The following is a 53,130-nucleotide window of genomic DNA, read 5'->3' as shown; positions in this document are numbered from 1 at the left end:
GCCGAAGGTTGTACTGATGAGCACTACTGAAACCAAGTGGGGATTGAGTCCGCGCGCTCGCTCGGTCCTCCTGACGTACGCGCTCGCCGTCCTCGCGTTCGGCGTCGGCGTCGTCTTCCTCACCGCTATTGCATTCACGTATCTCTCCGTCACCGGCTCCGACCAGATATCTGCGGTCGCGTCTCTCGGGATGAGCCTCATCGCGCTCCAGGGACTCGCGTTCCCGCTCGTCTCACTGACGTTCCTCCACCGGCGCGGCCTCGGCCTCGACTTCCTGAACTACTCCATGCCGTCGCTGCGCGAACTCGGTCAAACGGTTCTGACGTTCGTCGGCATTATCGCGCTCGTCATCGTCGCCGCCATCGTCATTCAGGCGCTCGGCCTCGAAGCCGCGTCGAACTCCGCGGGCGAGACCGCGAGCGCGAACCCCGAGGTCATTCCCTTCCTGATTCTCGCGTCCTTCCTCCTCATCGGCCCCGGCGAGGAACTGCTGTTCCGCGGCGTCATCCAGGGCACGCTCCGCGAGCACTTCTCCGCGCCCGCTGCCATCTTCCTCGCGAGCGGCGCGTTCGCACCCCTCCATATCACCGCACTCATCGGCGACCTGCAGGCCGGTCTCGTCACCATCGCCGTCCTCTTCCTCCCGGGCCTCGCGTTCGGGTACGCGTACGAGCGCACGGACAACCTCGTCGTCCCCGCGCTCGCACACGGTATCTACGACGCCTTCCTCTTCGCCATGCTCTACCTCGCGACCGTCTACGCGCCCGAATCTACGAGCCTACTCGGCGTCTAAGTTCGCCATCGCTTCGTCGACGTACTCGCCCGTGTCGGCGACGATGTCCGCCCAGTCCTCGTCGTCCGGCGCGATGCCGACGAGGCGGGCGATGCGCATGATGGACACGTGGTACACCTGTTGGACGCCCGGTTCCTCCTGCCAGACGACGACGTTACACGGGAACAGGCCGCCGATTTTCCCCTCGTTCGCGTCGAGCGCGCGGTCCGCCATCGCGGGGTTGCACGCGCCGAGCACGTAGTAGGGGTCGCGGTCGGCGTCCACCTTCTCGTTCAACAGGTCGGACGGCGAGAACTCAGCGGGGAACCCGAACCCCGCGTCGGAGAATGCCTCGCGGACGTGCTCGATGGCGTCCTCGTGGCTCATGTGGAGGGTTCCGGTCTCCTCGCCGATGTCCTCGGGGTCGATTCGCGACGGGTCGATTGGAAGCGACATACCCCACCGTTCGGCGGCGAGCGGGAAAAACGTCTACTCTTCCGTGGTCGGCACGACGCCGGTTCCGACGACGCCGCGAACCGCGGTCTCGAAGTCGTTGCGCGACGAGAAGTACGTCGACTCGACCTCGTCCAGCACCGTCCCGAGTTCGCGCGGGCCGTCCGGCGTTCGAATCGTCGTGTCGCCCTCGCGGCGGGCGATTTCGCTCTTCTCCACGCCCCAGGTGAGTCGCGCGGACACGCGGGCGAGCGGCGCGCCATCGACGGGTTCGCCGTCGCCGAGTTCGACCGCGGGCCCCTCGTCTTCCTCGTCGTCAGCCATACGCGACTCTGCGGCGGACGCGTGGGTAGTTCTTTCGATAGAACGGCTCGCGAGCGCGCTGGTGTCGACGCCGAGTGACCGGGGCGCAGTGCTTTTGGTGTTGCTCGTGCTTGTCTCGCGCATGACGAGTCTCGGGGACGCGTACGAGCGGCAGGCGGGGGACGTGAGTCGCCGCCGCGTGTACGCGGGGACGGCCGTGTTCGCGGTCGGCGCGCTCATGGTCGTGTTCGGCGTGGTCGCGGGGACGACGCCGCTCTTACTCGGGGACAATCCGTCCGCCGCGGCCGTGGCCGGCACGCGCGAACTCGCGGGCATCTTCGTCGGCCTCGGGGTGCCGGCGGTGTTCGCGGGTATCGTCACCGTGCTGCCGGCGAACCGGTTCCAGCGCGCGGCGGCGGTCGGCGGCGCGCTCCTCGCCGCGGTCGGCGTGTTCCTGTTCGCGGCGACGTACCCCGAGAACTGGTACGCGAGCCCCGGCGTCCCGAGCACGTCCGTGTTCGCGCTCGTGGTCGTCTACTCCGCGGGCGTGATGACGACGCTCTGGTGTCTGTTCACGGCGGTCGCGACGTTCAAGACGCGGAACGACCCCGGGGGCACGGTGACGATGACGATTACGCGCGACGGCGAGACACGAACAGTCGAGGTCCCCGAGGACCAACTGGACTCGGCGCGCGAAGCGCTCTCCGGCGGCGGGTCGTTCGGCGGCGTCGGCGTGTTCGGCGACATGGAGACGCCGACCGATGACCACCCCACCCAGCGCAGTGACGCGGCGAACCCCGATGCGTCCGCGAGCGACGGCGGCGCGACGGCCGACCTCTCCTCGCCGCTCGACGGCCCGCAGGACAAGTACTGCGGGAGCTGCGAGCACTTCGACTACGTCCGCACCGACGACGGCCTGAAGCCCTACTGCGGCCTCCACGACGAAGTCATGGACGACATGGAGGCCTGCGCGGAGTGGTCGCCGAACAGCTAGAGGCGCTCTTCGACGTGCTGCCAGTGACTTCCCTCCCAGTAGTACTGCCCGCAGTCCCTGCACTGCCACACTCGACTGGCGTTGTCGGGCGCGTGGTCTGGGCGGTCGTCGGTCTCCGCGAGTTCGCCGTTGCACTGTGAGCACCGCGCGCCCGCCGTGAGTTCCAGTTCGAGGCCGGCGTCGCGGAGTTCCTTGATCTGTTCGTCCGTGTCGACGCTGTCGAGCAGCACGCTCTCGCCGTAACTTTGGGCGAAGTCCACGTCCCGAGTGACGAGCACGCGGTTCTCGCGGCGCGCCGCCTCGGCTATCTCGGGGTCTTCGAGCAGGCCGCGCTCCGGCGCGTACGCCGCGTCGTACCCGCACATTCGGAGGAGGCGCGCGAGGTCGCCGCACATCACGTCCAGCATCAACCGGGTGTCGTCGGGCGTCATGCGAGGAACTCGAGGACGTCCGTTTCGGGCCACGTGTTCAGCACGTCGTCGGGTTCGGACCAGCCGCGGCGGGCGGTGTGGACGCCGTACGCGAGCTGGTCGAGTTCGCTCGGGCTGTGCGCGTCCGTGTTCACGACGACCGTCGCACCCGATTCGACCGCGGTTTTGACCGCGCTTCCGGGGAGGTCGAGGCGGTGGTAGTTCGCGTTCACTTCGAGCGCGGTGCCGGCCTTTGCGGCGGCCGTGCCGAGGCGTTCGGCGTCGAACTCCATCGCGGGCCGGTCGTTGATGAGGCGGCCCGACGGGTGGCCGAGCACGTCCACGTGGTCGTGTTCGACGGCCGCGACGAGCCGGTCGGTCCGGTCGCCGTCGTCGTCGCCGAGCGCGGAGTGCGGGCTGGCGACGACGATGTCCAGGTCCGCGAGCACCTCGTCCGGGACGTCGACGACGTTCCCGTCCGCGTCGACGTTTGCCTCGACGCCGTGGAGCACGGTGAGGTCGTAGTCGTTCCGCACGCTGTCGATTTCGTCCATCTGCTCGCGCAGGTCGCTCCCGGAGAGCCCGGAGTCACCGAACACGCCCGGCCCCTCGCCGTGGTCCGTAATCGCGTAGTAGTCGTAGCCGCGCTCCTCCGCGGCCGCGAGCATCTCCCGAATCGTGTTCGCGCCGTCCGACCACTCCGTGTGCGTGTGCAGGTCGCCCCGCACGTCGGACGCCTCCACGAGGTCCGGGAGGCCGTCGTTCGCCGCCGCCTCGACCTCGCCGCGGTCCTCGCGGAGTTCGGGCGGAATCCACGCGCACCCGAGCGCGTCGTACACGTCTTCCTCCGTATCGCTCGCGAGCAGGTCGCCGACGCGCTGGCCCGCGTCCGGGTCGTCGATGTCCGAGACAGCGTCGGACGCGTCCGCGTCCGACTGGCCGACAGACCCGGTACGTCTGTCGACGTCGAACACGCCGTACTCGTTCACCTTCTTCCCCTGGTCGATGGCGTGGTTCCGGAGCGTGATGTTGTGGTCCTTCGACCCGGTGAAGTACTGGAGCGCCGCGCCGAACTCGCTCGGCGTCACCACCCGGAGGTCGACGCGCAGGCCGTCGCTCCGCACGCTGGTCTTCGTCGGCCCGACCTCGATGGTGTCGTCCGCGCGCTCCCACTCCGTGAGCGCCTCGCCCACGTCCTTGCCGGCGTCGCTCGCCGCGAGCACGTCGACGTCGCCGATGGTCTCGCGCCACCGCCGCGTCGACCCCGCGACCGCGACGCGCTCCACGTCCTCGACGCTCTCGAGGAAGTCGACGATGTCGTCCGCGACGGGACGAGCGTCCCCGAGCAGGTCGCGTTCTCCGGCCTGTCGCGCGAACTCGATGTGGTCGAGGATGTTCTGCTCGGTCGTTGCGCCGAACCCCTCGACGTCCTGAATCTTTCTGTTCTCCGCCGCACGCTGGAGGTCGTCCAAGTCCTGGATTCCGAGCGCGTTGTAGAGCTTCCCGACGGTTTTCGGACCGACGCCCTCCACGCGCGTGAGCGCCGCCATGTCCACGGGGAGTTTCTCGCGCTCTTCTTCCAGTTCCTCGATTTGCCCCGTCTTGACGTACTCCACGATTTTCGACGCGATGGCGTCGCCGACGCCGTCGATCTCCTCCACGGCGCCCTGGCCCTCCGCGACGAGGTCCTCGATTGCGTCCGGGTGGTCGCGGACGTTCGACGCCGCGCGCCGGTACGTCGTCGGCTTGTACCCAACGTCTTGGGCCTCCAGGAGGTCCGCGTACTCCTCCAATCTTTCTGCGACCTCGGCGTTCCGGCTCATCGCCGCAGCCCTCGCGTGTCCTCCCAGCCCAAGGCGTCCGAGAGGAAGGAGTACCACCGCTTCGTGTCCATGCGCTCCTGGGCCTCCATCTCCGCCTCGACGCTCTGCGACCCGAGCGACTCCAGCGCGTTCAACGCCCGGTCCAATCCCACGATTGTCGCAACCAACTCCTCGCCCTTCTCGAACGAGATATCACCCTCCTCCAAGCGTTCGAGGCGTTCGAGGCGCTCCCGCCGCAGGAGCTTCTTCGCCTCCTGCACGCGCTCGCGCTCCCCCGGCGCCACCCCGTCGGCGTCCTTCACGTTGAACACGAACGACCGAAGCTCGAAGGGTTCGCCCTGCACCTCGATTTCGGCGGGGATGGACGCGCCGACCGTCGCGCCCTCGCGCTCCACGCGTTCGAGGAGCTGCTTGCGCTCGTACGGCTTCATACCTCGGCATACGACCGCACTCCCGAAAGCGCTTGGGCTCGCACGAACTGAACCACGTGCTCCGGCGCGGAGCGGTCGGGCGAAGCGGCACGGTGCGGTACGGAGCGGTACTGAGCGGAACGGAGCGGTGCGGGCCTGGTGGATTGAAAGGGCGAGGCGGTCTCGGGAACCCCGGGGACGCAAGCACGCGAGCGGAGCGAGCGAGCGCAGCGACCCGCGGGAGTCGAGAGCGCCGAGGGCTTTCGGGCCTAGTTTCCGGCGGTCGGGACGGCCAAGTGTTCGCTTTCTCGTACTAGCCGCGGAACGCTTAACGGCCCGCCGTTCGAACCCCGGACAATGGCTCGGTGTGACCGGTGTGGCGACGAAGAGGGGATGCCGTACCAGTGCCGGCTCTGTGGCGGCACGTTCTGCTCGGAGCACCGGCTCCCGGAGAACCACGACTGTGCGGGATTGGAGAGCTGGAACGACCCGAGCGGCGTGTTCGACTCGGGGTTCGACGACAGCGTGAACGCGTCCTCGGAGTCGTCCGTGCTCGGACTGGACACGGGACCGGGCGGCGTGCTCGCGTACTTCCGCGGGAACGCGACCTACGTCCTCTTGGGCGTGATGTGGTTGCTGTTCCTCGTGCAGTACGTTGTCGCGCCGTACGCGTTCGGTATCGAGCAGGGAACGCAGGCGTGGGTGGACCTGTTCACGCTGAACACGACGCATCCGCTCTACGTCTGGACGTGGGTCACGTCCGTGTTCGCGCACGGCGGCCTGACGCACATCGTGTTCAACAGCATCGTGCTGTACTTCTTCGGGCCGGTGGTGGAGCGCCGCATCGGCTCGCGGAAGCTCGTTGCGCTGTTCCTCGCGGCGGGCGCGCTCGCGGGCCTCGCGCAGGTCGGCGCGACGCTCCTCCAGCACCCCGAAGTGTACGGTCGACAGCTTCTGTTCGTGCAGGACGGCCAGCTCTTCCGACTGACGAACGGAACTGCCGTGCTCGGTGCGAGCGGCGCTATCGCCGCCTTGCTCGGCGTTCTCACGGTTCTGAATCCGAACCTCCGCATCCTGCTGTACTTCGTGATTCCGATGCCGCTCTGGGTCGCGACCCTCCTGTTCGCGGGCTACTCGGTGCTGATGAGTAGCCTCGGCGGCGTCGGCGCGGGCGGCGTCGCGCAGCTCGCACACCTCGCCGGCCTCGCAATCGGGTTGCTGTACGGCGTGAAGCTCAAGCGGGACGGCGAGCGCGCGCCGCGCGAACTCCGGTTCGGTGGCGGCGGCGGAGGCGGCGGCATGGGTGGCCGCCGCCGGCGATAATGGAGGTCGTCCGTCCCGAGTACGTCCCCGACTCCGCGCTCTCCCGCGAGGAGATGGAGGCGCTCCAAGACGACACCGCTGCGGACGCCGTGTTCGCGGACGACCACGGCATCGACCCGGACGCGATTCGTCTCGACGATACTGTCGAGTCCGAGGGCGACTACGACCCCGACGGCAGGCCGGTCGTCGTCGGCGTGGACCAGGCGTTCACGGACGACGAGTCGGTGAGCGCCGTCGTCGCCATCCAGGGTGACCGCGTCGTGGAGCGCGCGACGGGGCGCGCGTCCCTCGACCTCCCCTACATCCCCGGACTGCTCGCGTTCCGCGAGGGCCGGTCCATCGTGAACGCGCTCGAATCGCTCGACGCGCCCGCGGACCTGCTCGTCCTCGACGGGAGCGGCCGCATCCACTTCCGGCAGGCAGGCATCGCCACGCACGTCGGCGTCATCTTCGACGCGCCCGCGCTCGGCGTCGCGAAGAACCTCCTCTGCGGCACGCCCAGACGGTCGCTCGACGAGTACTACGAGGAAGGCACCCGCATCCCCATCGAGGCGACCGACCGCGTGAGCGCGCCCGCCGGCACCGTCATCGGGCACGCCTACCAGTCCCGGCAGTACCCGAACCCGGAGACGCGTCACGTGAATCCGCTCATCGTCAGTCCCGGACATCGCGTGAGCGCCGAGACGACCGTGGACTTCGTCGAGGCGCTCTGCGCTGGCTACAAGCTCCCGGAGCCGACGCGGCTCGCGGACGCCGACGCCGACCGGGTGAAATGACTTAACTCGGAGCCGGTACAGGACTCGGGTATGACGAAGGTCGTTCTCATCACGGGCGCGTCCTCGGGTATCGGTCGCGCGACCGCCGAGTTGTTCCTCGACGAGGAGTGGACGGTGTACGCGACGGCGCGCGACACCGACGACGTGGTCGACCTCGCGACCCACGAGGACTGCGAGACCCGCGAACTGGACGTGACGAAACCCGCGCAGTGCAAGAACGTCGTCGACGACATCGTCGAGACCGAGGGCCGCCTCGACTGCCTCGTGAACAACGCCGGGTTCGGACAGCTCGGCGCGCTCGAAGACCTGCCGACGCGGAAACTCCACCGGCAGTTCGACGTGAACGTCTACGGCCCCCACCGACTGGTTCGCGCCGCCCTCCCTCACATGCGCGAGCGCGAGGACGGCACCATCGTGAACGTCTCCTCCGTCTCCGGTCGCGTCAGCACGCCCGGGATGGGCGCGTACTCGGGGTCGAAGTTCGCGCTGGAGGCGATGAGCGACGCGCTCCGCGGCGAGGTCGACGCGTTCGACATCGACGTCTGTCTCGTGGAGCCCGGACCGGTGGACACCGGGTTCGGCGACCGCGCGACCGCCGAACTCGACGACATCGAATCGACGGGCGTCTACGATCACATCTACTCGCTCTACGAGGACTACGTGCTCGTGAGTAGCGCGGGCGCGAGCGAGCCGAGCGAGGTCGCGGACTGCATCGTCGACGCCGCGGTCAGTCCCGACCCGCCCGCGCGCTACCCCGTCGGCCGCGCCGCCCGCCTCGGCGCGCTCGCGCGCTTCGTCCCCGACCGCCTCCGAGACAAGGCGTTCAGTCTGGCCGCGAAGTTCGCCTAGAGGCAGGACGCGACGACGCGCAACATCCGTTCTCCGCGGACTTCCTCCGCGAACAGTGGCACGCGCTTCACGTCCGTTCCCCTGAAGAGGTCCTGGGCTTCCGCGAGCGCGTCCTGCTGGACGCTCCAGCGGCGCTGACAGAACTCGCAGGAGTCGAGGTCGGGCGTGACGAACGCGTCCTCGGGTGCGTCCGTCACCTCCGCCAGCGGCTCCATCACGCGATTGACGACGACCGTTCCGACCGGAATCTTCTGGGATTCGAGCTGGCTGCGGAGGCGTTTCGACTCGAACACGCTCATCTCCTCGGGCACCATGACGATGCGGAAGTCCGTGCGCGCGGGGTCGCGAAGCACGCTCCGCAGGCGTTCGACGCGCGCCGCGAGTTCGTCCAGGTCCGCACTCATCCCCTCCGTGTCGCCGCCCATCATTCCCTTCAGGTTCTCCATCATCCCCGAGAACTGCTGGCGGAGTTTCATCACGCGCCCCATCATCGAGTCGAGGATGTCCGGGAGTTCGAGCAGGCGGAGCGTGTGGCCCGTGGGCGCGGTGTCGACGACCACGCGCTCGAACCGGTCGTCGTCCATGTACCGGAGGAGCAACTGCATCGCCGCCGCCTCGTCCGCTCCCGGCATCATCCCCTCCAGGCCGTCCTCGCCGTCGCCGCCCGGGAGCATCGCGTCCATCCCGCCGAGCGGGTTCTCTCCCCCGCCGCCGAACACGCCAGCGCGCTCCAGCGCGTCCTCGGGGTCGATTTCCACCGCGTACAGCGGCACGTCGTCCCGGATGCGCTGGGGTCGCGTCGGAATCTCCGTCTCGTAGGTGTCGCTGAGGCTGTGCGCAGGGTCCGTGGACACCACCAGCGTGTCCGTCCCGTCGCTCGCGGACGCCAGCCCGGTCGCGGCGGCCATCGTCGTCTTCCCGACGCCGCCCTTCCCGCCGTACAGCACGTACTCCGCCGTCCCCGCGTCCACCGTGAGGTCCGCGGACTCGACGGCCTCGACTTCGATATCGCTCATACCCGGGGACTCGGACCGCGCTCCGGTCAATCCGTCGGTTCCGCGCGCGACGGCGACACGCCTTAGGTGCTGCGCGACCCGAACGTCGATATGTCGTTCGCGACCGAACGGCCGTTGGCGTACGGTGCTGTCTGCGTTCTCCTCTGGGTGGCGCTCTGGGTGGCGCTCGAAGCGCTGCTGTTCGAGGACGACTTCCTCGGTGCGGCGATTACGGGCGCGGTCGGCGGTCTCGCCTTCGCGGTCGCCACTATCGCGATTCGTCGCGCCCGCGGTACCGAGTGACGCCACGACCGCGGTAACTGCACGTTTTGCGAGAACCCGAACGCCGTATTCCCCCGGACGCGAACCCCCGGGTATGACGCACGTGCTCGGCATCGTCGGCAGCGTCTCCCAAGAGTCGAAGACGAAGGCAGCGGTCGAACGCGCGCTCGCCGGTGCGGACGCGGAGACGAGTCTGCTCCACCTCGCGGAGTACGACCTCGCGACCGCGGACGGCCGCGGCCTCGAGAACTACACGGGCGACACCGCCGACGCCCTCCAGCGGGTCGTGGACGCGGACGCGTACGTTGTCGGGACGCCCGTCTACCGCGGGTCGTGCTCGGGCCTCCTGAAGAACTTCCTCGACATGGTGCCGCGCGGCATCTGGGCGGCGGACGTTGCGCCGTTCGAGGACAGCGCGGTGGGGCTGGTGGCGACCGGCGCGACCGACCACCACTACCTCGCTATCGACCAGGAACTCCGGCCGCTGTTCGGGTTCTTCGGCGCGCACACGGTCGGCGGCGCGGTGTACGCCAGCGACGACGACTTCGACGACTACGCGCTCGCGGACACCGACCTCGAAGCCCGTCTGGAGACGCTCGGCGCGGCGACCGCGGAACTCTCCGCGGCCATCGAGGACTCCGATGCCCTCGACGCGCTCGGCCCACAGTTCTAACGCAAGCGTTTCCGGTAGTCGGAACCCTCACCAAGCCTTAGCGCGGACCCAGACGGCTTCTTCCCGCGGTTTCTCCGTTCGCCCATGGTAGACGTAGACTTCGCGTACTGGGTGCCGAACGTCAGCGGCGGCCTCGTCATCACCGACTGGCCCGCCGACACCGACTGGCAGTACGACTACAACGAGGAACTCGCACAGAAAGCGGAAGACGTGGGGTTCCGGTACGCGCTCGCGCAAGCCCGGTTCTTCGGGAGCTACAACGCGGACAAACAGTTGGAAGCGCTGAGCATCTCGAACGCGCTCGTCGCGAACACGGAGGAAATCGAACTCATCGCGGCCGTCCACCCCGGCCTCTGGCATCCCGGTCCCGTGGCGAACTTCATGGCGACCGGCGACCACATCAGCAACGGCCGCTTCCACCTGAACGTCGTCTCGGGCTGGTTCAAGCGCGAGTTCACGGGCTTCGGCGAACCGTGGCTGGCGCACGACGAGCGCTACGAGCGCAGCGAGGAGTTCATCGAGGTCCTGAAGGGTCTCTGGACGGAGGACGAGTTCAGTTACGACGGTCGGTTCTACCAGATGAACGACGCGCCCCTCCAGCCCAAACCGACGGCGGACCCGCACCCCACCATCTTCCAGGGCGGGAACTCCCAGCGCGCGCGGAAGATGGCGGCGCGGAACGCGGACGTGCTGTTCATGAACGGCGGGAGTCCGTCCGAACTAGCGGAGATTATGGCCGACGTTCGCGAGTACGCCGACGAGTTCGACACGGAGCCACCGAAGTTCGCGGCGAACGCGTTCGTCATCCAGCGCGACACCGAGCAGGAGGCGAAGGAGGAACTGGAGAACATCATCGAGAACGCGACGGACGAGGCCGTGGAGGCGTTCAAGGAGCAAGTGAAGCAGGCTGGCCAGTCCTCGGCGGAGGGGGAGGGGATGTGGGCGGACTCAGAGTTCGAGGACCTCGTGCAGTACAACGATGGCTTCAAGACGGGACTCATCGGCACCGAGGACCAGATAGTCGAACGCATCCGCGAACTGGACGCCATCGGCATCGACATCGTGCTCGCGGGCTTCCTGAACTACGACTGGGAACTCGAACAGTTCGGGGAAACCATCATCCCCGCGGCCGAGGACGCAGACCCGCTCGAAAGCGCTGAACAGGTGCTCGACGACTAGGCGAAGTAGTCCGCGAGGCGTTCCGCGGCCGCCTCGACCCGCGGCGTGACGAGCGCGAACCGGAACCACTCGCTCCGCGAGTCACCGAACGCCGACCCCGGCATCCCCGCGACGCCGGCCTCGTCCACGAGCCGTTTCGTGTTCTCAAGCGTGCCCGGGTAGTCGGGGAACTTCGCGAGCACGTAGAACGCGCCGTCCGGTTCCGTGTACGCTGCGCCCGCCGCGTCCAACGCGGTCGTGAACGTTTTCACGCGTTCGCGGAGGCGGTCGCGGTTCTCGGCGTGGTAGTCCGGACTCGTCTCGCGGAGCGCGTTCAACACCGCGTACTGACCGGGGCGGGTCGTGGAGACGTTCGTCAGCATGTTCCGCGCACGAACCGCCGGCACGTGTTCTCGGGGCAGTATCGTGTACCCGACGCGGAAGCCCGTGATGGCGTGCGTCTTCGAGTAGGAGTTCGTGACGATGACGTGCTCGGAGTCGAACTCCAAGGCGCTCGTGAACCTACCGTCGAGCACGAAGTGGTCGTACACCTCGTCGCTCACGAGGATGGCGTCGTACTCCTCGGCGACCGCGACGAGTTCGCGCATTGTTTCCTCGCCGTACACCGCGCCTGTGGGGTTGTTCGGCGTGTTCACGACGATGGCGGCGGTGTCGTTGTTCGCGGTCGCGCGCACGTCCGCCGGGTCGAGCGTCCCGTCGTCGTCCACGGGAACGAACGTCTGCTCGCCGCCGAGCATCGTGGTCTTCCCGGGATAGTACGGGTAGACGGGGTCGGTGAGGATGACTTCGCGTCCGGCGTCGCGTTCGAGCGCGCGCCCCATCGCGAGGTAGTTCGCCGCGCCGCCGCCGTTCGCGACGATGACGCGCTCCGCCTCGACGCCCCGGCGGGCCGCGATTTCCTCGCGTAGCTCGCGGAGGCCCGCGCTCGGCGCGTACTGGAAGTCGTCGCCGCCGAGGTCCGCGTACTCGTGCAAGCCCTCGCTGATGCCGTCGGGCGACCCCCAGTCCGGGTTCCCCGACACCATGTCCACCACGTCGCGCTCGGCGTTCTCCGCGTACGCCATCACCTCGAAGAACAACGGCTCCTCGTACTCCATACCCGCCCTCGGGACTCGACCCCCCTCGCTCTTTCGGCGCGCCGCCGGCACCTATTTTCCGTCGGCCGAGAAAACTCGCGGGTATGCGTGAACATGCCCGCGACCCGCCGATAGAGGAGACGCTCGGGGACGCGCTCCGCGAGCGCGGCGACACAATCGCCACCACGGAGTCCTGCACGGGCGGCCTCGTCGGGTCGCTCCTCACCGACATCCCGGGGTCGTCGGACTACTTCGACCGCACGTACTGCACGTACACGTACGACGCGAAACTCGACACCGGCGTCACCCGGGAGGCGCTCGACGAGCACGGCGCGGTCTCGGAGCCGGTCGCCCGCCAGATGGCGCAAGCCGTCCGGGACGCGGCCGACACGACCTGGGGCGTCTCCACCACGGGCATCGCCGGCCCCTCGGGGGGGACGCCCGAGAAACCCGTCGGCACCGTCTACATCGGGGTTGCGCACGCGGGCGACTGGGGGAGCGGGGAGACGTACACGACCGTGGAGCGCCACGAGTTCGACGGCGACCGTCGCGACATCAAAGAGAAGATAGCGCGCCGCGCCCTCCGAACCGTCGAGACCGAACTCGAATGAACAAGAAAGACCACGTCCTCAACGGCCTCCTCCTCGGCATCGGACTGGGGTACGTCCTCCACCCCGACGGCGACATGGAAACCCTCCGCACCGTCGCCGCCGCGACCATCCCCGTGGTGCTCGGCGCGCTCTTCCCCGACGTCGACACCGACTTCGGCCGCCACCGCAAGACCCTGCACAGCCTCCCCGTGCTCGCCGTGTTCGTCGCGTACCCCTACGTGTTCGACAACCTCCACTGGGTGTGGGTCGGCGTGCTCACCCACTACGTCCTCGACATCGTCGGAAGCAAACGCGGCATCGCGCTGTTCCACCCGCTCTCGGACAAGGAGTACGGCCTCCCAATCGGCGTCACGACGGTGAGCAACTACGCGACCGTCGTCACAATCGTCATCACCGCGCTCGAACTCGCGGTCGTCTGGGCCGCCATCACGTACGCGCCCCAGTACCTCCCGAGCGGGTTCGACATCGCCGTGAACGCCCTCTAGTAGACGCGAACGTCGTCGAATCGCCCCTCGTACGCGATGTGCCGGGGATGGGTCGGCTCCATCCCGGAGAGGAGGATGCGGTCGACCTTCTTGTACGTGTTCTCCCATCCGAGGTGCGCGAACTCCGCGTAACACCGCGCCTCGTGCGCGACGCCCGACTGGTGGTCGACGACGCGGCGCGCGCCCGACCGCAGCGCGTCCACCAGCGCGTCCTCGCTCGTCACGTCCTCCGAAAACGTCGTCCACGCCTCCCCGACGGTGCCGTGGAGGTGCGCGTACGACGACCCGAACGCGGGGAGGTCTTGGGCGCGCGCGAGGCGTTTCGCCCGGCGGCGGTGGTGCGCGAGAAACTTCGGATTGTACGTCTCGACGGCGTCCAATCGGTCGCGGTAGCGCTCCACGTCCGCCGACGACAGCGACACCGTCAGGAACGCCGGATGAGGCGCGAGCACGGCCGCGCCCTGTCGCTCGAACTCGTCCAGCGCGCCCTCTATCGTGATGAAGTCCGGCACGGGGTCGTCGAGGCCGATTGCGAGAATGTGGCGGCGGTCGCGCCAGTCGCCCGTGAACACCTCGCGCGCCGGAATCACCGCGAGGTCGTCGTCGCTGAACGCCGCCGCGCGCTCGCGGATGTCGGGGAGGCGCTCGAAGTGCGGCGCGTACACGAGCGCGTCCAGTCCCCGCGACTTCGCGCGCGCCACCACGTCCTCGTCGAGGACTTTCACGTGCAGGTCGACCCGGCAGGCAGTCACGCCCGCTACTTCTCGACGGAGGGTTTAGCGGTTTGTGGTTCCGCGGCCTCCCGATTTATGCGGGCGGCGTCCCTACCCTCAGTATGGAGTTGCTCTCCGAGGACATCGTCCCCGAGTACGCCCGAGACGTGAAACACGAAGCCCGGGAGTTCGCGCAGGAACACATCGCGCCGAACGCCGAGGAGTACTACCGGACCGGCGACTACCCCTGGGAGGTGCTGGAAGCCGGCCAGGACGCGGACCTGGTGGCGCAGGACATCAGCGAGGAGTACGGCGGCCGCGACCTCGACGTGGTGCAGATGCTCGCGATGGCGGAAGAGTTCTACCGCGCGGACGCGGGTATCGCGCTCACGCTCCAGCTCGCGTCGTTCGGCGCGGAGATGCTCGAACAGTACGGGACGGACGAACAGAAAGAGGAGTACCTGCGGCCGCTCGCGGCGGGCGACCAGATTTCGGGGCTCGCGGTGTCCGAACCCGACGTGGGAAGCGACCTCGCCGGGATGCAGACGACCGCGGAGAAGGACGGCGACGAGTACGTGCTGAACGGCGAGAAGTACTGGATCGGGAACGGCGTGGAGGCGGACTGGCTCACGGTGTACGCGAAGACCGCCGACACGGACGACCGCTACATGAACTACTCGCTGTTCATCGTCCCCACCGATTCCGTGGGGTACGACGCCGAACACATCCCGGAGAAGATGGGGATGCGCGCGTCGAAACAGGCCCACATCGTCTTCGACGACTGCCGGGTTCCCGAGGAGAACCTCATCGGGAGCGAGGGCGGCGGGTTCATGATGCTCGCCGATTTCTTCAACCACGGCCGCATCGTCGTGGGCGGGCACGGCCTCGGACTGGCCGCCGCAGCGTTCGAGGAAGCGTGGGAGTTCGTGCACGACCGCGAGCAGTTCGGCCGCCACATCAGCGACTTCCAGGCGGTCCAGCACGGACTCGCGGACATGCGTCTCGAATTCGAGGCCGCGCGCGCCCTGAACTACCGTGCCGCCGAGAAAGTCCGGGACTACGACAACCCCGGGCTCTGGGCCGCGATGGCGAAAACCAAATCCACCGAAGTCGCACGGGACAACGCCCAGCAGGGCATGCAGTTCCACGGCGGCCGCTCCATTCTCACCGACCGCCGCATCGCCCGCGTCTACCGGGACGTTCGCATCCCCGTCGTCTACGAGGGCGCGAACGAGATTCAGCGCAACCTCGTGTATCGGCAGTCCGGGGAGTGAAGCGAGCCGGACTTAGCTGAGCTTTGCTCAGCGCAAGTCTCGTGAGCGGAGCGAACGAGAAGGGAGCGGCGAGTAACGCGAGGCGATTTCCAGCGAATCTTTGATTCGCGCAAGTCTGGCGAATGAAATGAGCCAGACTTAGCCGAGCTTTGCTCGGCGTAAGTCACGCGAGCGAGCAGGGCGAGCGAGTGTGAGATAGGAGTACCACGAGCCGTTTTCCATAATTCTCCGAGTCGCGGTGTCGGTTTCGTGTGGTGTTCGGGGGACGGCAAGGCTTATCCCGGAGTTTCGGTTACTCTGAGGTGATGACTGGCTGGGCGTGCGGTATCGGTGGCTGTGACGCGGTGTTCGGCGACGTCGAGTCGCTGCTCGCGCATCAGGCGACCGAGCACGAGCGGCACGAGTGCGGCGTCTGCGGGACGGTCGTGCCGGACGGCTTTTTCGCGATTCGACACATGTTCGACGAGCACACGCGCGCCGAGTTCGTGCGGGCGTACGACGCTGACTCCGACGATATTCGGGAGCGCGAGGACGTGAAGAACCGTATCGAGGACGAGGTGGAGGTTGCGGCGCTCCGGGAGCGTCTCGACCTCTAGGCGGCCACGTCGTTTTTCCTGTTGTGCGTTCTCCCTCACTGGTATGCGTGACTCAGAGGAAGCCGTGCTGCGCGTGCTCTCACAGGCCGGAATCGCCGTCTCGCCTGGAGGCGTCGCCGCGAACCTCCGCGAACTCTCCGACGTGGACATCACGGCGTCACAGGTCGAGGAGTCGTTCGGCGCGCTCGAAGCCGAGAACTACGTTCGACCAATCGACGACACGCACTACCGAATCACCGACCACGGCCGCGACCACGTCAAAAACGAACTCGGCGACGACGCACCTGGCTACATCGACTAACCCAAAACGAGATGATTCAGCGTTCTTCGGAATCGCCGCGAGCGAAGCGAGTGGCGGATTAGGGGAACGTGTTAGCGTTCCTCGGAGTCCCCGCGAACGCAGTGAGCGGGGGTTAGAAGAGCGCTTTAGCGCTCTTCAGAATCGAGGACGCGGATCTGGTCGCCGCGGACGGTGACCGGAATCGGGACGGTGGCTTCGTAGAGTTCGACGGTGACCTGGTCTTTGCCTTCGTCGATGCGCTGGACCTGGGCTTTCTCGCCCTTGAACGGTCCGGCGATGAGTTCGACGATGTCGCCCTCTGCGATGCCTTCGACGTCGGGCTTGGGGCTGAGGAAGTGTTCGACTTCGCTGATAGAGGACTCGCCGGGGACGAGGCTGCGGGCGTGGGGGATTTCCTCCATGACGCGGTTGAGGACGGCGGAGCCGTCGGCTTCGACCATCACGTAGCTCGTGAGGGATTCCGGGGAGAGGACGGCGTGAATCTCCGGCTCTTCGCGGTTCGCGATCATGCTCGCGACGGTCTGTTCCTGGCTGGCCGTGGTCTTCACTGCGTACACGCTCATTTCAGACACCCGGGAGAACGCCCATCGTGACGCCGATGATGAAGCCCATCAGGCCGACGAGGAGGATTCCTGCGCCGGCGATGAGCGCGATCTGGGAGAACTCGTTCCACGACGGCGTGCTCGCGAGTTTGAGCACCCGCGTGTACGCGGAAGGCTCTAGGGGAACGTCCATACCCCCGATTCGGCGTCACCTCTTTTCTATCTATTGATGCGGCGCGCGAGGGACGAGTCGAAGAGTCACTGCGCGCGTTCCACGTACTTGGTGAGTGCTTCGACGCTCGGAGTCAACATTTCGCGGAGGCCAGCGTCACCACCGCTTTCGGGTGTCCATTCGTTCGGTGCGAGGTAGTCGCCTATCTGGTGGACGGTCGCGGCCGCCGCGCCCCGATATTTGCAGACGGCCCAGATGGCCGCTGATTCCATGCAGAGCGACACCGCGCCGTTCTCCCGGTAGTGTTCGACTTCCACGCCCGTCTCGCGATACATCGCGCTCGTCGTCCACGTCCGCCCGCGCGGCGTGTCGAATCCGGCCGCCCCGAGCGCGTCGTCCAGGTCGTCCACGAGATCTGGCGTCGCCTCTACGTCGTCGTCGCTACGGAGGTAGTGGTGGGAGACGCCCTCGTCTCGTACGGATGTGGTCGGGAGAATTGCGGCGTCTGGCGGGATTTCGGGGTTGAGACACGCGCATCCGCCGAGCATCACCACGGCGTCGGCACCGCCCGCGACGACGTTCTCTGTCACGATACCCGAGACGGGCGCGCCGATACCCGCCTCGTGGACGGGGACGTATCCGACTGTCTCGGACAGCCAAAAGAGCGTCTGCGACCCGACGAGCGACACCGATCTGTTCGCGCGCTCCCGCACCGCGTCCGTGAGTTCGTCCTGATACCCGAGAATCACCGCGGGTGGCACGTCCACCACGCCCTCGCCCTGTGCGTTGAGCGCGTCCGACGGCGTGAACACCGCGTCGTCTCCGTACTTCTCCTCGAAGTTCGGAATCACGGTCGAAAACCCACGGCTACCAACAAGTGCTTTCCGTCACTCTCCGAGAGGCAGGCAGAGAAGCAAGCAGAGACGACGGTTCCAGCGTAGCGTGTCACGGCGCGCTTCGCGCGCCGCAGCACAAAACGGTACTATTCGACGTAGTCGATGTCTTCGATTGCGCCCTCGTCAGGTTCGTCGTCGGGTTCGGATTGGTCCCCGTTCCGGCCGTAGATTTGGGGGCTTTCGACGCCGGTGACGACGACCATCGTGCGCATGGTGCCGTCGAGTTCCTCGTCGATGCTGGTCCCCCAGATGATGCGGGCGTCGGGGTCGATGCGGTCGTAGATCTCCTCGACGACGCCTTCGGCCTCTTCGATGCTCATGTCGGGGCCGCCGGTGACGTTGACGAGCGCGCTGTTCGCGCTGGAGATGTCCACGTCGAGGAGCGGGGAGCGGAGCGCGGATTTCACGGAGTCGACTGCTTTCGCGTCGGAGTCGGCTTCGCCGAGGCCGATCATGGCGACGCCGCCCTTCTCCATGACGGTGCGAACGTCGGCGAAGTCGAGGTTGACGAGGCCGGGTTTGGTGATGAGTTCCGTGATGCCCTTCACGGAGCGCATGAGGACTTCGTCGGAGATTTTGAACGCCTGGCGGACGGGGAGTTTGCCGACGGAGTCGAGGAGGCGGTCGTTCGGCACGACGATGACGGTGTCAGACACGTCTCGGAGGCGTTCGAGGCCGGCTTCGGCGTTCGTGCGGCGGACTTCGCCTTCGGCGGTGAACGGCGTGGTGACGATGCTGATGGTGAGCGCGCCGATTTCGCGCGCGGCTTTCGCGACGACGGGCGCGCTTCCCGTTCCGGTGCCGCCGCCGAGTCCGGCGGTGACGAACACCATGTCGCTGCCGTCGAGCGCTTCCGAGATTTCGTCTTGGCTCTCGATGGCGGCTTCTTCGCCGACTTGGGGGAGCGAGCCGGCACCTCGGCCCTTCGTCTTCTCCTGGCCCATGAGGATTTTCACGTCGGCGTCGGTGTCGACGAGGTGCTGGACGTCCGTGTTCGCGGCGACGAGTTTCGCGCCGTGGATGCCCTCCTCCGCCATCCGGTTCACGGTGTTCGACCCCGCGCCGCCACAGCCGACGACCGTGATGTTCGTCTGTAGCTCTTCGAGGACGTCCATCAGTTCCTCGTCGCTCATCCGACCGGACGCGTTCGCGGCGGACTCAGCTGCCGCGTTCGAGGCCTCCTGTTCCTCCTCGGCCTCGTCGATCGCGTCCTCTACGATAGAGTCCATAGTTGGGTGTTGGGTAAACGAACGAGGTTTAATTACCTTTCCCCCTCGCGTCTGACGGCTGTCAGACGGCGTATCGGACGGTCCGCTCCCGCGACACGTCTGTAGGCGTGACAGTCTCGCCGTCCACCTCGACGGGCTGGCCGCCGGCGAGTCGGCCGAACTTCGGGCCCTCTGGGACGCCTGCCGCCTGCGCGAGCTCGGGGTCGAACGACGTGTCGGTGACGACGACCTCCTCGGGGTCGATGTCGACGCTGTCGTACTTCTCGCGGAGGAGGTCGGCGAGCCGGTCGACGTACGCGTCGTAGGCGTCGCGGTCGGGGAAGGCCGCTCGCCCCTCGACTCGGTTCCCGTTTTCCGCTGTCTCGTACGCCACCGCGGTTTCGCGGGCGACGCGGCGCGCTCGCTCGGGGTCGACGCTGTGCGCGTCCGCCCAGAGGTCGTCCGGCAGGTCCACGATTACGTACTCGCCGTCCGTGCGCTCGCTGTCCGCGCGCTCGCCGAACCGCAGGCCGTCGTCCACCGTTTCGAGTTCGTCTTCCAGAGCCCTGACGAGGTCGAGCGGCACGCCGTCCGTCTCCCGCACCCACGTCTCGCTCACGACGCGGTGGCCGAGGTCGTCGACGACGGCTTCGAGTTCGGGTTTCTCGCCGTCGAGTACGGCGTACTCGGTGCCGGTCGCGTCGAACGCCCGGTCGATGGTCCCCTGGTGGTTCTCGGGCGCACCCATGTCGTCGAGACACCACTCGGCCGCGACGTGCCCGAATCCCCAGCCGGTGTCCGCGACGATGCGCGTCGGCCGCGGAACGTAGTGACCGCCGCCGAACCCGACGAGCGACCGGCCGCCCCGCGGGTCAACGCCCTCCAGGTCGAGGATGGCTCGCGCGACCGCTCGCGCGGCCTCGTCGTCCCGCCACTCGTCCTCGCCGCTCCCGAGTTCCGCGAAGAGCGACGGCGCGCCGACCGACGTGGGGCCGTGATGCGTGCACTCCATCCCGACCTCGTACCCGTCGGGCGCGTGCTCGCGGAAGCCGTCGAGGAGTCGGCGGTGCGCTTCGGGCGCGGTCTCGGCGAGCGCGTAGTCGTCGCCGCCGAACTCGCCCGGCCCGAAGTTCCCGGTGTGGTGGGCCGTGAGCAAGGGGCCGGTGTCGCCCGAGTGCCGGGACGCGAACACCACCAAATCGGGATTGGAGAACGCGTCCGCGACCCCGTCGAGTTCGACGTGCCACTCGTCGAACTCCCGGAGTTCGAACCCATCGCGTCGGAGCACATCGCCGTCGTCCGTCCAGTCCGCGAGTTCTCTGAGTTGTTCGCCGATAGCGACGGACGCTTCGTCCGCGCGACTGACGACCACGCCTATCATCGTTCTCGTAATCGCGCGTCGGGCGTTTGAGCGCGTCGAAGTTTGGAAGGGCTTAACAGCGACCTCGCGTAAGTCGGCCCATGAGCGCCATTCCCGTTCTTCCATTCCCTGCGGGTGTCGAACGCGGCATCCTCCTTCTCCTCTCGTTCGCGTTCCTCCTGCTCGGCGCGGAAGTCTTCACGAACAGCATCGAGTGGCTCGGCCACCGCCTCGGCGTCTCCGAGTCCGCGACGGGTAGCATCCTCGCCGCGGTCGGCACCGCCCTCCCCGAGACCCTCATCCCCGTCATGGCCATCATTCAGGGCGGCGAGTCCGCCTCCCACGTCGGCGTCGGCGCGATTCTCGGCGCGCCGTTCATGCTCGCGACCATCGCGATGTTCCTCGTCGGCACGAGCGTCTACTACTTCCGGACGCGACGCGTCCACGGCCCGGAACTCCACTTCAACGAGAAGACGACGCGCCGCGACCTCTCCTTCTTCCTCGTCGGGTACGTCATCGCGTTCAGCGCCGCGTTCGTCCCCGACGACGGGTTCGGACTCGGTCAGGAGACCGTTCAGTACGTCTTCGGCGCCGCGCTCGTCCTCCTCTACCTGTTCTACCTCTACCGCTCCCTGCAGGCCGGTGAACTCGTCGAGTCCGAGGACCTCGACGACCTCCACTTCGGCCTCATCTTCGAGCGGTTCGCCGCCCGCCTCGGCTACGACTCCCGCGAGCACGGCGCGAACCCGAGTGTCTTCTTCGTCGCGTTCCAGACGCTGTTCGCGCTCGGCATCATCATCGGCGGCGCGCACCTCTTCGTCACCGAAATCGAGTGGGTGTCCCAGGAAATCCTCAACGTCCCCGTCGCCATCGTCGCGCTGCTCATCGCGCCGCTCGCCACGGAACTCCCCGAGAAGTTCAATTCGGTGCTCTGGATCAGCCGCGATAAGGACACGCTCGCACTCGGGAACATCACGGGCGCGATGGCGTTCCAGGGAACGCTCCCCGTCACGCTCGGCATCGTCTACACCGACTGGGACCTCACGCTCGCCTGGGGGACGACGGGCTTCCTGAACGCGTTCTCCGTCATCCTCGCCGTCATCTCCGGCGGCATCCTGTACGCTCGCGCCCGGAGCGCCCACGACGACCCGATGAGCTACAAGCCGTTCCTCATCGGCGGCGCGTTCTACGCGGCGTTCATCGCGCTGCTCGTGTACTTCGTCGTGTTCCTCGGCATCACAACCGCGGGCGGTCACTGATGGACGTCTACGGTCTCGTCGGGAACCCGGTCGGGCACTCGCTCTCCCCGCCGATGCACGAGGCGGCGTACGACGCCCTCGGTATCGACGCGCGGTACGTCACGTTCGAGCCCGCTGAATCCGCTATTGCGGACGCTATCGCGGGCGCTGACGCGCTCGGCGTCGCGGGCCTGAACGTCACCATTCCGTTCAAGCAGGACGTGCTCGGCCTCGTCGAGCCCGACCCGCTCGCCGACCGCATCGGCGCGGTCAACACCGTCGATTTCTCGGGTGACACGCCCCGCGGCTACAATACCGATGCCGGCGGCGCGCGCCGCGCGCTCACTAGTCACGACGTGACTCTGGACGGCGCTAACGCGGTCGTCGTCGGCGCGGGCGGCGCGGGCCGCGCCGTCGCGTTCGCGCTCGCCGACGCGGGCGCGTCGGTCGCCATCGCCAACCGCACGGTTGAGACCGCCGACTCGCTCGCCGCGGATGTCGGACCCGCCGCGACCGCGCACGCCCTCGACGCCCTCTCCGAATTACTCGCGGACGCGGACGTGCTCGTGAACGCGACGAGCGTCGGCATGGACGAGGACGCCACCCCCGTCCCCGCGGACGCGCTCCACTCCGGGCTCGCGGTGATGGACGCTGTCTACAGTCCGCTCGACACCCGGCTCCTCCGGGACGCCCGGGACGCCGGCGCGGAGACCGTCGACGGCGCGTGGATGCTGCTGTACCAGGGCGTCGAAGCGTTCGAGCGCTGGACAGGCCGGGACGCCCCCGTGGACGCGATGAACGCCGCACTCCGGGCACGGCTTTAAGTGACAGCCGGGCTTACCGCCGTCCCATGGGACTGCTATCCGCACTGAAGTCGATGCTCGGACTCGACTCCGACTCCGGGCGCAGCGGCAGCGTCGACGTGACCGTCGAACGAGAACGCGAAGAGGAACCAGCGGCCACCGAGACGGACGCTTCGGCGTCCACTGAATCGCTCGTCGAGGACCACGTAGAAGACGACGAGAAAGTCGCTGAATCGGAACGCGCCGAACCCGCGGAAGCGGGCGCTGGGCAGCCGGAAGCCGACGACGAGAGCTTGGACGCGGTCGAACCCGACACCGGCGGCGAAGACGCGGACGAAGAGACCGATGAGGACGAGCCGGTCGCGGAGGAAACGGACGCCTCTGCCTCTACGGAGTCGCTCGTGGAAGAGCACGTCGAGGAGGGTGAGAAGGTCGCTGAATCGGAGCGCGCCGAACCCGCGGAAGCGGGCGCTGGGCAGCCGGAAGCCGACGACGAAACGACGGACATCGACGAGGTCGAGCCGGACGCGGAGAGCGAGTCCGAACCCGACGAGGAGGGCGCGGAGGACGTGGAACTCCTGAAGGGTATCGGTCCGGCGTACGCGGAACGCCTCCACGACGCCGGTATCGAGACCGTCGCCGACCTCGCGGACGCCGATTCGGACGAACTCGGCGACGAAATCGACGTGTCGCCCTCCCGCGTGCAGCGCTGGGTCGACCGCGCGCAGGAGCGACTCCCCTAAGTTCGCGGCCCGCTATTCTCCGACTATGAACGTCGCCGTCGTCACCCCCCGCGAGCGCTTCGAGCGCGCCACCGGCGACGGCGTCCGCGTCCCCGTCGAACTCCGCGTCGAGGTCTCGGACCCGTTCGACGCGTACCGGCGAGCCCGCGGCAGCGACCCCGGATTCTTCTACGAAACCACGGGCGGGAGCGACGGCTGGGGCTACTTCGGCGTCCAACCCAGTGAGTTCGTCGACGCTCAGGACGGCGTACTCGACGCGCTCCGTGGGTTCGAGACGGACACACTCGCGCGAGCCGGCTGCGAGGTACCGTTCCCCGGCGGGTACGCGGGCTGGCTGTCCTACGACGCCGCACGCGAACTCGAAACCCTCCCCGACACGACCGCGGACGACCGCGGCCTCCCCCGCCTCCAGTTCGGCCGGTACGACGCCGTCGCGGCGTGGCGCGAGCCCTTCGACGGCGAGTTCCGCGTCGTCGCCGCGCCCCGCGACGCCACCTTCGAGGACGCCGTCGCCCGCGCCGAGGAGTTGGTGGAGCGCATCCGAACGGGCGACCCCGGCGTCCCCGACCCGGACGCGGCCCCGGGGCCGTTCGCCTCCGAGTGCGGCCGCGACGAGTTCGCGGAGCGCGTGCGCCGCGTGAAGGAGTACGTCCGCGACGGCGACACCTTTCAGGCGAACGTCAGCCAGCGCCTCGCCGCGTCGGCGAGCGTCCACCCCGTGAACGTCTACGCCGCGCTCCGCGACGTGAACCCCGCGCCCTACTCCGGCCTCCTGGAGTTCCCCGGCGTCGACCTGGTGAGCGCCAGCCCCGAACTGCTGCTCGAACGCGACGGCGACCATCTACGGACGGAACCCATCGCCGGCACGCGACCGCGCGGCGACACGCCCGACGAGGACGCCGCGCTCGAAGCCGAACTGCGGGGCGACGAGAAGGAGCGCGCGGAACACGCGATGCTCGTCGACCTCGAACGCAACGACCTCGGGAAGGTCAGCGAGTACGGGAGCGTCGACGTGGCCGAGTACCGCCGCGTCGACCGCTACTCCGAGGTGATGCACCTCGTGAGCGACGTGACCGGCACGCTCCGCGAGGACGCCTCGCTCGCGGACGCCGTCGCCGCCGTCTTCCCCGGCGGCACCATCACGGGCGCGCCGAAACCGCGGACGATGGAGATAATCGACGAAGTCGAAGCGACCCGTCGCGGCCCCTACACCGGTAGCATGGGACTCGTCGGGTTCGACGGCCGCGCGGTCCTGAACATCGTCATCCGCACGCTCGTCCGGCACCGCAACGAGTACCACCTCCGCGTCGGCGCGGGCGTCGTCCACGACTCCGACCCCGCCGCCGAGTACGAAGAGACGCTCGCGAAGGCCCGCGCGCTCGTCACCGCGCTGGACGACGCGCTCGACGCGTCGCTGGGGGTGGAGTCGTGATTCTCGTCGTGGACAACTACGACTCGTTCGTCTACAACCTCGTCCAGTACGTCGGCGCCGCGCTCGCCGAATCGGGACGCACTCCCCAGAAATCGCTCCGCGTCGAACGCAACGACGCCCTCGACACGGCGGCCATAGCTGCTATCGACCCGGACGGCATCGTCGTCTCACCCGGCCCCGGGACGCCCGCGGACGCCGGCGTCTCCACGGACGTGTTCTCGCTCGACTACCCGACGCTCGGCGTCTGCCTCGGCCATCAGGCACTCGTCGCCGCGAACGGCGGGCAGGTCGGCCACGCCCCGCGCGTCGTCCACGGCAAACCCTCGACTATCGAGCACGACGGCCGCGGCGTCTTCGCCGGCCTCCCCGACACGCTCTCCGTGGGCCGCTATCACTCGCTCGCCGCGACCGGCGCGCTCCCCGACTCCCTCGAAGCGACCGCGCACACCACCGACGACCGCGACCTCGTGATGGCCGTCCGCCACCGCGAGAAACCGCACGTCGGCGTCCAGTTCCATCCCGAAAGCATCCTCACGGACCACGGAAAACAGCTGGTTCGCACGTTCGTCCAGTCATGCTATACAGCGTAAACGGCGACCTCGTTCCGGCCGACGACGCGTCCGTGAGCGTCCGCGACCGCGGGTTCCAGTACGGCGACGCCGTCTTCGAGACGATGCGCGCCTACGACGGCCGCGTCTTCCGGTTCGACGACCACCTCGACCGCCTCGCGAACTCCTGCGCACTCCTCGGCATCGACCACAGCATCCCCCAGAATGTCTTCCGCGAGCGCGTTCGGGAGACGCTCGACGCGAACGACCTCGCGGAAGCGTACGTCAAACTCAGCGTTTCCCGGGGAGTGCAACCCGGCAAACTCGAACCCGGTCCCGCGACCGACCCGACCGTCGTCGTGCAGGTGGCCGAACTCGACCGCGGTCCGACCTGGGACGCGCCCGCCACGCTCGAAACGTCGCCCATCCAACGAGTGCCGAGCGAGGCGATTCCCGCCGCCGCGAAGACCCACAACTACCTCAACGGCATCCTCGCGCGCCGGAGCGTCGACGCCGACGAAGCCGTCCTCCTCGATTCCGAAGGTGCGGTCGCCGAGGGTGCGACGAGCAACGTCTTCTTCGTCCAGAACGACGTCCTCCACACGCCAAGCCTCGACGGCCCGATTCTCCCCGGAATCACCCGCCGCGTCGTCCTCGACATCGCCCGCGAGCGCGACGTCCCGGTCGAGACCGGGCGGTACGAACCCGCGGCGCTCCGCGACGCGGACGAGGTCTTTCTGACGAACTCCACGTGGGAACTCCGTCCCGTCGCGCGCTACGACGACGCCACCTACGGGGAGTTCCCCGTGACGGAGCGCTTGCACGCCGCGTACCGGGCTAGAACTCGACGTTCGACGTCGACGTGAGGTCGGCCGGGTCGGACTCGATACCGCCGTCGCGCACGAACTCGTACGCGTCGTCGGTGAGGTAGACGCCGCCTTCGCGCGTCTCGATGTCGATTCGGTCGAGCTGTGCGCCCTCGCAGGGCCCGAACGTGCACGTTCCAGTATCCTGTTCGAACATCGCGCCGTGGTTCGCACAGATGACCTCGCCGTCCCGGACGGGCGCGCCGCTTCCCTTGTCAAGTCGGATGTGCGTGAAGTGCATGCAGCGGTTCACGTAGCCCTCGATGCCGTCCGCGGAGCGCGTGAGCACCGCCTCGTCCTCGCCGTCGTCGGTTCGAACCGTGAACAGGAACGTCGAATCCGCGGGCACGTTTGCGGCCGCGGTGATTCTGTCGCCGTCGGTCATACGACCGCTCGCCGTCGCGCGAACTAACGTCCACCGATGGACACTAAGCGCCGCCCGTCCAAGCCGGGGTATGCCCGAGCGGACGACCCGCGAACGCATCGCCGACGCGCTCCGCGAGGAACCCGGGACGCCGAGTTCGCTCGCGACCGAGTACGCCATCACCGCGCATGCGGCACTCCGGCACGTCGAGCACGTCGCGAAATCCCTCGACGGTACGGACGAGGAACTGCTCGTTCGGCCGCCCGAGTGCGAAGAATGCGGGTTCAACGACTTCGACGACCCGCTCAACCTCCCGTCTCGCTGCCCCGACTGCAAACACGAAGGCATCGAGGAACCCGCCTTCAAAATCGACTAGCGGTGCGGAGGCGGTGCTGTCGCGGGACGGAGGCGGCGCCGTGCGGTATGCGGTGCTGTCGCGGGGCGGTAGCGGCAGTGGCGCGGTGCGGACCTCCGGCGTCGGGCGAACGCGCGGAGCGCGTTCGGGTTTTTCCCTCCAGGTTTTTGCGGCGAGCGGTGCGCCGGAGGCGCACCCGAGCCGGAAAAAGGTGGAATGGAAGGAAAAAGACCTTACCGCGGCCGGGGTATCGGTGGGGTATGAAAGCTGTCGTGTTGGCTGGCGGGTACGCGACGCGGATGTGGCCGATTACGAAGCATCGGCCGAAGATGTTCCTGCCGGTCGGCGAGTCTACCGTTATCGACCGTATCTTCTCGGAGTTGGAGGCTGACGACCGTATCAGTGAGGTGTTCGTGTCGACGAACGAGCGGTTCGCGGACGATTTCGCCGAGCATCTCCGGGAGCAGGGCTACGAGAAGCCGACGCTCTCCATCGAGGAGACGACGGAGGAGGACGAGAAGTTCGGCGTGGTGGGGGCGTTGAATCAGTTGTTCGAGCGGGAGGGGGTGGAGGAGGACACGCTCGTCATTGCGGGCGATAACCTCATCAGTTTCGAGGTGTCCGAGTTCCTGGATTTCTTCGAGGAGAAGGACACGCCGTCGCTGGCGGCGTACGATGTCGGGAGCAAGGAACGCGCGAAGTCGTACGGCCTCGTGAGCCTCGACGGCGACGAGGTCGTGGATTTCCAGGAGAAGCCCGCGAACCCGAAGAGCACGCTCGTCTCCATCGCGTGTTACGCCTTCCCCGCGGACACTATTCCCTCGTTCGGCGAGTACCTGGAGGCGGGTGAGAACCCGGACGAACCGGGTTGGTTCGTTCAGTGGCTTCAGCAGCGCCAGTCCGTGCACGCGTTCACGTTCGAGGGCGCGTGGTTCGACATCGGCACGCCCGAATCCTATCTCGACGCGGTGTCGTGGACGCTCGGAGGCGACAACCTCGTCGCGGACACCGCCACCGTCGAGAACACCACGCTCGGCGAAAACGTCCACGTGATGGACGGCGCGCGCGTCGTGAACTCCAGTCTCGACAACTCCGTCGTCTTCCCCGACGCCACCGTCGTCGACTGCGACGTCCGGGACTCTATCATCGACGAGGAGACGCACGTCGAGAACATCGACTTCGCCGGCGCGCTCATCGGCGCACACACCACCATCTCGAACGGCCACTAACGTTCTGAACGGCTATTATTCGTCCTCTTCCAGTTGCGCGTCCGTGATTTCGACGTGGCCCCTGTTTCCTTCCCAGACGGTGTCGTACTCCAGTTCGATTGCGCGGTCGAAGTGCGGGCCGTCCGTGACGAACGTCTCGAACTCGCCGCCTTCGCCGAGTATGTGGACGCCGTACTCGTCGTTGAGGTCGCGGAGGTCGTCGAGCGCCTGGCGGTCGAGAGTGCGGCCGAGCCAGGACTCGTCGAGGCCGTAGGCGGCGACTTGGAGGATGGTGATTTCGAAGCCGGCGTCGAGCATCGCCTCGCCGAGGGATTCTGGGTCTTCCTGCCAGAGCGGCGCGAACACCTCGCAGTCGAGGCGGTCGGCCATCGCCTGGATTCGACTCGTCTGGTACTCGCTCTCTATCGCGCCGGCGGTGACGCCCGCGAGGCCGCCGTCGAGGTCGGGCTCGAGGGCTTCGAGCGCGGCTTCCAGCGGTTCGAGTTCGCGGTCGCCTTGCGCGCCCGAGTCCTCGGCGTCGAGCGCGTTCAGCTCGCCCGGGTCGACGTTCACGAGCGGGATTCCGATGCTCTCCGCGGCGAGTTCTGTGAGGCTGGTCGCGGGCACGTGGTACATGTAGGAGTCCTCCTCGGGGTGGACGGTGAGGAGGCGACCAACGTCGAGGCCGTCTTCGAGCGCGCGGTAGAGCGCCCAGTTCGAGTCCTTCCCGCCGGAGAACAACCCCACCCACTGGCCGTCGGTCATACCCGGGGTTCGCGTTCGGAGACTATAGGGGTCGCGGACTCCCGTTAGTCGTCGCCGAGCACCGCGCCGACGCGGATGCCGACGAGGCTGACGAGCACGCCCGCGACGACGAAGACGGCGAGGCGCTCCTCCGCGGAGAGGACGACGGGCGCGACGGAGAGCGCGCCGAGGTCGACGCCGCCGACGGTGACGGGGTTGAGGACGGCGGCGCGTTCGAGGAAGTAGCCCGCGAACCCCCTGACGACGAGGCCGACGGCGAGCACGCCGAACGGGAGGTTCACGTAGTTCGCGCCGAGGTCGTCCTCGCGGATGGATTCGTCGATGAGGCGGCCGGTGCTGGCGGCGAGCGCGCCGAGCGCGATCCAGGGGACGCTGTAGTACGCGAACGCCATCGCGGCGACGAATTCGCGGTCCATCGACGCCATGTCGGAGACGCCGAGCGCGCCCGCGAACACGCCGATGAGGGCGAGTCCGACGGCGACGACGTACGTGACGATGCTCACGCGCCCCGAGTAGAGGGCGTCCCGCGCCTGACTCGGGAGGCCGCTCACGGACTCGTCGATATTCAGGCCCTTGTAGAGGAGGAACACGCCGATGACGGCGGTGATGGCGGCGATGGCGACCGCGAGGCTGTTCGTGAGCGTGAGCAGTATCGGGAAGACGAGCAGGACGACGCCAAGCGGGACGAGTACGGTTCCTCGCAGCTCCTCGTCGGCGAGGAACTGCTTCAGGAGGTAGTACGTGGACTCGATGTCGCGGGCCTGCCGGACGACCACGCGGTCCACCGAATCGACCGGAAGCCGACTCTCGACGATGGGGACGACGCGCTCGTCGTCCGCGCTATCCACGACGAGAATCGCGGCGTCGGGCTCGTAGCGCTCCAGGAGCGCGTCCACCTGCTCGGCGATGGTGCGGTCCGCGCCGACGATGGACTCGGCGTTCCCCGACACGACCGCGACCGTCGACTCCTCGCCGTCGTCCCGGAGGTCGCGCGCGACCCGCAGCCCTTCGAGCAGACAGTTCACCGCGGAGTCCTCGGGGTCCGTGACGCCGTACTCCACGACGAGGGACTGCACGGCCTCCCAGCCGGCGACCGGGGGCGTGACGCCGGTCGCTCGCGGCACCGCGCCCGACCGGTCGAGACAGAGGACCAGCGTGTGCATTCAGATACGTAGAGGATGCACACCCCGGAGTAAAAACTCTCCCGTCTACTTGAACTCGAACCCGAGGTCGTCCGCGCCGACCGTGTTCGCGAGCCCCGCGCCGAACGCGAACGCGAGCGACTGCGCGCCCAGCCGCACCCGGGACGCGAGGCCGCGCTGCGGTTCGAACTCCCGCGTCTCCACGCCGGTTCCGAGTTCGGATTCGAGGTACTCCTCGACGGCGTCCCGCGTTCCGAGTTCGTCCACCAGCCCGATGTCCTTCGCGTCCTCGCCGAGGTAGACGCGCGCCTCCGTGTCTCGCACCGTGTCCTCGTCGAGGTCGCGGCCCTCGGTCACGCGCTCGACGAACTCCTCGTAGTAGCCGTCCACGATACCCTGGAGGTACTCGCGTTCCTTCTCCTCCATCTCCTTCAGCGGAACGCCCGCGTCCTTGTACTCGCCCGCCGTGAACTGCTCGTAGGACAGCCCGAGTTTCTCCATCAACCCCGACGCGTTCGGCCGCGACCCCACGACGCCGATGGAGCCGACGATGCTGCCGTCGCGAGCGAAGATGCGGTCACAGCCCGACGCGATCCAGTACCCGCCGCTCGCACAGGTGTCCGTCGCGTACGCCACCGTCGGCCCGTCGAAGTCCTCGGCCGCGTTCCGGATGTCGTCGCTCGGCACGACCTCGCCGCCCGGCGTGTTGAGGCGAACGACGAGCGCGTCAACGTTCCCGTCCGCGTCCGCGCGCTCCAACTGCTCCACGATGGCGTCCGCCGGCGTCGTTCCCGGCTGCATCGGCACCGAACTCCCGCCGTCCCGCGTGATGGGGCCGTCGACGCCGACCTCCGCGACGTTGTACGGCGCGAACACAGACTTCGCAATGTTCGCTCCCAGCCGCGCCACGGCGACGGCGGTAACGAGCGCGAGCACGATTCCCAGGAGGCGCGCGAGACTCCCGTCGGCACTCCGGACGAACACCACCCAGCCCGCGGCCGCGCCCACGACGAGCGCGAGCACGAACACCGCCAGCCGGCCGAATCGCTTGAATGCAGTATCCATACCGGCACGACACACGCGAGCGTGTTAAAAACTCACCAGTTCGACTGCATCGCTACGCGACGCGAAAACCGGAGAGATGAGAGAATCCGACTTATAGGAGACCGGACTTCTGGAGCTTCCGAAGGTCCTCGGTGTCGAGGGTTTCGCCCTCCTGGAACCGCTCGTAGATGTCCTCGGCCTCTTCCTTCGCTTCCTGGCGCTTCGCCTCGCGCTGGGACTGCTTTTCCTCTTCTTCTTCCTTGTCGAGCTCGCGCAGACGCTTCTGCACGCGAACGAAGGCCTCGTGGTGCGCGTCGGCGGCCTCCTGGGCCTCGACGAACGCCTCGTGCTTCTCGTCGGCCTCGTCACGGATGTCGTCGGCCTCCCGGTAGGCCTCGATCATCTCGTTGTGGTGCTTCTGCGCGCGGTCCGCGAGCTCAGTCACCTTCTCGTGGTGCTTCGACGCTTCGGCGCGGACTTCCTCGGCTTCCTCGACGAGCTCGTCGAGCCCCTCGGTCTGGTCGAGCTTCTCCTTGCGCGTCTGGTACTCCTCGCGCTTCTGCTCGATCTTCTCGATGAGTTCGCGCTCGTCCTCCGTCGAGAGGACTTCGGTCTGCTGCTTGAACTCGAGCTGCTCGATTTCCTCCTTGAGCTCCTCGAGGTCCTTTCCTTCGTCGAGTTCGAGGTCGGACTTGCGGTCCTCGACCTCCTCGAAGAGCTCGTTCGCGTCCGCGTTGAGCTCGTTCCGAATCTCCTTGTGCTCCTGCACGCGCTCGTTCAGTTCGTCGCGGTCCTCGCGGTGTTCCTGCGCCGCGTCGACCTTCTCGCGCGTTTTCGCGTTCAGCTCGTCGCGCTTCGATGCGCGAGAGCTCGCGAGTTGGTTGAGCTCGTTCCGTCGGTCACGGAACTGGCCCGCTTTCTTGATAAGCTGGCCTTTGGATTTATTCTCGAGTTCTTCGTCAGTAATCAGCTCGTCCGCGGACGACACGTCGATAGTTTCTTGTTCTACCATTGTTCAAACCTCGGTTCCATTCCGCCGCTGTGCGCCACACAGGCGTCGCTCGCGAGTTGCTGCGAATCGTCGTAAGTGAAAACGGCCTGTCATTCTCGAGCGGTGCTGGTGAACGCTGGGGCGTTCAGGTACTACCTAGTACCTCCTACGGACATTTAAAATTTGCCCCAGTCCGGGGTGTGCAAACAGCTACCATACGGACGTTTGCGGGGGTTTAGCACGATTCCGGGCGCGACTCAGCGAACGCCGCGCGCACATAAAGACCTTCAAGTGCGAGAGGGGCCGAACCCGGGTATGGAAGAAGTCGTGCACGCCCACGGCCACGAGAACGTCTCCGCCGACCACGCGAGCACGTTCGAGGTCACGACCGACGACTACCTCACGCCCGCCGGCGACTGCATCCTCGCCATCGACGCCGACCGCGCCCCCAGCGACTTCTCGCGCGAGTTCGTCGACGCCTGCCAGGACGAAAACGCCATCATCACCGCCGTCCTCGAAACCCCCGACGAACGCGTCACAATCACCGGACGCGGCCATCCCGACCTCGCGTTCGAGAACGACCGCGGACACGTCGGCCGCACCAGCACCTACGTCGACGACCGCACAATCATGGTGGACGCCGACGCCGCGGCCGCCGACCTCCCCCGCGACTTCGTCGCCGCGCTCGCGGACGGCGCGCCGCTCACGATGACGCTCCGCGTCGAGTAACCCCGAACCACTTTCCTCACCGCAGACGCAGTTTCAGGTATGAGCGACGAGCCAGCCGAAAACATCTCGGGCGGGCAGGCAGGCGGCGGCCGCGCGTCCGCGTTCGACCCCGGCGACGGCACCTCGCGCGTCGAGACGTTCGTCGACCGACTCGGCGAGCGGTACTGGCAGAAGACGTACGGCGGCCAGGACGCCTTCGAGTGCCTCGTGCGCACCGTCCTGAGCCAGAACACGTCCGACAAGGCGAGCCAGCCAGCTCACGACGACCTGCTGGACCGCTACGCGACCGACACCGGCGACCTCGCTCGCGCGCTCGCGGCCGCCGAGCAGGACGAACTCGCGGACACCATCAGCTCTGCGGGGCTCTACAATCAGAAATCGGAGACCCTTATTCGACTCGCGAACCGCGTCGTGGACGAGTACGGCGGCGCGTCTGCGTTCGACGAGTTCGTGAAGTCGGAGTCACCCAAGCGTGTTCGGGACACCTTGCTCGACATGAAGGGCGTCGGCCCGAAGACCGCGGACTGCGTCCTCCTCTTCGCGGGCGGCCGCGACGGGGTCTTTCCGGTGGATACGCACGTCCACCGCATCGCGCGCCGAATGGGGTTCGCGCCGCCGGACGCCGACCACGAGGACGTGCGCCAGGTGATGGAGGCCGAGGTACCGGAGTCGAAGTGCGGGTTCGGGCACACGGCGATGATTCAGTTCGGCCGCGAGTTCTGCACGGCCCGCAAACCCGCGTGCCTGGAGGGACCGGAGGCGTGCCCGATGAGCGACATCTGCGACCAGGTCGGCGTGTTCGTGCACGACGGCGACGTGGTTGACCCGAGCGAGACCTAGAACCCGAGGAAGGCGGGGACGAGAACCGGGACGAGCGAGGAGAGCACCGCGCCGTTGACGAACGCGGGGACGACCGCGCCGTTCCCGGCGGAGTCCTTGACCGCGGGCAGGGTCACGTCCATCGTGGTCGCGCCGCCGGGCGCGATGGCGGCCGCGCGGCCGAAGTGCCGGACGACGAGCGGGAGGCTGGCGAGCGCGAGCACCTCCCGGAAGACGTTCGCGAGGAAGGCGAGCGATCCGAGGTGGACGCCCGCGGCGTCGGTGATGAGGACGGCGGAGAGGCTGTACCAGCCGAACCCCGCGCCGACGGCCGCGGCCGCGCCGCCGCTCATCCCGAGGACGGCGCCGACCGCGAGCGCGCCCGCGACGCTCCCGACGGCAATCGAGGCCGGGAGCGCGAGGATTGGGATGCCGAGTCGCTTCACGCGCGAGAGGAGCGCGCCGTCCGCGCCGAGGCCGACCCCGACAGCGAACAGGAGGCCGGCGAGCGCGAGCGAGGTCGCTCGCTCGACGAGCGCGAGCGACCCGTCGGGAAGGACGGCCGCACCCGCGACCGCGCCCGCGACGAGCGCGCCGAGCACGAGCCCGGTGAGTAGTTGGGAATCTCCGTCGCCGGCGTCCACGTCGCCCGGCGCGTCGAACGACGGGAGGAACCCGCGGATGGCGTACGCGCAGGCGACGCTGCCGACGACGCTGCCGAGCGCGAGCACGAACGCGTACAGCCCGATCTGTCCCAGATTGGAGAGCACGGCGTCGCTCGCGCCGAGGCGCAGCCCCATGAGGAAGAGGAGAACCACCAATCCGATAGAGAGGAGGCGACCGGCGTGGTGGGCGGCGCGCATACCGCCGAGTCGTCCAGTCGCCACTCCGGCGAGGAGGGCGGCGAACACGGTGAACATACTCGGAGGAGGTCGATGGGAAGGAAATAGTCGTCGTTCAGGACGCCGCCGTGTGGCGTTTTCGCGTGCGAACCGTCCTCAGAGGTAGCCTTCGGTGGCGAGGCGGTCGACGGCCTCCTCGATGCGGTCCTTACTCGCGGCGTAGGAGACGCGGGCGTAGCCGGGCGTGCCGAACGCGCTCCCGGGGACGGTGGCGACGTGCGCGTCCTCCAGGGCGTTCGTGCACCACGACTGGTCGTCCTCGTCCACGGGCAGAAGCATGTAGAACGCGCCCGCAGGTACTGAAACGTCTACGCCGTGGTCGGCGAGCAGGGAGACGAGGTGGTCGCGGCGCTCCTCGAATGCGTCGACCATCTCGGTCACGGCCTCGTCGGTGTATTCGAGGGCTTCGACGCCCGCGTGCTGAACGAAGTTCGTCGCGGAGGAGACGGAGTGCGAGTGCACCTTCCCCGCCTGCGACACAGTCTCCTCGGGCGCGGCGAGGTAGCCGAGCCGCCAGCCGGTCATCGAGTACGCCTTCGAGAAGCCGTTTATCGTGACCGTGCGCTCGAACATCCCGTCGAGGCCCGCGAGCGAGACGTGCTCCGCGCCGTAGTTGATGTGCTGGTATATCTCGTCGGAGATGACAGTGATGTCGTGGTCGACCGCGAGGTCGCGAACGCCCTCCATCGCCGCCCGGGAGTACACCGCGCCGCTCGGGTTGCTCGGGCTGTTCACGACGAGCAGTTTCGTCTCGTCCGAGACGGCGTCGGCGAGTTCGTCGAGCGCGGGTTCGAGCTGAAAGTCGTGCGGAGCGAGGTCGACCCGGGTGAGGTCGCCGCCCGCGATTTTCGCCATCGCCTCGTAGGACACCCACGCGGGGTCGAGGAGGACGACCTCGTCGCCGTCGTCCACGAGCGCCTGGAACGTCTCGAACAGCGCCTGCTTCGCGCCGGGCGTGACGACGACGTTACTCGACTCGTACGGCAGTCCGTCGTCGTTCAGCTTCGACGCGATAGCCTTCTTCAGGCTCGGGATGCCGTTGGACGGCGCGTATCCCGTGTGACCGGCCTCGAGAGCGTCCTCGGCCGCTTCGACGACGTTCTCGGGCGTGGGGAAGTCGGGTTCACCGACCGAGAGGTCGACGACGTCCTTCCCTTCCGCCTCCAGTTCGCTTGCGAGGTTCGACACCGCGAGGGTGGCGCTCGGTTCGACTCGTTCGACGCGGTCCGCGTACTCAGTCATTGTAGTTCCTCCGCGAGGTGAATCGCGCTCTCGACGGCCTCCCGGCCCTTCGACACGCGCTCCCGGGCTTCTGCACCGCTCATTCCGGGGCCGCTCACGCCGAACGCGACCGGCGTGTCCTGCTCCAGGCTCACGTCCGTGAGCTTCTGGGCGGTCGCGTGCGCGATGACCTGGTCGTGGTCGGTGTCACCGGTGACGATGGCGCCGACGACCGCGACGGCGTCCACGCCGTCCCGGCGGGCGAGACGGTCCGCGGCGAGCGGCGCGTCGTACGCCCCCGGCACGGACACCGTCTCGACGACATCGGCGTCGGCGTCCGCGGCGGCATCGCGCGCCGCGTCCGCCATCCCGTCGGTGACGCTGCTGTTGAACTGTGCGACCACGAGGCCGAGAGAGACCATGCCGGAGAGAGCGCGGGACGGGGCTTAGTGCTACCGTCTTCGGAAAGTCTTTGCCCCACCCCGAACGTGCCTTCGGTATGCTTCCGTCCCGCCTCGGCCGCCGACGCGTCGTCGCCGGCCTCCTCGCCCTCACCGCGGCCGCCCTCCTCGTGCGGTTCTGGGCGCTCGGTCTCAGAGCCTTCCACTGGGACGAGGGCCGCGTCGGCTACTGGATCCTCCGCTACGTCGAAACCGGCCACTACGACTACGAACCCATCATTCACGGCCCCTTCCTCTACCACGTCAACAAGTACGTGTTCGGGCTGTTCGGCGCGACCGACGCCACCGCGCGCGCCGTCGTCGCGCTGGTCGGCGGCCTCCTCCCGCTCGCGGCGTGGCTGTTCCGCGACCACCTCACCGACGTCGAAATCCTCGGGTTCGCCGGCTTCCTCGCCATCAACCCCGTGCTCGTCTACTACAGCCGCTTCATGCGCAACGACGTCCTGGTCGCCGGGTTCAGCCTGCTCGCGCTCGGATTGGTCGTCCGCGCGCTCGCCACCGGCCGCCGCTGGTACTGGCCCGCCGCCGTCGTCTCGCTCGCCCTCGCCTTCACGACGAAGGCGAACGCCGTCCTCTACCTCGCCTGCTGGGCGGGCGCGCTCCTCCTCGTCGCCGACCACCGCGTCCTCGGCGGAGACGAGGGCTGGGTCGCCGACCTCCGCGCGTGGATGTGGAACGCCACGGACGCCACCGTCGCCTGGGTCGACGGTCTCCGCGACCCCGACCAGCGCGAGGGCGACATCCCCTCCCACCTCGTCGCCGGGTTCGACGCGCTCGCGGACGGCGCGCTCGGCAAGTACCTTCCCCGACTCGTCGGCCTCGGCGTCCTGTTCTCGGTCGTCATCGCGTTCTTCTTCGCGCCCCGCCCCGGACTCCTGCACGCGTTCACGAGCCTCGACGGCTTCGAGGCCGCGACGCTCGGCGCGTTCGACGAGATGTTCTCCGTCTGGGGCGGCGGCCACGAACACAGCTACGTCGAATACCTCGAACTCGCCGTTCGCGCGCACGCCGCGGTCGCGCTCCCGCTCAGCGCGTTCGCGGTCGCCGGGTTCGTCTACGACCGCTACTGGCTCGGCCGCCGCGACTTCGTGGAGTTCTGCGCGTACTGGGGGCTGCTTAGCGTCGTCGGCTACCCCATCGTCACCGACATCCCCGCGCACTGGTCGCTCGTCCACGCGATGGTGCCGCTCGCCGTCCCCGCGGCCGTCGGCGTCGGCTGGATCGCGGAGCGCGGAGTCACGTTCTGGCGGCGCGGCGACCGCGTCGGAGCAACCGTCGCCGCCGTCGTCCTCGTCTGCGTCGCCGGCTACGCGGGCGCGACCGCCTACCAGACCTCGTACGCGAACGCCGCGGACGCCGACAACCCACTCGTCCAGTACGGCCAACCCGGACTCGACGACGCCCTCCTCGCCGACCTCGACGCCGCCACCGACGGCACCGAGAACACCGTGCTGTTCTATGGCGAGCACTTCCACACCACGACCGATCCCTCGCCCTACCTCGTAGACGGCACCCGCGAACCACAGCACTGGAGCTGGCGACTCCCCCTCCCGTGGTACCTCGAACGATTCGGCGCCGACTCGGAGAGCACGCTCTCCACAGAGGAAGTCACCGCCGAGCAACCGCCCGTCGTCGTCGCGCTCGCTGAACACTACGACGACCTGAACCCCGCCCTGGAGAACTACACGGCCTACACGTATCGGCTCACGTCCACGGACACGCCGACCGTGTTCTGGATCCGGAACGATACGCACGACCCTGCCTAGTTCTCGAACGCCTTCGGCAACTCTTATGCAGGAGTGAGGGGTGGTATCGGGTGATGGATTCGCTCGTCCCCGGTGGCACGCTCGGCGTCGTCGGCGGCGGCCAACTCGGCCGGATGCTCGCGGAGGCCGCGAGCCCGCTCGGCGTCGACGTGGTCGTCCTCGACCCGACACCCGACTGTCCCGCCTGCCCGCCCGCGGCCGACCAGCTCGTCGCCGACTTCGACGACCGCGACGCGCTCGAATCGCTCGCGGCGCGCGCAGATGTCCTCACCTACGAGATCGAACTGGCGGACGCGGACGCGCTCGAATCGCTCGACGCGCCCGTCCACCCCGCTCCCGACTCGCTACGGACGACGGGCGACAAACTCGCGGAGAAGCGCGCGCTCGCCGACGCCGGCCTCCCCGTCCCCGCGTTCCGAGAAGTCCACTCCGAGAGCGACCTCCGCGACGCCTTCGACGACCTCGGCAGCCCCCTCATGCTGAAGGCGCGCCGCGGCGGCTACGACGGCCGCGGGAACCACGTCGCCGCCACCGTCTCGGACGCCGTCGGCTACTTCGACGACCTCACCGGTCTCGTCGCGGAGGAACTCGTGGACTTCGACCGCGAACTCTCCACCATCGGCGTCCGCGGCGACGGCGAGCGCGACGCCTTCCCCGTCGTCGAGAACGTCCACGAGGACGAAATCCTCCGCGAGACCGTCGCGCCCGCCCGCACCGACGACGCCACTGTCGAACGCGCCCGCGAGGTCGCGCTCGACGTGCTCGACGCGCTCGACGGTCGCGGCGTGTTCGGTATCGAGCTGTTCGAGACGCAGGCGTCCGGTCAGGACGCCGAACGCGCGAGCGGTGACGAGAGCGACGCTCTCGTGAGCAACCCAGAACGCCCGCGTTCTGGTGACGGCGAGGAGCCGCGAGCGGACACCGAAATTCTCGTGAACGAAATCGCTCCTCGTCCCCACAATTCGGGGCATTACACCATCGAGGGCGCGCACACTTCGCAGTTCGAACAGCACGTTCGCGCCGTCCTCGGTCTCCCGCTCGGCTCCACCGAACTCCGCGCGCCGACCGCGATGGCGAACCTGCTCGGGACTGGAGAGGAACGGCCCGCCAGCCTCGCCGGTGCCGCCGACGCGCTCGGCGTGGAGACCGCGGCGCTCCACTGGTACGGGAAACGGGACGTGCGTCCCCTGCGAAAGATGGGGCACGTCACCGCCAGCGGCGACGACATCGAGACCGCGCTCTCCCGTGCGCGAACCGCCCGCGACGCACTCGACTTCCAATGACCGTCCAAGATCTCATCGACTTCTTCGAATCCGACGCGGAATCGGCGCGCGAACACACGCCCGACGTGGGTATCGTGATGGGGTCGGACTCCGACCTCGACACGATGGCTGGCGCCGCGGACGCCCTCACCGACCTCGGGTTCGCGGAGGAGACCGACCCCGACGACCCGCCCGCGGGCTACTCGTTCGAGACGTGGGTCGTCTCCGCGCACCGGACGCCCGACCTCATGTACGCGTACGCGGACACCGCCGCCGACCGCGGCCTCGACGTCATCATCGCGGGAGCAGGCGGGAAATCCGCCGACCTCCCGAACATGACCGCGTCCATCGCGTACCCGGTGCCCGTCATCGGCGTGCCCGTCCAGGAGAAGTCCGTGGACTCCGTCATCGGGATGCCGACCGGCGCGCCGCTCACCGCCGTGGACGCCGGGAAGTCGTACAACGCGGGGCTGTCCGCCGCGCAAGTGCTCGCGCGCTCGGACGACGACCTGGAAGCCCGCCTGCGCGACCTGCACGACGACCGGCGCGCGGGCGTCGCCGCCGTCTCCCGTGACCTCCACGACCGCGGCGTCGAGGGTTTCCGCGACCGCCGCGACGACTGACCGAACCCGTTCCTTCGAGACGACGCGAAACGCCCGTAGACGCCGTCGTTCGGCCGTCGACGTAAGAATCAACGTTTATAGGTGTGGCTGATGAATCGACGGACGATACGGAGTTATGAATACCTGGATCGCCATCGGCGCGCTGGCGGCTGTTGGCGTCATCATCCCTCTCTCGATGGTGGCCGTCTCCACCCTGCTACGCCCCAGTGTGCCCGAACAAGGGAAACGCGCCGCGTTCGAGAGCGGCGAGGTTCCGACCGGGAGCACGCGTCTTCGGTTCAACATCCAATACTACATGGTCGCGTTGCTGTTCGTCGTCTTCGACATCGAGACCGTGCTCATTCTCCCCTGGACCGTCATCTATCGGTCCGCGGTCGACAGTCAGGGCCTCGTTGCCGCGCTCGCACCCATGCTCGTCTTCATCGCTGTTCTCGTTATCGGGCTCGTGTGGGCGTGGCGGAACGGCGCGGTGAGTTGGGTGCGGAACCCACGGTACGAGTACAAGCATGAGTAGTGACACGCCACGGGACGCGATAGCCGAGAGCACAGTACCACAGACCAAGACCCGGGAGGCCCGCATGGGCGAGGGCGTCGACGACCGATTCAATTCGAAACTGCGCGAAGCGCTCGGCACCTCCCCGTTCATCCTCACGAAGTTCGATAAGTTCATGGACTGGGTTCGCGGGAACTCGATGTTCATGCTGCAGTTCGGTATCGCCTGCTGCAGCATCGAGATGATGCACACGTACGCGGTCAAGCACGACCTCGACCGCTTCGGGTCCGGCGTGCCGCGCGCCAGTCCCCGGCAGGCCGACGTGATGATCGTCCCCGGAACCATCGTCTCGAAGTTCGCGCCCCGGATGAAGCGCGTCTACGACCAGATGCCCGAGCCGAAGTTCGTCGTCGGCATGGGGTCGTGCACGATTTCGGGCGGTCCGTTCCAGGAGGGCTACAACGTCCTCAAGGGCGCGGAGGAGGTCATCCCCGTGGACATCCACGTCCCCGGGTGTCCGCCGCGTCCCGAAGCGCTCGTCTACGGCGTCGTGAAGCTTCAGGAGCGCGTGATGCACGGCGAGAGCGCGCCGGTGACGGTGAAGCCGTACGAACTGGAGGAGTTCGGCGACCTCGACCGCGACGAACTCGTACAGGAACTCGCGGACGAGATCGACGAGGAAACGCTCGTCATGCGGTACAACTGGGCTGACTCGCCATGACGGAGGGAGACAGATGAGTCAGGCAGACGACACCCCGGAAGAGGACCCCGAACCGTCGGTGGAGCCGATGGGCGTCGACTACGACGCGCTCGAAGACCTGCTCGGCGACGCCGTGGTCGGCCGCGAAACCCACCTGAACGCCGATGGCTTCGTGGTGCGCGCCGACCGCGTCGAGGAGTCGCTGAGCGCCCTGAAGGAAGAGGCGGGCTTCGACCACCTCTCCGCAGTCACGGGTCAGGAGTACGAGGACCGCTTCGAGTCCATCTACCACCTGAAGAAGTACAACGACCCGACCGAGGAGGTCTCCGTCGTGGTGCCGACGAGCCGCGACGACCCCGTGAGTCAGTCCGCATCCTCCGTCTTCAAGACGGCTGAGTGGCACGAGCGCGAGGCGTACGACCTCGTCGGCGTCCAGTACGACGAGCACCCCGACCTCCGCCGCATCCTCCTGCCCGAGACCTGGCAGGGCCACCCGCTCGGCCGCGACTACAACCAGAACAAGCCCCAGATCGTCACGTTCGAGGAGAACAAGAACCCCCTGCAGGGCAAGTTCGAGGACGAGGAGTCCGACACGATGTTCCTCAACATCGGTCCGCACCACCCGGCGACGCACGGCGTCCTCCACCTCGAAACCGTGCTGGACGGCGAGCAGGTAGCGGACGTGGAACCCGACATCGGCTACCTCCACCGCTGCGAGGAGCAGATGGCGCAGAACGGGAACTACCGCTACCAGATTATGCCGTACCCCGACCGGTGGGACTACGCGTCCGCCGGCCTCCTGAACGAGTGGGCGTACGCCCGCACCGCCGAGGACCTGAACGACATCGAGGTCCCGGAGTACGCGCAGGTCATCCGGACGATGGGCGCGGAACTCTGCCGCATCGCCAGCCACATGCTCGCGCTCGGGACGTTCTGCCTCGACATCTACGGCGAGTTCACGGCTATCTTCATGTACGCGATGCGGGACCGCGAGAACGTCCAGAAACTCCTCGAAGACCTCACGGGCCAGCGGATGATGTTCAACTACTTCCGCCTCGGCGGGGTCGTCTGGGACATCCCCGAACCCCGGGAGACGTTCTTCGACAACGTCCGGGACTTCCTCGACGAACTCCCGAGTCGGCTGGAGGAGTACCACGACCTCATCACCGACAACGAACTCTTCCAGCTCCGCTGCATCGACACGGGCGTTCTCGACGCGGAGACGGCGAAGGACTTCGGCGTCACCGGTCCCATCGCCCGCGCGTCCGGCGTGGACTACGACCTCCGCCGCGACGACCCGTACGGCTACTACGAGCACCTCGACTGGGACGTCGTCACCGAGTCCGGCGGCGACAACTACAGCCGCCTCTTGGTGCGGATGCGGGAGGTCGAGCAGTCCGCGCGCATCATCGAACAGTGCGTCGACCTCCTCGAAGACTGGCCCGAGGACGACCGCGAGGTCCAGTCGAACGTCCCGCGCACCCTCAACCCCGAAGCAGATAGGGAAACGTACCGCGCCGTCGAGGGCGCGAAGGGCGAACTCGGCGTCTACATCCGGTCGGACGGCACCGGGAAGCCCGCGCGCTTCAAGATTCGGAGCCCGTGCTTCTCGAACCTGCAGGCGCTCCCCGCGATGAGCAACGGCGAGTACATCCCGGACCTCATCGCGACCCTCGGCAGCCTCGACATCATCCTGGGTGAGGTGGACAGATGAGCACGCTCCCGGTCACCATCAGCGAACTGCTCGGGTACGGCGCGACCCCGCCGCTCTGGATGGAAGTCCTGAGCGCGCTCCTCGGCGCGGCGTTCATCGCGACCGTGCTGCTGACGCTGAGCGCCGTTGCTGGACCGTGGGCGAAACGGAAGATTACGGCGGCGTTCACCGACCGTATCGCAGTGAGCAAGGTCGGACCGTTCGGCCTGTTCATCATCGTCGCGGACGCCGTCCGCCTCCTCTCGAAGGAACGCATCGTCCCCGAGGGCGTCGACCGGCCCGCGTGGGACCTCGCGCCGTTCCTCCTGCCGTTCAGCGCGCTCCTCGGGTTCGCGGTGATTCCGATGGGGAACGGCATCCAGCTCGCCGACCCCGAAGTCGGCATCGCGTTCGTGTTCGCCGTCTCCTCGCTCTCCGTGCTCGGCATCGTCGCCGGCGGATACGCGTCCTCGAACAAGTACTCGTTCCTCGGCAGCATGCGTGCCGTCGCCGAGAGCATCGCGTACGAGATCCCGCTCGTCATCACCGCCGCGTCGGTCGTGCTGCTCGCGGGGTCGCTCCAAGTGAGCGAAATCGTCGCCGCGCAGTCCGAGACGCTCGCCGTCGTCGCCGGCGTTCACATCCCGATGTGGTTCGGGTTCGTGAACCCGTTCGCGTTCGCGCTGTTCGTCGTCGCGAACCTCGCGGAAGTCGGACGGAACCCGTTCGACCTCGCGGACGCGCCGAGCGAACTCGTCGCCGGCTACCAGACCGAGTACTCCTCCGTCTACTTCGTCCTCTTCTACCTCGGGGAGTTCCTCCACATCTTCCTCGGCGGCGCCATCATCGCCACGCTCTTCCTCGGCGGCCCCGCCGGCCCGTGGATCCCCGGTATCGTCTGGTTCATCGCCAAAATCTGGGCGGTGTTCCTCTTCACGCAGTGGTGTCGGTCCGCGGTTCCCCGCATCCGGGTCGACCAACTCATCGAGATCGGGTGGAAGGGCATGCTCGTGCTGTCCTTCGCGAACCTCGTTCTCACCGCAGTCATCGTGGGGGTGATCGCATGATAGGTGTACTCAAATCCATGGCGACGACGATGAAGCACGCGCTCGACGGGAAGACGTTCACCGTCGAGTATCCAGATACGGCGCCCGAAGTGAGCCCGCGGTTCCGCGGGATTCACAAGTTCAGTCAGGAGCGCTGTATCTGGTGTCGGCAGTGCGAGAAGGTGTGTCCGAACGACACCATCCACATCGTCACCGACGACAAGCGACAGGGCGAACAGTACAACCTCCACGTCGGCCAGTGCATCTACTGCCGACTCTGCGAGGAGGTGTGTCCCGTGGACGCCATCCTGTTGACGCAGAACTTCGAGTTCACCGGGGACACGAAGCACGACCTCGCGTACAACAAGGAGCAGTTGAAGAACGTCCCGTGGTACAAGGACATCGACCCGCTCGCGGCCCGCGAACCGGACCGGTCCGCGTGGGTCGGCGAGGGTGAAGGCGAGGTGGATTACCAGTGACGCTCGTCGAAACGGGCGCGTTCGCCGTGCTCGCGCTGACGACGCTCGCGTTCAGCCTCGGCGTTGTCCTGATGCGTGACATCTGGCACTCCGCGCTGATGCTCGGCGGCGCGCTGCTCTCGCTCGCCGTTCACTTCGTGTGGTTGAACGCGGAGTTCCCGGCGGCGATGCAGGTTCTCGTGTACGTCGGCGGCGTGCTCGTACTCATCGCGTTCGCGGTGATGCTCACACGCGCCGAAGAGGAAGACGAAGACGTGGAGGTGGCGGGCTGATGGCGCGCTTTCGCTTCGCGGAGGACATCCGCGTCCTCCCCGGATTGGTCGCCGTCGCGCTGTTCGTCGTGATGGCCGCGGCGTTCCTCGGCGCGAACCTCCCCGACCCCGCGGGCTTCCCCGCGGACGCCACCCTCATCGCGGACATCGGGTACTCGCTCTTCGACTTCACCGAGGAGAGCGGCGTCCCGACCGAGGGCTTCCTCGCCGCGTTCGAACTCATCGACCTCGTGCTCGTCGCGGCGCTCGTCGGCGCCATCCTCCTCGCGAAACGCGAGGACGGCAGCATCGGGAACCCGCTCAACTGGGGTGACGACGAGTGATACCCACCGAGTACTTCCTGCTGCTGTCCGCCGGCATCTTCTGCATCGGCCTGTTCGGCGTGCTCACGCGGCGGAACGCGCTCGTGTTCCTGATGAGCGTCGAACTCATGCTGAACGCCGCGAACCTCAACTTCATCGCGTTCAGCCACATGCACGGCAACCTCGTCGGACAGACGTTCAGCCTGTTCGCGATGGCGCTCGCGGCCGCGGAAGTCGCCGTGGGCATCGGTATCGTGCTCGCCCTGTACCGGAACTTCAAAGGCGTCGATGTGACGATTCCTACGTCAATGAGGTGGTAAGATGGCGGGTGCACTCGACTACGCTGCGGCGATTCCCGCCCTGCCGCTCGCCGGATTCCTCGTCGCGCTCCTCGTCGGCCACTACGCGCCGCGCGTCCTCCCCCGGGACGGCGCGATTCCCGGAATCCTCGCGACCGCAGGGTCGCTGGCGCTGTCCGTGTGGGTCTTCTTCACGGTCAGCGGCGGCGAAACGCTGAACGAAGAACTCTACACGTGGGTCGCCGGCGACGGCACATTCAGCCTCCACTTCGGCCTGCTCATCGACCCGTTGTCGGCGATGATGGCCGTGCTGGTGTCGCTGATCGCGCTGCTCGTCCACGTGTTCAGCCTCGGCTACATGAACGACGAGAACGAACCCGGCCGGCCGCGCTACTACGCCGGCCTCGGGCTGTTCACCGCGAGCATGCTCGCGTTCGCGCTCGCCGACAACCTCCTGATGAGTTTCGTCTTCTTCGAACTCGTCGGCTTCTGCTCGTGGTGGCTCATCGGCCACTGGTACACCCGGCCCGGCCCCGCGAGCGCCGCGAAGAAGGCGTTCCTCGTCACGCGCTTCGGCGACTACTTCCTCCTCCTCGGTCTCGTGGGGATTCTCGGGACGTTCGGCACCGCGACGTTCACCGAACTCCCCGAACTCGTCACCGCCGGACTCGACGGCGGCGCGACCACGTACTTCGGGCTGAGCGCCCAGAACTGGTTCGCCGTCCTCGGCCTGCTCGTCCTCGGCGGCGTCATCGGGAAGTCCGCGCAGTTCCCGCTCCACACGTGGCTCCCGGACGCGATGGAGGGCCCGACGCCCGTGTCGGCGCTCATCCACGCCGCGACGATGGTGGCGGCCGGCGTCTACCTCGTCGCCCGCATGTACGGGTTCTACGCGCAGCTCCCGACCGTGCTCGCGATTATCGCGCTCGTCGGCGGGTTCACGGCGCTGTTCGCGGCGACGATGGCGCTCGTGAAGCGCGAAATCAAGCAGGTGCTCGCGTACTCCACTATCAGCCAGTACGGCTACATGATGCTCGGCCTCGGCGCCGGCGGCTACGTCGCCGGCGTCTTCCACCTGCTCACGCACGCCGTGTTCAAGGCGCTCCTCTTCCTCGGCGCGGGAATCGTCATCGTGGCGATGCACCACGACGAGGACATGTGGAACATGGGCGGCCTCAAGGACAAACTCCCAGTGACCTACTGGGCGTTCCTCGCCGGGTCGCTCGCGCTCGCCGGCATCGTGCCGTTCGCGGGCTTCTGGTCGAAGGACGCCGTCCTTCACGAAGCCCTCGTCTACGGCCTCGGCGGGAACACCGCCGTACTCGTCGCCGCCGTCTTCGGGCTGGTCGCCGTGTTCTTCACCGGGTTCTACACGATTCGGATGGTGCTCCTCACCTTCCACGGCGAACCCCGGAGCAGCGAGGCGGAGTCCGCGCACGGCGTCGGCTGGAACATGAAACTCCCCGTCGCCGTTCTCGGCGTCGGCGCGGCCGTCGTCGGGTTCGTCAACCCCGGCCTGATTCACGAACTCACCGGTGCGAGCGTCACCTTCCTCGACTCGTGGCTCCAGGGCCCAATCGAGACGACCGCCGCACACCACTACCACGAGCTCGTGGCCGCGAACGCCGCCTACACCGCGACCGAGGTCAGTAGCGTGCTGACCGCGGGCGTCTCCCTCGCCCTCGCGCTCGCCGGCGTCCTGCTCGCGTGGCTGCTCTACCGCGGCCCCGAACCCGCCGAGCACACGGAGAAACTCGGATCGGTGAAGACCCTGTTCTACAACAACTACTACCAGGACGAGTTCCAGGACTGGCTCGCGACCGGTGTCGCGCTCCCCGTCTCCAAGGGCGCGAGCAAATTCGACCAAGGAATCGTCGACGGCGTCGTCGACGGCGTTTCGAGCGTCACCCTGTTCAGCGGCGCACAGACCCGTCGCCTGCAGACCGGACAGGTGTCGAACTACGTTATGCTCCTCGCGCTCGGCCTCGTCGTCATCCTCGCCGTGGTCGGGTTCCTCGGGGGGTGGTTCTAGATGTTGATAGAAGCCCTACTCGCAGTCACGTTCCTGAGCGCCATCTGTGTCATCGCCGCGCCCGAGAAGTGGGCGGCGAAACTCGGGTTCGCGCTCAGCCTCCTGCCCCTCGCGGGCAGTCTCCTGTTGTACAGTCGCTACGACGGCGCGGGTAACGCCCTCCTCCAGAGCGGCACGCCCGCCTTCGAGACCACCCGACAGTGGATATCGTTCGGCGAGTACGCGCTCCAGTGGCACGTCGGACTCGACGGAATAAGCCTCCCGCTGGTGCTGCTCACCGCCGTCATGACCACCATCGCTATCGTGACCGCGTGGAGCTACATCGACGAGCGGCGTTCCGAGTTCTACGCGCTCCTCCTGTTCACGGAAGCCAGCCTGTTCGGCGTGTTCGCCGCGCTCGACTTCTTCGTCTGGTTCGTGTTCTGGGAGTTCGTGCTTGTCCCGCTCTACCTCCTCATCTCCGTCTGGGGCGGCCCGCGGCGGACGTACGCCGCGATCAAGTTCTTCGTGTACACGAACGTCGCGAGCCTCGTGCTGTTCATCGGATTCATGCTCGTCGTGTTCGCGTCGCCCGTGCAGTCCTTCGATCTCGCGGCCGTCGCGGCCGCCGTGCGCGGCGACGAACTCACGACGTTCTACGGGCTCGCACCCGACACGATAACGACAGTCGCGTTCTTCGCGCTGTTCTTCGGATTCGCCGTGAAGACCGCGCTTGTTCCCTTCCACACGTGGCTTCCCGACGCGTACACGGAAGCCCCGACCCCGGTGACGCTCGTGCTCGCCGGCGTCGTGACGAAGATGGGGACGTACTCGCTCCTGCGGTTCAACGTCACGATGTTCCCCGAGACCACTCGCGAGTTCGCGCCGTTCCTCGGGGCTCTCGCCGTTATAACGGTGCTGTACGGGTCGTTCGTCGCGGTGAGCCAGCAGGACCTCAAGCGCATCGTCGCGTACACCTCGATTCCATCGATGGGCTTCGTGCTGCTCGGCCTCGTCACGTACACGACGTACGGCCTCGCCGGCGCGACGTTCCAGATGGTGAGCCACGGCCTCCTCATCGGCGTGCTGTTCCTCGCCGTCGGCGCCATCGAGCGCTCCGCCGACACGCGGATGGTCGATAAGCTCTCCGGCGTCGCGTCGGAGATGCCCGTGACCGCGAGCGTGTTCGTCGCGGGCGCGTTCGGCTACATGGGACTCCCGCTGATGAGCGGGTTCGCCGCGGAGTTCTTCATCTTCACCGGCTCCTTCCAAGCCGGCTACGAGAACGCCGCGCTGTTCACGGCCGTCGCGATGTTCGGCATCGTCATCATCGCCGGCTACCTGCTGTGGACGATGCAGCGCGTGCTCTTCGGCCCCTACGAGGTCGACACCGACGCCGCGGTCGCCGACCCGGCACGGATTGCGCTCGCGCCCGGCGTCGTCCTCATCTTGCTGGCTATCGGACTCGGCGTCGCCCCCGACGCCTTCATGGGTATGATTCAGGACTCCGTCAACGCGATTCTCGGAGGTGGTGTATAGATGGTCGAACTCCCACCGCTCTCCCCGCAGTACGCCCTCGCGCTCGCGGCCCTGCTCGTGCTCGCAGTGGACACGCTCGCGCCCGGTGACCGCAAGGACGGCCTGCTCGCGTCCATCGCGGGCGCCGGCACGCTCGTCGCGACCGGACTCGCCGTCTGGTTCGCGTGGGCCGGCACCGGAAGCGACGCCTTCACCTCGTTCGAGGGCGCGCTCGTCGTGGACGACCTCGCGCTGTTCTTCACGGTGCTCGTCGGGTCGATCGCCACGCTCGTCGTCGCCGCGTCCTACGACTACGTTCGTGAGCACGCGCACGCCGCCGAGTACTACGCGCTCGTCCTGCTCGCCACGACCGGGATGAGCGTGCTCGCGGCCGCGAACAGTCTCGCGACCGTGTTCGTCGCGCTCGAACTCGTCAGTCTCCCGTCCTACGTCCTCGTCGGCTTCCTGAAGTCGAACAAGGACAGCGTGGAAGCCAGTATGAAGTACTTCCTCGTCGGCGCGCTCTCCAGCGCGGTGATGCTGTACGGCATCAGCCTCGTCTACGGCGCGACCGGGTCGCTCGCGCTCGCCGACATCGGAGCCACGGCGGCCGAACAGTCCCTGGACGGCGTGTTCGGCGTCGGCGTGCTGATGGTGCTCGGCGGGTTCCTGTTCAAGACCGCGAGCGTCCCCTTCCACTTCTGGGCGCCCGAGGCCTACGAGGGCGCGCCCGCCCCCATCAGCGCCTTCCTCTCCAGCGCGTCGAAGGCCGCCGGGTTCGCGGCGGCGTTCCGCGTGTTCACCGTCGGCTTCCCGCTCGACGCGGTCGCGTCCACCGTGAACTGGGCGCTCGTCCTCGCCGTGCTCGCCGCGGTGACGATGACGCTCGGGAACTTCGCCGCCGCCCGCCAGGAGTCCGTCAAGCGCATGCTCGCGTACTCCAGCATCGGTCACGCCGGCTACGTCCTCATCGGACTGGCCGCGCTCGCCGGAGACGCCGACGGACTCGTGCTCGGTGCGAGCATGATGCACCTGTTCGCGTACGGCTTCATGAACACGGGCGCGTTCCTCTTCGTCGCGCTCGCCGAACACTGGGGCGTCGGCGAGACGTTCGAGGACTACGCGGGCCTCGGTCGCCGCGCACCCGTCGCGTCGCTCGCGATGACCGTGTTCGTGTTCAGTCTCGCCGGCCTCCCGGTCGGCGTCGGCATCCTCTCGAAGTACTTCCTGTTCGCGTCCGCTGTCGACGCCGGATTCGTCTGGCTCGTCGCCATCGCGGTCGTGAACAGCGCGCTCTCGCTCTACTTCTACTCGCGCGTCGTGAAGGCGCTCTGGGTTACGGAGCCCGAGACGGCGTTCGACATCCGCAGCCGACCGGCCGGCCTGTACGCCGCCGTCGTCACCGCGGGCGTCGTCACCGTCCTCCTCCTCGTCGCGTTCGACCCGGTCGCTGATACCGCCGTCTCCGCCGCCACCGCCCTTCTCGGGTAGTCGGCGGTAGACGGTAGGTTTTAGGCCGGCCGCAGGATAACCGGACGTGATGGTATTCCGGCTCGTCCTCGGGTGTGGGACGACAGGTCACGCGGTCGTCGACGAACTCGGCGGCCAGTCCGGCGACCTGCTCGTCCTCGACTCGGACGCGAGCCGCGTCGAGTCCCTCCGAAACGAGAAAGTGCCCGCGGAGACGGCCGACATCACCGACCCCGTGAGCATCGACCGCGAGACCGACCCCGACATCGTGTTCGTCGGTGCCGACGACCCCGAGACGAACCTCGCCGCCGTTCGCGCCGTCACGACCACGTACCCGGACGCGTACATCGTCGCGTTCTCGGGGTTCGGCGCGACCCGTTCGACGCAGCAGGTGCTCGACGCGTCCGCCGACCGCGTGGTCAACGCCGGCGCCGCAGTCGTGGACGACGTGGCGGAGACCGCCGCGCGCGGGGACTCGGGACGCGTCCACGACCTCCGCGGCACCCTTCAGGACGTGGACGGTCGGCTCGCCGTGTTCATGCACGACAACCCCGACCCCGACGCTATCGCCGCCGCGGTCGCGCTCACCCGAATCGCCGAGGGCGTCGGCACGCCCGCGGACGCCTGTTACTTCGGCGAAATAAGCCACCAGGAGAACCGGGCGTTCGTGAACCTCCTCGAACTCGACCTCGTGAACCTCGACCCGGACGCGAACCTGGACGACTACGCGGGCATCGCACTGGTCGACCACTCGCGGCCGGGGGTGAACGACCAACTCCCGCCCGACACCGACGTGAACGTGGTCATCGACCACCATCCCTCCGAGGGCGAGATAGACGCGGACTTCGTGGACGTACGTCCCGAGATGGGTGCGACGAGCACGATTCTCGTGGAGTACCTCAGCCAGCTCGGCGTCGACCTCGACACGTCGGTCGCAACCGGCCTCCTCTACGGGATTCGCGTGGACACGAAGGACTTCTCCCGAGAGATAACGACCGCGGACTTCGAGGCCGCCGCGGAACTCCTCGCGTACGCCGACGTGGACGTGCTGGAGCGCGTGGAGAGCCCGAACATGAGCGCGGACACGTTCGACGTCATCGCGCGCGGCATCGGAAACCGTCAACTGAACGGGTCCGTACTCGCCTCCTGCGTCGGCGCTCTCAACGACCGGGACACGCTCGCGCAGGCCGCGGACCGCCTGCTCGCGATGGAGGGCGTCACCGTGACGTTCGTCTACGGGTTCATGGACGGCACCGTGTACGCGTCCGCTCGCGCCCGCGGCGCGGACGTGGACCTCGGGAGCGCGCTCCGCGAGGCGTTCGACGCGCTCGGGAGCGCCGGCGGGCACGCGGACATGGCGGGCGCGCAGATACCGATGGGCGTCTTCGACGTGCTGGACGGCGACGCCGCGGACGAACTCCAGGCCGTCCTCGAAGACGCTATCGCGGACCGGTTCTTCGCGGCGGTCCGGTAGCAGGGCTTTTCCTCTCCGGTGCGCTACGTTTCGTATGGACGAGGCGTTCGAGAACGGCCCCGGGAAACCGAAGGTCAGCGAGTACATGACGCGGGACGTACAAACCGTCTCGCCCGACGACACCGTCGCCGAGGTCGCGGAACGCATCGTGACCAGCGACGGCCACAACGGCTTCCCCGTCACGGACGGCCGGCGCGTGGAGGGGTTCGTGAGCGCTCGCGACCTCCTGCGCGCGGACGAGGACGCCGCCATCTTCGCCGTGATGAGCAACGACCTCATCGTCGCGCATCCCGACATGGACGTGACGGACGCCGCGCGCGTCATCCTCCGCTCCGGCATCCAGAAACTCCCCGTCGTGGACGACGCCGGCCACCTCGTCGGCATCATCTCGAACGCGGACTTCATTCGCTCCCAGATAGAGCGCGCGACCCCGGAGAAGGTCGGGAAACTGATGCGCACGCTTGAATCCATTCACGGTGTAGACGCGGGCGAGGAGCGCCGCACCGTCCGCATCAGCGAAATCGTCCCGACCCAGAACCGCGTGTACGCGGACGAGCTCGAGGGCCGCCAGTACGAACTCGAACGCGGCCTCACCGAACCGCTCGTCGTCATCGACAACAAGGGCGACCTCCTGCTCGCGGACGGCCACCATCGCGTGAAGGCCGCCGAGCAGGCCGGTATCGAGGAGATGGACGCGTACGTCATCGTGCTCGACCGCCGCGTCGACTTGGGGATGGCCAAGACCGCCGAGAAGGAAGGCCTCGAATCCGTCGCCGACATCGAGGTCGTGGACTACGCCCGCCACCCGCTCGTCGAGACCACCGAACGCTTCCAGTAAGCACGCTGACCGATCTCTCGTTCTGGAAAGATTTACCTCGAGACGCCGGGAGAGTCCGTGTATGCAGCAAGCGCAGGCGCGGACGCGCGACGACGCGACGGCCGAGACGGTCCTCCACGTCGACGGTCTCCGGAAGACGTACGGCGAGGGCGACGACGCCGTCACCGCGGTGGACGGCGTCTCCCTCGACGTGTCCCGGGGCGAGGTCGTGGGCGTGCTGGGGCCGAACGGCGCGGGGAAGACGACGACAATCAAGTCGATTCTCGGCCTCGTCGTCCCGACCGATGGAACGGTGGAAATCGCGGGTGTGAACGCTCACGAACGGCCGCGGGAGGTGTACCGACACGTCGGTGCGATGCTGGAGGGCGCGCGGAACGTCTACTGGCGGCTCACCGTGCGGGAGAACCTCGACTACTTCGCGGCGCTCGCCGCGAACCCCGCGTCCCGGGAGCGCCAGGACCGCCTGCTCTCCCAGTTCGGACTCGCGGAGAAGGCCGACGACCCCGTGAACGACCTCTCGCGCGGCCAGAAACAGAAGGTGTCGCTCGCGTGCACGCTCGCCCGCGGAACCGACGTGGTGTTCCTCGACGAGCCCACGCTGGGGCTCGACGTGGAGGCGTCGCTCGAACTCCGCCGCGAACTCCGACGGCTCGCCGAGGAGGAGTCGATCACGGTCGTGCTCTCCAGTCACGACATGGACGTGGTGGAGGCGGTCTGCGACCGCGTCGTCATCCTCTCGAACGGCTCGGTCATCGCGGACGACCCCGTCGACGACCT

General features: G+C 67.7%; 61 protein-coding genes (1 of these 61 running past the window's edge). 40 read left to right on the top strand and 21 right to left on the bottom strand.

All coding sequences use genetic code 11. From position 1 onward, the window contains the following. Positions 1-16: 16 nt before the first annotated feature. The gene (locus tag ACOZ4O_RS05125) at positions 17-793 is read left to right on the top strand and encodes a lysostaphin resistance A-like protein (protein WP_424524241.1); all 777 of its coding nucleotides are present in this window, start codon (positions 17-19) and stop codon (positions 791-793) included. Here the strand turns inward: ACOZ4O_RS05125 and ACOZ4O_RS05120 are convergent. Together ACOZ4O_RS05120 and ACOZ4O_RS05115 are read right to left on the bottom strand one after the other, a co-directional pair. Continuing rightward, positions 779-1,228 (bottom strand): DUF302 domain-containing protein, encoded by a 450-nt coding sequence (locus ACOZ4O_RS05120; protein WP_424524240.1) that lies wholly within the window; start codon positions 1,226-1,228, stop codon positions 779-781. The two genes, ACOZ4O_RS05125 and ACOZ4O_RS05120, sit on opposite strands and share 15 nt — an antisense overlap. A 33-nt stretch (positions 1,229-1,261) precedes the next feature. Next, positions 1,262-1,549 carry a DUF5789 family protein gene (locus tag ACOZ4O_RS05115; RefSeq protein WP_424524239.1) on the bottom strand — a complete coding sequence of 96 codons (288 nt, stop codon included), beginning with the start codon at positions 1,547-1,549 and terminating at the stop codon, positions 1,262-1,264. A 121-nt stretch (positions 1,550-1,670) separates the two neighbouring features. Here ACOZ4O_RS05115 and ACOZ4O_RS05110 point away from each other — a divergent pair, with 121 nt between their 5' ends. Beyond that, entirely contained in the window at positions 1,671-2,522 is an 852-nt protein-coding gene (locus tag ACOZ4O_RS05110; RefSeq protein WP_424524238.1) for a DUF7139 domain-containing protein, read from the top strand. On the opposite strand, the gene ACOZ4O_RS05105 is transcribed toward ACOZ4O_RS05110, so the two are convergent. The 3 genes from ACOZ4O_RS05105 to ACOZ4O_RS05095 are packed head-to-tail and all read right to left on the bottom strand — an operon-like array spanning position 2,519 to position 5,186. After that, positions 2,519-2,953: a DUF5615 family PIN-like protein gene (locus ACOZ4O_RS05105; RefSeq protein ID WP_424524237.1), complete on the bottom strand. Its 435-nt coding sequence runs from the start codon at positions 2,951-2,953 to the stop codon at positions 2,519-2,521. The genes ACOZ4O_RS05110 and ACOZ4O_RS05105 overlap by 4 nt on opposite strands. Further along, positions 2,950-4,755 (bottom strand): helix-hairpin-helix domain-containing protein, encoded by a 1,806-nt coding sequence (locus ACOZ4O_RS05100; RefSeq protein WP_424524236.1) that lies wholly within the window; start codon positions 4,753-4,755, stop codon positions 2,950-2,952. The genes ACOZ4O_RS05105 and ACOZ4O_RS05100 overlap by 4 nt, the downstream gene beginning before the upstream one ends. After that, positions 4,752-5,186 carry a DUF5788 family protein gene (locus tag ACOZ4O_RS05095; protein ID WP_424524235.1) on the bottom strand — a complete coding sequence of 145 codons (435 nt, stop codon included), beginning with the start codon at positions 5,184-5,186 and terminating at the stop codon, positions 4,752-4,754. Before ACOZ4O_RS05095 ends, ACOZ4O_RS05100 begins: the two co-directional genes overlap by 4 nt. A 336-nt stretch (positions 5,187-5,522) precedes the next feature. Between ACOZ4O_RS05095 and ACOZ4O_RS05090 the strand changes: the two genes are divergently transcribed. From ACOZ4O_RS05090 to ACOZ4O_RS05080, 3 genes are read left to right on the top strand one after another with little or no spacing between them, the layout of a single operon-like run. Next, positions 5,523-6,488: a rhomboid family intramembrane serine protease gene (locus ACOZ4O_RS05090; protein WP_424524234.1), complete on the top strand. Its 966-nt coding sequence runs from the start codon at positions 5,523-5,525 to the stop codon at positions 6,486-6,488. After that, positions 6,488-7,264: an endonuclease V gene (locus tag ACOZ4O_RS05085; protein ID WP_424524233.1), complete on the top strand. Its 777-nt coding sequence runs from the start codon at positions 6,488-6,490 to the stop codon at positions 7,262-7,264. Before ACOZ4O_RS05090 ends, ACOZ4O_RS05085 begins: the two co-directional genes overlap by 1 nt. Before the next feature lie 30 nt (positions 7,265-7,294). Next, positions 7,295-8,113 (top strand): SDR family oxidoreductase, encoded by an 819-nt coding sequence (locus ACOZ4O_RS05080; RefSeq protein ID WP_424524232.1) that lies wholly within the window; start codon positions 7,295-7,297, stop codon positions 8,111-8,113. On the opposite strand, the gene ACOZ4O_RS05075 is transcribed toward ACOZ4O_RS05080, so the two are convergent. Then, positions 8,110-9,129 (bottom strand): ArsA family ATPase, encoded by a 1,020-nt coding sequence (locus ACOZ4O_RS05075; protein ID WP_424524231.1) that lies wholly within the window; start codon positions 9,127-9,129, stop codon positions 8,110-8,112. The genes ACOZ4O_RS05080 and ACOZ4O_RS05075 overlap by 4 nt on opposite strands. A gap of 90 nt (positions 9,130-9,219) precedes the next feature. Between ACOZ4O_RS05075 and ACOZ4O_RS05070 the strand changes: the two genes are divergently transcribed. The 3 genes from ACOZ4O_RS05070 to sfnG all read left to right on the top strand — a co-directional run bounded on the left by ACOZ4O_RS05070 (position 9,220) and on the right by sfnG (position 11,242). Then, complete coding sequence (locus tag ACOZ4O_RS05070) at positions 9,220-9,411, top strand: hypothetical protein (RefSeq protein WP_424524230.1); 192 nt, start codon at positions 9,220-9,222, stop codon at positions 9,409-9,411. A 73-nt stretch (positions 9,412-9,484) separates the two neighbouring features. Then, the gene (locus ACOZ4O_RS05065; RefSeq protein ID WP_424524229.1) at positions 9,485-10,063 is read left to right on the top strand and encodes an NADPH-dependent FMN reductase; all 579 of its coding nucleotides are present in this window, start codon (positions 9,485-9,487) and stop codon (positions 10,061-10,063) included. 84 nt (positions 10,064-10,147) lie between these two features. Next, entirely contained in the window at positions 10,148-11,242 is a 1,095-nt protein-coding gene (gene sfnG, locus ACOZ4O_RS05060) for a dimethylsulfone monooxygenase SfnG (protein ID WP_424524228.1), read from the top strand. Here sfnG and ACOZ4O_RS05055 read toward each other — a convergent pair. Next, a complete protein-coding gene (locus tag ACOZ4O_RS05055; protein WP_424524227.1) occupies positions 11,239-12,339 on the bottom strand; it encodes a pyridoxal phosphate-dependent aminotransferase in 1,101 nt (366 codons plus the stop codon). The two genes, sfnG and ACOZ4O_RS05055, sit on opposite strands and share 4 nt — an antisense overlap. A gap of 83 nt (positions 12,340-12,422) precedes the next feature. Here ACOZ4O_RS05055 and ACOZ4O_RS05050 point away from each other — a divergent pair, with 83 nt between their 5' ends. Continuing rightward, the gene (locus ACOZ4O_RS05050) at positions 12,423-12,929 is read left to right on the top strand and encodes a CinA family protein (RefSeq protein ID WP_424524226.1); all 507 of its coding nucleotides are present in this window, start codon (positions 12,423-12,425) and stop codon (positions 12,927-12,929) included. After that, a complete protein-coding gene (locus ACOZ4O_RS05045; protein WP_424524225.1) occupies positions 12,926-13,414 on the top strand; it encodes a metal-dependent hydrolase in 489 nt (162 codons plus the stop codon). Before ACOZ4O_RS05050 ends, ACOZ4O_RS05045 begins: the two co-directional genes overlap by 4 nt. Here the strand turns inward: ACOZ4O_RS05045 and ACOZ4O_RS05040 are convergent. Continuing rightward, on the bottom strand, positions 13,411-14,166 hold the full coding sequence (locus ACOZ4O_RS05040; protein WP_424524224.1) for a PHP-associated domain-containing protein: 756 nt from the start codon (positions 14,164-14,166) through the stop codon (positions 13,411-13,413). The two genes, ACOZ4O_RS05045 and ACOZ4O_RS05040, sit on opposite strands and share 4 nt — an antisense overlap. 83 nt (positions 14,167-14,249) lie before the next feature. On the opposite strand from ACOZ4O_RS05040, the gene ACOZ4O_RS05035 reads away from it, so the two are divergent. The 3 genes from ACOZ4O_RS05035 to ACOZ4O_RS05025 all read left to right on the top strand — a co-directional run bounded on the left by ACOZ4O_RS05035 (position 14,250) and on the right by ACOZ4O_RS05025 (position 16,298). Beyond that, positions 14,250-15,401 carry an acyl-CoA dehydrogenase family protein gene (locus tag ACOZ4O_RS05035; protein WP_424524223.1) on the top strand — a complete coding sequence of 384 codons (1,152 nt, stop codon included), beginning with the start codon at positions 14,250-14,252 and terminating at the stop codon, positions 15,399-15,401. Positions 15,402-15,706: 305 nt separating this feature from the next. Then, positions 15,707-15,997 (top strand): DUF7565 family protein, encoded by a 291-nt coding sequence (locus ACOZ4O_RS05030; RefSeq protein WP_424524222.1) that lies wholly within the window; start codon positions 15,707-15,709, stop codon positions 15,995-15,997. Between the two features lie 43 nt (positions 15,998-16,040). Then, positions 16,041-16,298: a hypothetical protein gene (locus ACOZ4O_RS05025; RefSeq protein WP_424524221.1), complete on the top strand. Its 258-nt coding sequence runs from the start codon at positions 16,041-16,043 to the stop codon at positions 16,296-16,298. Between the two features lie 125 nt (positions 16,299-16,423). On the opposite strand, the gene ACOZ4O_RS05020 is transcribed toward ACOZ4O_RS05025, so the two are convergent. The 5 genes from ACOZ4O_RS05020 to ACOZ4O_RS05000 all read right to left on the bottom strand — a co-directional run bounded on the left by ACOZ4O_RS05020 (position 16,424) and on the right by ACOZ4O_RS05000 (position 20,497). Continuing rightward, positions 16,424-16,861 carry a transcription elongation factor Spt5 gene (locus ACOZ4O_RS05020; RefSeq protein ID WP_424524220.1) on the bottom strand — a complete coding sequence of 146 codons (438 nt, stop codon included), beginning with the start codon at positions 16,859-16,861 and terminating at the stop codon, positions 16,424-16,426. Between the two features lies 1 nt (position 16,862). Beyond that, positions 16,863-17,033, bottom strand: a complete 171-nt coding sequence (locus tag ACOZ4O_RS05015; protein ID WP_424524219.1) for a protein translocase SEC61 complex subunit gamma — start codon at positions 17,031-17,033, stop codon at positions 16,863-16,865. 65 nt (positions 17,034-17,098) lie between these two features. Continuing rightward, positions 17,099-17,863, bottom strand: coding sequence for a hypothetical protein (locus ACOZ4O_RS05010; RefSeq protein WP_424524218.1), 765 nt, complete (start codon positions 17,861-17,863; stop codon positions 17,099-17,101). Positions 17,864-17,994: 131 nt separating this feature from the next. Then, complete coding sequence (gene ftsZ / locus ACOZ4O_RS05005) at positions 17,995-19,137, bottom strand: cell division protein FtsZ (protein ID WP_424524217.1); 1,143 nt, start codon at positions 19,135-19,137, stop codon at positions 17,995-17,997. Positions 19,138-19,198: 61 nt separating this feature from the next. Then, entirely contained in the window at positions 19,199-20,497 is a 1,299-nt protein-coding gene (locus tag ACOZ4O_RS05000) for a D-aminoacyl-tRNA deacylase (protein WP_424524216.1), read from the bottom strand. An 80-nt stretch (positions 20,498-20,577) separates the two neighbouring features. Here ACOZ4O_RS05000 and ACOZ4O_RS04995 point away from each other — a divergent pair, with 80 nt between their 5' ends. The 6 genes from ACOZ4O_RS04995 to ACOZ4O_RS04970 are packed head-to-tail and all read left to right on the top strand — an operon-like array spanning position 20,578 to position 26,106. Beyond that, positions 20,578-21,735: a sodium:calcium antiporter gene (locus ACOZ4O_RS04995; protein ID WP_424524215.1), complete on the top strand. Its 1,158-nt coding sequence runs from the start codon at positions 20,578-20,580 to the stop codon at positions 21,733-21,735. Beyond that, positions 21,735-22,538 (top strand): shikimate dehydrogenase, encoded by an 804-nt coding sequence (locus tag ACOZ4O_RS04990; protein ID WP_424524214.1) that lies wholly within the window; start codon positions 21,735-21,737, stop codon positions 22,536-22,538. The genes ACOZ4O_RS04995 and ACOZ4O_RS04990 overlap by 1 nt, the downstream gene beginning before the upstream one ends. Positions 22,539-22,564: 26 nt before the next feature. After that, positions 22,565-23,260 (top strand): helix-hairpin-helix domain-containing protein, encoded by a 696-nt coding sequence (locus tag ACOZ4O_RS04985; protein ID WP_424524213.1) that lies wholly within the window; start codon positions 22,565-22,567, stop codon positions 23,258-23,260. Between the two features lie 25 nt (positions 23,261-23,285). Next, on the top strand, positions 23,286-24,692 hold the full coding sequence (gene pabB / locus ACOZ4O_RS04980; RefSeq protein WP_424524212.1) for an aminodeoxychorismate synthase, component I: 1,407 nt from the start codon (positions 23,286-23,288) through the stop codon (positions 24,690-24,692). Continuing rightward, positions 24,689-25,282 (top strand): anthranilate synthase component II, encoded by a 594-nt coding sequence (locus tag ACOZ4O_RS04975; RefSeq protein ID WP_424524211.1) that lies wholly within the window; start codon positions 24,689-24,691, stop codon positions 25,280-25,282. The genes pabB and ACOZ4O_RS04975 overlap by 4 nt, the downstream gene beginning before the upstream one ends. Then, the gene (locus ACOZ4O_RS04970) at positions 25,267-26,106 is read left to right on the top strand and encodes an aminotransferase class IV (RefSeq protein WP_424524210.1); all 840 of its coding nucleotides are present in this window, start codon (positions 25,267-25,269) and stop codon (positions 26,104-26,106) included. The genes ACOZ4O_RS04975 and ACOZ4O_RS04970 overlap by 16 nt, the downstream gene beginning before the upstream one ends. Here the strand turns inward: ACOZ4O_RS04970 and ACOZ4O_RS04965 are convergent. Then, positions 26,078-26,491 (bottom strand): Rieske (2Fe-2S) protein, encoded by a 414-nt coding sequence (locus ACOZ4O_RS04965; RefSeq protein WP_424524209.1) that lies wholly within the window; start codon positions 26,489-26,491, stop codon positions 26,078-26,080. The two genes, ACOZ4O_RS04970 and ACOZ4O_RS04965, sit on opposite strands and share 29 nt — an antisense overlap. 70 nt (positions 26,492-26,561) lie before the next feature. Here ACOZ4O_RS04965 and ACOZ4O_RS04960 point away from each other — a divergent pair, with 70 nt between their 5' ends. Together ACOZ4O_RS04960 and ACOZ4O_RS04955 are read left to right on the top strand one after the other, a co-directional pair. Continuing rightward, a complete protein-coding gene (locus ACOZ4O_RS04960; RefSeq protein WP_424524208.1) occupies positions 26,562-26,846 on the top strand; it encodes a transcriptional regulator in 285 nt (94 codons plus the stop codon). A 239-nt stretch (positions 26,847-27,085) separates the two neighbouring features. Continuing rightward, positions 27,086-28,054, top strand: a complete 969-nt coding sequence (locus tag ACOZ4O_RS04955; RefSeq protein ID WP_424524207.1) for a sugar phosphate nucleotidyltransferase — start codon at positions 27,086-27,088, stop codon at positions 28,052-28,054. Between the two features lie 15 nt (positions 28,055-28,069). On the opposite strand, the gene ACOZ4O_RS04950 is transcribed toward ACOZ4O_RS04955, so the two are convergent. From ACOZ4O_RS04950 to ACOZ4O_RS04935, 4 genes are all read right to left on the bottom strand, one after another. Continuing rightward, positions 28,070-28,798: a diphthine--ammonia ligase gene (locus ACOZ4O_RS04950; RefSeq protein ID WP_424524206.1), complete on the bottom strand. Its 729-nt coding sequence runs from the start codon at positions 28,796-28,798 to the stop codon at positions 28,070-28,072. Positions 28,799-28,842: 44 nt separating this feature from the next. After that, complete coding sequence (locus ACOZ4O_RS04945) at positions 28,843-29,961, bottom strand: DUF373 family protein (protein ID WP_424524205.1); 1,119 nt, start codon at positions 29,959-29,961, stop codon at positions 28,843-28,845. A gap of 45 nt (positions 29,962-30,006) precedes the next feature. Next, positions 30,007-31,005 (bottom strand): signal peptide peptidase SppA, encoded by a 999-nt coding sequence (gene sppA / locus ACOZ4O_RS04940; RefSeq protein ID WP_424524204.1) that lies wholly within the window; start codon positions 31,003-31,005, stop codon positions 30,007-30,009. Between the two features lie 91 nt (positions 31,006-31,096). Continuing rightward, the gene (locus ACOZ4O_RS04935; RefSeq protein ID WP_145843838.1) at positions 31,097-31,996 is read right to left on the bottom strand and encodes a coiled-coil protein; all 900 of its coding nucleotides are present in this window, start codon (positions 31,994-31,996) and stop codon (positions 31,097-31,099) included. A 294-nt stretch (positions 31,997-32,290) separates the two neighbouring features. Here ACOZ4O_RS04935 and ACOZ4O_RS04930 point away from each other — a divergent pair, with 294 nt between their 5' ends. Both ACOZ4O_RS04930 and ACOZ4O_RS04925 read left to right on the top strand, forming a co-directional pair. Further along, positions 32,291-32,704, top strand: a complete 414-nt coding sequence (locus ACOZ4O_RS04930; RefSeq protein ID WP_424524203.1) for a DUF371 domain-containing protein — start codon at positions 32,291-32,293, stop codon at positions 32,702-32,704. A gap of 39 nt (positions 32,705-32,743) precedes the next feature. After that, positions 32,744-33,544, top strand: a complete 801-nt coding sequence (locus ACOZ4O_RS04925; RefSeq protein WP_424524202.1) for an endonuclease III domain-containing protein — start codon at positions 32,744-32,746, stop codon at positions 33,542-33,544. Here ACOZ4O_RS04925 and ACOZ4O_RS04920 read toward each other — a convergent pair. The 3 genes from ACOZ4O_RS04920 to ribH all read right to left on the bottom strand — a co-directional run bounded on the left by ACOZ4O_RS04920 (position 33,541) and on the right by ribH (position 36,068). After that, the gene (locus tag ACOZ4O_RS04920; protein ID WP_424524201.1) at positions 33,541-34,443 is read right to left on the bottom strand and encodes a lysine exporter LysO family protein; all 903 of its coding nucleotides are present in this window, start codon (positions 34,441-34,443) and stop codon (positions 33,541-33,543) included. The two genes, ACOZ4O_RS04925 and ACOZ4O_RS04920, sit on opposite strands and share 4 nt — an antisense overlap. A 78-nt stretch (positions 34,444-34,521) precedes the next feature. Next, positions 34,522-35,667 carry a pyridoxal phosphate-dependent aminotransferase gene (locus ACOZ4O_RS04915; RefSeq protein WP_424524200.1) on the bottom strand — a complete coding sequence of 382 codons (1,146 nt, stop codon included), beginning with the start codon at positions 35,665-35,667 and terminating at the stop codon, positions 34,522-34,524. After that, positions 35,664-36,068, bottom strand: coding sequence for a 6,7-dimethyl-8-ribityllumazine synthase (gene ribH, locus ACOZ4O_RS04910; RefSeq protein ID WP_424524199.1), 405 nt, complete (start codon positions 36,066-36,068; stop codon positions 35,664-35,666). Before ribH ends, ACOZ4O_RS04915 begins: the two co-directional genes overlap by 4 nt. 77 nt (positions 36,069-36,145) lie before the next feature. Between ribH and ACOZ4O_RS04905 the strand changes: the two genes are divergently transcribed. The 17 genes from ACOZ4O_RS04905 to ACOZ4O_RS04825 all read left to right on the top strand — a co-directional run. After that, positions 36,146-37,873, top strand: coding sequence for a flippase activity-associated protein Agl23 (locus ACOZ4O_RS04905; RefSeq protein WP_424524198.1), 1,728 nt, complete (start codon positions 36,146-36,148; stop codon positions 37,871-37,873). Between the two features lie 53 nt (positions 37,874-37,926). Next, entirely contained in the window at positions 37,927-39,156 is a 1,230-nt protein-coding gene (locus tag ACOZ4O_RS04900) for a 5-(carboxyamino)imidazole ribonucleotide synthase (protein ID WP_424524197.1), read from the top strand. Further along, a complete protein-coding gene (gene purE, locus ACOZ4O_RS04895) occupies positions 39,153-39,758 on the top strand; it encodes a 5-(carboxyamino)imidazole ribonucleotide mutase (RefSeq protein ID WP_424524196.1) in 606 nt (201 codons plus the stop codon). Before ACOZ4O_RS04900 ends, purE begins: the two co-directional genes overlap by 4 nt. A gap of 115 nt (positions 39,759-39,873) precedes the next feature. Beyond that, positions 39,874-40,272: an NADH-quinone oxidoreductase subunit A gene (locus ACOZ4O_RS04890; protein WP_424524195.1), complete on the top strand. Its 399-nt coding sequence runs from the start codon at positions 39,874-39,876 to the stop codon at positions 40,270-40,272. Further along, positions 40,265-40,972, top strand: coding sequence for an NADH-quinone oxidoreductase subunit B (locus ACOZ4O_RS04885; protein WP_424524194.1), 708 nt, complete (start codon positions 40,265-40,267; stop codon positions 40,970-40,972). The genes ACOZ4O_RS04890 and ACOZ4O_RS04885 overlap by 8 nt, the downstream gene beginning before the upstream one ends. 67 nt (positions 40,973-41,039) lie before the next feature. Continuing rightward, complete coding sequence (locus ACOZ4O_RS04880) at positions 41,040-42,665, top strand: NADH-quinone oxidoreductase subunit D (RefSeq protein WP_424526146.1); 1,626 nt, start codon at positions 41,040-41,042, stop codon at positions 42,663-42,665. Next, positions 42,662-43,711, top strand: a complete 1,050-nt coding sequence (locus ACOZ4O_RS04875) for a complex I subunit 1/NuoH family protein (protein WP_424524193.1) — start codon at positions 42,662-42,664, stop codon at positions 43,709-43,711. The genes ACOZ4O_RS04880 and ACOZ4O_RS04875 overlap by 4 nt, the downstream gene beginning before the upstream one ends. Continuing rightward, complete coding sequence (locus ACOZ4O_RS04870; RefSeq protein ID WP_424524192.1) at positions 43,708-44,169, top strand: NuoI/complex I 23 kDa subunit family protein; 462 nt, start codon at positions 43,708-43,710, stop codon at positions 44,167-44,169. The genes ACOZ4O_RS04875 and ACOZ4O_RS04870 overlap by 4 nt, the downstream gene beginning before the upstream one ends. Further along, entirely contained in the window at positions 44,166-44,441 is a 276-nt protein-coding gene (locus ACOZ4O_RS04865; protein WP_424524191.1) for an NADH-quinone oxidoreductase subunit J, read from the top strand. The genes ACOZ4O_RS04870 and ACOZ4O_RS04865 overlap by 4 nt, the downstream gene beginning before the upstream one ends. Further along, the gene (locus ACOZ4O_RS04860) at positions 44,441-44,764 is read left to right on the top strand and encodes an NADH-quinone oxidoreductase subunit J (protein ID WP_424524190.1); all 324 of its coding nucleotides are present in this window, start codon (positions 44,441-44,443) and stop codon (positions 44,762-44,764) included. The genes ACOZ4O_RS04865 and ACOZ4O_RS04860 overlap by 1 nt, the downstream gene beginning before the upstream one ends. Then, positions 44,761-45,063 (top strand): NADH-quinone oxidoreductase subunit NuoK, encoded by a 303-nt coding sequence (nuoK, locus tag ACOZ4O_RS04855; RefSeq protein ID WP_424524189.1) that lies wholly within the window; start codon positions 44,761-44,763, stop codon positions 45,061-45,063. The genes ACOZ4O_RS04860 and nuoK overlap by 4 nt, the downstream gene beginning before the upstream one ends. A gap of 1 nt (position 45,064) precedes the next feature. After that, positions 45,065-47,074 carry an NADH-quinone oxidoreductase subunit L gene (gene nuoL / locus ACOZ4O_RS04850; RefSeq protein WP_424524188.1) on the top strand — a complete coding sequence of 670 codons (2,010 nt, stop codon included), beginning with the start codon at positions 45,065-45,067 and terminating at the stop codon, positions 47,072-47,074. Beyond that, positions 47,075-48,592 (top strand): complex I subunit 4 family protein, encoded by a 1,518-nt coding sequence (locus ACOZ4O_RS04845; protein ID WP_424524187.1) that lies wholly within the window; start codon positions 47,075-47,077, stop codon positions 48,590-48,592. Further along, positions 48,593-50,062, top strand: a complete 1,470-nt coding sequence (locus ACOZ4O_RS04840) for an NADH-quinone oxidoreductase subunit N (protein WP_424524186.1) — start codon at positions 48,593-48,595, stop codon at positions 50,060-50,062. A gap of 49 nt (positions 50,063-50,111) precedes the next feature. Continuing rightward, entirely contained in the window at positions 50,112-51,515 is a 1,404-nt protein-coding gene (locus tag ACOZ4O_RS04835) for a DHH family phosphoesterase (protein ID WP_424524185.1), read from the top strand. A gap of 34 nt (positions 51,516-51,549) precedes the next feature. Beyond that, positions 51,550-52,353 (top strand): CBS pair associated ParBc domain-containing protein, encoded by an 804-nt coding sequence (locus tag ACOZ4O_RS04830; protein WP_424524184.1) that lies wholly within the window; start codon positions 51,550-51,552, stop codon positions 52,351-52,353. A 61-nt stretch (positions 52,354-52,414) separates the two neighbouring features. Beyond that, positions 52,415-53,130, top strand: the 5' portion of a protein-coding gene (locus tag ACOZ4O_RS04825; RefSeq protein WP_424524183.1) for an ABC transporter ATP-binding protein. It continues 271 nt past the right edge of the window; the window shows 716 of its 987 coding nt (coding positions 1-716); the start codon lies at positions 52,415-52,417; its stop codon lies beyond the right edge, outside the window.

It is taken from the genome of Salarchaeum japonicum (genome assembly GCF_049705945.1).
In the GTDB taxonomy this organism is placed as follows: domain Archaea; phylum Halobacteriota; class Halobacteria; order Halobacteriales; family Halobacteriaceae; genus Salarchaeum; species Salarchaeum japonicum_A.
Note: the sequence above shows the minus strand (reverse complement) of the source record. Positions and strands in the feature narration are given on the sequence as shown.

Bases quoted from the DNA above. Each gene is read 5' to 3' on its own strand.
- ACOZ4O_RS05090 (WP_424524234.1), top strand. From the start codon at position 5,523: ATGGCTCGGTGTGACCGGTGTGGCGACGAAGAGGGGATGCCGTACCAG.
- ACOZ4O_RS04870 (WP_424524192.1), top strand. From the start codon at position 43,708: ATGATAGGTGTACTCAAATCCATGGCGACGACGATGAAGCACGCGCTC.
- ACOZ4O_RS05000 (WP_424524216.1), bottom strand. From the start codon at position 20,497: ATGATAGGCGTGGTCGTCAGTCGCGCGGACGAAGCGTCCGTCGCTATC.
- ACOZ4O_RS04930 (WP_424524203.1), top strand. From the start codon at position 32,291: ATGGAAGAAGTCGTGCACGCCCACGGCCACGAGAACGTCTCCGCCGAC.
- purE (WP_424524196.1), top strand. From the start codon at position 39,153: ATGACCGTCCAAGATCTCATCGACTTCTTCGAATCCGACGCGGAATCG.
- ACOZ4O_RS05030 (WP_424524222.1), top strand. From the start codon at position 15,707: ATGACTGGCTGGGCGTGCGGTATCGGTGGCTGTGACGCGGTGTTCGGC.
- ACOZ4O_RS04890 (WP_424524195.1), top strand. From the start codon at position 39,874: ATGAATACCTGGATCGCCATCGGCGCGCTGGCGGCTGTTGGCGTCATC.
- ACOZ4O_RS05035 (WP_424524223.1), top strand. From the start codon at position 14,250: ATGGAGTTGCTCTCCGAGGACATCGTCCCCGAGTACGCCCGAGACGTG.
- ACOZ4O_RS04935 (WP_145843838.1), bottom strand. From the start codon at position 31,996: ATGGTAGAACAAGAAACTATCGACGTGTCGTCCGCGGACGAGCTGATT.
- ACOZ4O_RS04860 (WP_424524190.1), top strand. From the start codon at position 44,441: ATGGCGCGCTTTCGCTTCGCGGAGGACATCCGCGTCCTCCCCGGATTG.
- ACOZ4O_RS05105 (WP_424524237.1), bottom strand. From the start codon at position 2,953: ATGACGCCCGACGACACCCGGTTGATGCTGGACGTGATGTGCGGCGAC.
- ACOZ4O_RS04960 (WP_424524208.1), top strand. From the start codon at position 26,562: ATGCCCGAGCGGACGACCCGCGAACGCATCGCCGACGCGCTCCGCGAG.
- ACOZ4O_RS05015 (WP_424524219.1), bottom strand. From the start codon at position 17,033: ATGGACGTTCCCCTAGAGCCTTCCGCGTACACGCGGGTGCTCAAACTC.
- sfnG (WP_424524228.1), top strand. From the start codon at position 10,148: ATGGTAGACGTAGACTTCGCGTACTGGGTGCCGAACGTCAGCGGCGGC.
- ACOZ4O_RS04915 (WP_424524200.1), bottom strand. From the start codon at position 35,667: ATGACTGAGTACGCGGACCGCGTCGAACGAGTCGAACCGAGCGCCACC.
- ACOZ4O_RS04945 (WP_424524205.1), bottom strand. From the start codon at position 29,961: ATGCACACGCTGGTCCTCTGTCTCGACCGGTCGGGCGCGGTGCCGCGA.
- ACOZ4O_RS05115 (WP_424524239.1), bottom strand. From the start codon at position 1,549: ATGGCTGACGACGAGGAAGACGAGGGGCCCGCGGTCGAACTCGGCGAC.
- ACOZ4O_RS04845 (WP_424524187.1), top strand. From the start codon at position 47,075: ATGTTGATAGAAGCCCTACTCGCAGTCACGTTCCTGAGCGCCATCTGT.
- ACOZ4O_RS04995 (WP_424524215.1), top strand. From the start codon at position 20,578: ATGAGCGCCATTCCCGTTCTTCCATTCCCTGCGGGTGTCGAACGCGGC.
- ACOZ4O_RS05100 (WP_424524236.1), bottom strand. From the start codon at position 4,755: ATGAGCCGGAACGCCGAGGTCGCAGAAAGATTGGAGGAGTACGCGGAC.
- ACOZ4O_RS05120 (WP_424524240.1), bottom strand. From the start codon at position 1,228: ATGTCGCTTCCAATCGACCCGTCGCGAATCGACCCCGAGGACATCGGC.
- ACOZ4O_RS05095 (WP_424524235.1), bottom strand. From the start codon at position 5,186: ATGAAGCCGTACGAGCGCAAGCAGCTCCTCGAACGCGTGGAGCGCGAG.
- ACOZ4O_RS05110 (WP_424524238.1), top strand. From the start codon at position 1,671: ATGACGAGTCTCGGGGACGCGTACGAGCGGCAGGCGGGGGACGTGAGT.
- ACOZ4O_RS04965 (WP_424524209.1), bottom strand. From the start codon at position 26,491: ATGACCGACGGCGACAGAATCACCGCGGCCGCAAACGTGCCCGCGGAT.
- ACOZ4O_RS04900 (WP_424524197.1), top strand. From the start codon at position 37,927: ATGGATTCGCTCGTCCCCGGTGGCACGCTCGGCGTCGTCGGCGGCGGC.
- ACOZ4O_RS05050 (WP_424524226.1), top strand. From the start codon at position 12,423: ATGCGTGAACATGCCCGCGACCCGCCGATAGAGGAGACGCTCGGGGAC.
- ACOZ4O_RS05025 (WP_424524221.1), top strand. From the start codon at position 16,041: ATGCGTGACTCAGAGGAAGCCGTGCTGCGCGTGCTCTCACAGGCCGGA.
- ACOZ4O_RS05125 (WP_424524241.1), top strand. From the start codon at position 17: ATGAGCACTACTGAAACCAAGTGGGGATTGAGTCCGCGCGCTCGCTCG.
- ACOZ4O_RS04985 (WP_424524213.1), top strand. From the start codon at position 22,565: ATGGGACTGCTATCCGCACTGAAGTCGATGCTCGGACTCGACTCCGAC.
- ACOZ4O_RS05075 (WP_424524231.1), bottom strand. From the start codon at position 9,129: ATGAGCGATATCGAAGTCGAGGCCGTCGAGTCCGCGGACCTCACGGTG.
- nuoL (WP_424524188.1), top strand. From the start codon at position 45,065: ATGGCGGGTGCACTCGACTACGCTGCGGCGATTCCCGCCCTGCCGCTC.
- ACOZ4O_RS04880 (WP_424526146.1), top strand. From the start codon at position 41,040: ATGGGCGTCGACTACGACGCGCTCGAAGACCTGCTCGGCGACGCCGTG.
- ACOZ4O_RS04990 (WP_424524214.1), top strand. From the start codon at position 21,735: ATGGACGTCTACGGTCTCGTCGGGAACCCGGTCGGGCACTCGCTCTCC.
- ACOZ4O_RS05085 (WP_424524233.1), top strand. From the start codon at position 6,488: ATGGAGGTCGTCCGTCCCGAGTACGTCCCCGACTCCGCGCTCTCCCGC.
- ACOZ4O_RS04950 (WP_424524206.1), bottom strand. From the start codon at position 28,798: ATGACCGACGGCCAGTGGGTGGGGTTGTTCTCCGGCGGGAAGGACTCG.
- ACOZ4O_RS05055 (WP_424524227.1), bottom strand. From the start codon at position 12,339: ATGGAGTACGAGGAGCCGTTGTTCTTCGAGGTGATGGCGTACGCGGAG.
- ACOZ4O_RS05080 (WP_424524232.1), top strand. From the start codon at position 7,295: ATGACGAAGGTCGTTCTCATCACGGGCGCGTCCTCGGGTATCGGTCGC.
- ACOZ4O_RS04905 (WP_424524198.1), top strand. From the start codon at position 36,146: ATGCTTCCGTCCCGCCTCGGCCGCCGACGCGTCGTCGCCGGCCTCCTC.
- ACOZ4O_RS04875 (WP_424524193.1), top strand. From the start codon at position 42,662: ATGAGCACGCTCCCGGTCACCATCAGCGAACTGCTCGGGTACGGCGCG.
- sppA (WP_424524204.1), bottom strand. From the start codon at position 31,005: ATGGATACTGCATTCAAGCGATTCGGCCGGCTGGCGGTGTTCGTGCTC.
- ACOZ4O_RS05045 (WP_424524225.1), top strand. From the start codon at position 12,926: ATGAACAAGAAAGACCACGTCCTCAACGGCCTCCTCCTCGGCATCGGA.
- ACOZ4O_RS04920 (WP_424524201.1), bottom strand. From the start codon at position 34,443: ATGTTCACCGTGTTCGCCGCCCTCCTCGCCGGAGTGGCGACTGGACGA.
- ACOZ4O_RS05020 (WP_424524220.1), bottom strand. From the start codon at position 16,861: ATGAGCGTGTACGCAGTGAAGACCACGGCCAGCCAGGAACAGACCGTC.
- ACOZ4O_RS04885 (WP_424524194.1), top strand. From the start codon at position 40,265: ATGAGTAGTGACACGCCACGGGACGCGATAGCCGAGAGCACAGTACCA.
- ACOZ4O_RS04970 (WP_424524210.1), top strand. From the start codon at position 25,267: ATGCTATACAGCGTAAACGGCGACCTCGTTCCGGCCGACGACGCGTCC.
- ACOZ4O_RS05070 (WP_424524230.1), top strand. From the start codon at position 9,220: ATGTCGTTCGCGACCGAACGGCCGTTGGCGTACGGTGCTGTCTGCGTT.
- pabB (WP_424524212.1), top strand. From the start codon at position 23,286: ATGAACGTCGCCGTCGTCACCCCCCGCGAGCGCTTCGAGCGCGCCACC.
- ftsZ (WP_424524217.1), bottom strand. From the start codon at position 19,137: ATGGACTCTATCGTAGAGGACGCGATCGACGAGGCCGAGGAGGAACAG.
- ACOZ4O_RS04955 (WP_424524207.1), top strand. From the start codon at position 27,086: ATGAAAGCTGTCGTGTTGGCTGGCGGGTACGCGACGCGGATGTGGCCG.
- ribH (WP_424524199.1), bottom strand. From the start codon at position 36,068: ATGGTCTCTCTCGGCCTCGTGGTCGCACAGTTCAACAGCAGCGTCACC.
- ACOZ4O_RS04835 (WP_424524185.1), top strand. From the start codon at position 50,112: ATGGTATTCCGGCTCGTCCTCGGGTGTGGGACGACAGGTCACGCGGTC.
- ACOZ4O_RS05065 (WP_424524229.1), top strand. From the start codon at position 9,485: ATGACGCACGTGCTCGGCATCGTCGGCAGCGTCTCCCAAGAGTCGAAG.
- ACOZ4O_RS04830 (WP_424524184.1), top strand. From the start codon at position 51,550: ATGGACGAGGCGTTCGAGAACGGCCCCGGGAAACCGAAGGTCAGCGAG.
- ACOZ4O_RS04840 (WP_424524186.1), top strand. From the start codon at position 48,593: ATGGTCGAACTCCCACCGCTCTCCCCGCAGTACGCCCTCGCGCTCGCG.
- ACOZ4O_RS04925 (WP_424524202.1), top strand. From the start codon at position 32,744: ATGAGCGACGAGCCAGCCGAAAACATCTCGGGCGGGCAGGCAGGCGGC.